Raw genomic sequence first — 56927 nt, 5'->3', positions numbered from 1 at the left:
TACATCGACGGCGACGCCGGGATCCTGCGCTACCGCGGGTACCCCATCGAGGAACTCGCGAAGAACTCCAGCTTCCTCGAGGTCTCCTACCTCCTCATCTACGGCAACCTGCCCACGCCCGAGGAACTGAGCGGCTTCGACGGCCGGATCCGCCGCCACACCCTGCTGCACGAGGAGCTCAAGGGCTTCTTCGGCGGCTTCCCCCGCGACGCGCACCCCATGCCGGTGCTGTCCTCGGCCGTCTCGGCGCTGTCCACGTTCTACCAGGACTCGCTGGATCCGTTCGACGACGAGCAGGTGGAGCTCTCCACGTTCCGCCTCATGGCGAAACTGCCCGTGATCGCGGCCTACGCGCACAAGAAGTCCATCGGCCAGCCCATGCTGTACCCGGACAACTCCATGAACCTCGTGGAGAACTTCCTGCGGCTGTCCTTCGGCCTCCCCGCCGAGCCCTACGACCTCGATCCGATGATGGTCAAGGCCCTCGACCTGCTGCTCATCCTGCACGCGGACCACGAGCAGAACTGCTCGACGTCGACCGTCCGGCTCGTCGGCAGCTCGAACGCCAACATGTTCGCGTCCGTCTCCGCAGGGATCAACGCGCTCTTCGGGCCCCTGCACGGTGGCGCCAACGAGGCCGTGCTGAACATGCTGCGCGACATCAAGGCCAAGGGCATGCAGCCCGAGGACTTCATGGAGAAGGTCAAGAAGAAGGAAGACGGCGTGAAGCTCATGGGCTTCGGGCACCGCGTCTACAAGAACTACGATCCGCGCGCGAAGATCGTCAAGGCCACGGCCCATGACATCCTCAACAAGCTCGGCGGCAACGACGAACTGCTGGACATCGCCATGCGGCTCGAGGAGAAGGCCCTCGCCGACGACTACTTCATCGAGCGGAAGCTGTACCCGAACGTGGACTTCTACACGGGCCTGATCTACAAGGCCATGGGCTTCCCCGAGAAGATGTTCACCGTGCTCTTCGCGATCGGACGCCTTCCCGGCTGGATCGCGCAGTGGCGCGAGATGATGCAGGATCCGCAGACCAAGATCGGCCGTCCGCGCCAGCTCTACACGGGTGAGGGCGAACGCCACTACCCGGCGAACTGATCGCCCCGCGTCCCCGCACGCGCCCGGTACGGGAACGGCCGCCCACCTGATGGTGGGCGGCCGTCGCCGTTCCGGGGACCGGAGGGGCTCACTCTCCCGGGGCGGTCGCGTAGCCCTGAGGGTTGTTCTTCTGCCAGCGCCAGTGGTCCTCGCACATCTCGGCCAGGGTCCGCGTCGCGGACCAGCCGAGGTCGGCGAGGGCCGACGACGGATCGGCGTAGCTGACCGCGGCGTCGCCCGGCCGCCGCGGGGCGAACTCGTACGGGATGTCCCGGCCGACCGCCGCGGAGAACGCCGCGAGGACCTCCAGCACCGACGAGCCGTTGCCCGTGCCGAGGTTCCAGGTGTGCACGCCGCCGCGGGCCACGAGATAGTCCAGCGCTGCGAGGTGTCCCGCCGCCAGGTCGACGACGTGGATGTAGTCGCGGACGCCCGTGCCGTCCGGCGTGGGGTAGTCGTTCCCGAACACCATCACCTTCTCGCGCCGGCCCACGGCGACCTGCGCCACGAAGGGCAGCAGGTTGTTCGGGACACCGGTGGGGTCCTCGCCGATGGTACCCGAGGCGTGCGCGCCGACCGGGTTGAAGTAGCGCAGCAACGCGATGCTCCAGCGCCGGTCGGCCGCGCCGAGGTCGGTCAGGATGTCCTCGATCTGCTCCTTGGTGCGCCCGTACGGGTTCACGGCATCCAGTGGGAGCTTCTCGGTGAGGGGAACTTCCTCGGACGCACCGTACACCGTGGCGGAGGAGCTGAAGACCAGGGTGCGCACGCCCGCGTCGTCCATGACCCGCAGGAGGTTCAGCGTGCCGCCCACGTTGTTGTGGTAGTAGTACAGCGGCTTCTCCACCGACTCGCCCACGGCCTTCAGGCCCGCGAAGTGGATGACGGCGTCGACGTCCTCCTCGGCGAAGATCGCCCGCAGGCGTGGCTCGTCGAGGAGGTCCGCCTGGTGGAACGTGGGCGCTCGGCCGGCGAGTGTCGCCACCCGCTCGAGCGAGGTCACGGTCGAGTTCAGCAGGTTGTCGACGACGACGACGTCGTGGCCGTGTTCGAGCAGGGTCAGGACGGTGTGCGAGCCGATGTAGCCGCTGCCACCGGTAACGAGTATCTTCACGTTTCCATCCTAGGTGTACCGACCTGACAGGTTGGGAACGTGGCCCGCCGGTGGGTGTCCTCGGCCGGGGTGACAACGAGCACCGGCTGCCGCGGGCCCCCGTTCCCCGGGGTCCTGCGGCAGCCGGCCCGTGCTGCTCCGTGCTGCTCCGCGACGCTCCTCGTGCCCTCAGAGCGGCGGAGCTCCCACGGTGTCGTACATGGCGTAGTCGTCGGTGGTGACGGTGCCGTTGCTGAACAGGCTCAGCCCGAAACTCACGGCTGTCGCCCCCGCAGGCAGTGGTGGCGTGGTGAAGCTCGCCTGGGTGTAGGCGCCCGCGGCGGGCAGCCACGGTCCGGAGGTCCAGTACACCCAGTTGCCGGCCGCGTCGCGGTAGTACAGGGCGAACTGGGTGACGGCGGTGGAGGTGTACCAGGCGCGCACCGAGTAGGTGTGGCCTGCCACCGCCCGTGGCGCGCACGTTCCGGTGTCCAGTGAGGGAAGCAGCTTCGCATCACCGTTGGAGTAGCCGGTGATGGTCACCTTCTGGGCTTTCGTGCCCGTACGCGCTGTCGCGACGGTGCTGTAGGCCGCGGTGTTGGTGCCGAACCCGGCGGGCTGCCAGCACTGCGGGTAAGCGCCCGTCCCGGCGGTCTCGAGCCCGGGGTTCTGCACCAGGTTCGTCCCGGCCGCCGGGGGTGGTGGAACCGGTACGTTGGCGACGTCGAACAACTCGTAGTCGTCCGTCGTCAGGGTGCCGTTGCTGAACAGGTTGAGTCCGAAGCTGATGCCGTTCGCGCCGGCCGGCAGCGGCGGCGTCGTCCAGGTCGCCTTCTGGTAGGTGCCGGACGGCGCGAACCAGGGGCTCGAGGTCCAGTACTTCCATGAGCCCAGGCCCGTGCGGTAGTAGAGCGCGAACTGGGTGTTGCCGGTGGACTTGTACCAGGCACCCAGGTTGTAGGTGTGCCCGGCAGTGGCCGTGGGGGAGCAGCCTCCGAGATCGAGCGCGGGAATGAGTTTGGCGTCTCCGTTCGCATATCCGCTCACCGTCAGCTGTTGCGCCCTGGAGCCGGTGCGGCCGGGGCCGACCACCGAGAATGCCGCGGTGTTGGTGCCGTAGCTCGCCGCGTTCCAGCACTGCGGCAGACCGTTTGTGAGGGTTTCGAGGCTCGGGTTCTTCACGAGGTTACCGCTGGTGGGCTGAGGGGGTGCGGCAGGCCCGGACACGATCGGCTTGACGGTGCCGCCGATGACCTGGTCGACGGTCTTGACTGTCGTCGTCGCGGGCCGGGTCTTCAGCCAGGCGGCGAACTGGTCGAACAGCGCCGGTGTGATGGCCAGTGGATCGGTGCCCGCCGGCCCGAAACGGTGGAAGGTGAGCTGGACCCAGCCGCCCCCGGGCTCGGCCTGGGTGACGGTCCTCTGCAGGTCCGCCAGGGTCCAGGTGGTGTCCACCTGGTCCGGAGCTGCGGTGTTGTAGGGATTTACCGGGGGGATGGTCTCGGCCAGGCGGCAGCCCGCGCAGCTGAACCGCGTCTGGACGTCGCCGAGCCCGCGGGCACTGTTGAACCCACAGTTCCTCACGGTCGTCTCGAGGGCTGCCGTGCTGGAGGCGAACGGGTAGGCGAAACTCGTGATCCGGAAGCCCATGCCGGTGAGGTTGGCGCGGTCGTTGCAGACCTGCCGCGTCGCCTCGTCCGCGGGCAGTGCGGCCAGATCGGGGTGCGTCACGGTGTGGCTGCCGATCTCGTGGCCGGCAGTGGCCAGTCCCCTGACATCGGCCTGGGACATGTACCCCGGGCTGTCGATGTACCCGGAGGGGATGTAGAAGGTCCCCTTGAGGCCGCGGCTGTTCAGGATCTGGACTGCCGGCAGCTGGTCCGCGTTGCCGTCGTCGAATGTCAGGGACACGACGGTGGGATTGACTGCCTGCGCCGCCGGAGCGGTGAGGCCCGCACCGGCCACACCCATGGCCAGGGCCAGCAGGGCCGCCGCCGCTCGGGAAGCCCACCGGCCCCGCCTCGAGGAGCTGGACGCCCGTTCACGGACTGGCTGGACGGTTGCTGACGAAGGTCTCATGGCATACGGCTCTTTTCCGAACTGGGGCACCTCGGGCTCACGCCGTCCCGGGACCCTTGGAAGGTTGCGCAATCCTCTACGGGCCTGCAACCGCTCCGAACAATGCCGCCTCCTGAGACCCCTTCGTCGACCATCGTCCGTGCGACGCGAGATGACTCACTTTACGACTCGCCCCCATCGGCGCAATGAATGGCAGTTACCCGTTCTTCGCCGGGCACCACTCGGCTCCGGTGCCGGCGGCCCGAGGTGTCCCGGTCCTGCTGGGTCCCGAGCCGGCCGAGCCGGGCAGGAGCGTACACGACTCGGAGCGGGAGCAGCCCGCCGGTCGGGAATCCGTGCCGGAGGCTCTGGAGCGCTCCGGATCCGGGGTCTACCCTAGGAGCAGCCCGACTTGTCCGAAGGAGGCCGATGCCCTACACCGACTCCGAATACAGCGCCTATTTCACGGTGGACACCTCCGAAGTGCTGCTCGTGGCGCTCTACCTCAGGGACTTCGCCGGGCTGCAGGGGGTGGGCCGGCCCGCTCTGCCGCCCGTCATCCCGCCCGTGCGGAGCGTCGGGTCCCGACGCCTGGCCGCACCGGCCGGCGGGGCGGTGCTGCGCGTGGAATGGGAGGCGTGGTGGCACAGCCTCCTCGCGCACCGGATCAGTGACGCCGCAATGCCCGTGCCGCCGGACTTCGAGGCCCTCGACGGAATGGAAGCCCTCAAGGCGCTGCTGCGGGCGCGCTACGGTGCTGCGAGGGAGTGGGCGGAGGAGCGGTGCGCCGAGTACGCGCTGCACGCCGGCTCCCGCGGCGCCGAGAGCATGGAGTACCTGCTGGCCCGCATCGTCCAGGAGCGCGAACTCGAGTTGGGCCGGTCGGCGCGGCGGTTCGCGCTACAGGTCATCGAGCTGCCGCTCGGTGTGCACCGCGCATGGTGGGTGGAGCCGGATAAGCTCCTCATGTGCCAGGAGCTGTTCGCGGACGAGCATTCCTTCCGCAGCTACGTGGAGCCGGTCGTCAGGATGCTGGCCTGACCGCGCGATGCAGCGCGCTGGAGCGCCGCCGTCAGGGAGTTGCTCCCGCCACCGTGACGGTGAGCCTGTCCGGAGCCGTCGTCGCCGGCGTCCAGCCGCCGTCGGCCCTGTCCCAGGCGAGGCCCGAGTAGGAGACCGAGGTGATGTGCAGGGCGGATGCGTTCGCCACGGCCCACTGGGCGGTCGCCCAGCCGGTGGCACCGGAGGCATCCATGCTCAGGCGCGTGCCGTCCACCGCGCCCCCGAGGGGTCCGAAGACCTCCTCCACGGCGGCGGAGACGGCCAGTGCGTCACCGGAGCCGGCGGGTTCGCGGAGGGTGCAGTCGAGGGCCGCAGGGGAGTTGCCCGTCAGCGCCGAGGCGAAGGCACGCCCCTCCGGCTCGTGGTCGGCGTAGGCCTCCGGGTAAGCCGATCGCTGCACCGTCTGCGCCGCCTCGGTGATGGGCAGCGTCTCGTATCCCGGCACCCGGACGAGGGCGTCGTAGAACGCGCCCGTCGCATAGAGCGGCGTCATGACCTGCTCCTCGGTGCCCCAGCCCTGCGAGGGCCTCTGCTGGAACAGGCCGCGGGAGTCCGGCCCGGCGTCGTCCCCGTAGTCGATGTTCTCGAGCCTCGACTCCTGGATGGCCGTCGCGATGGCGATGGACGCGGCGCGGGCGGGAAGCCCCCGGCTGACGGCGACCCCGGCGATCAGGGCCGCGTTCCCGGTCTGCACCGGTGTGAGCTCGAAGGTGTCCGCGCCCACGGTGGCGCTGCAGCGTTCACGGACGAGGATCTCGCCGTCGTTCAGTTGCTCGACCGCGACGGCACCGCCGACGACGACGGCCACGAGCGCCGTGAGCAAGGCGCCGGCCCGGACCCGGCGCCTGCGGCGACGGACGGCGGCGGAGGGAGGCCGCGGCGACATGCGCTAGTTCGCGTGGAGGGCCGGATTCAGGGCGATGCCCTGCCCGGTGCGGGGGCGCGCCTCGACGGCTCCCGTGGTGGAGTTGCGGAGGAAGAGGATGCCGGGCTCTCCCGAGAGGTCCTTCGCCTTGACGAGCGTCCCGTCCTGCAGGGTCACCTTGGTGCCTGCGGTGAGGTAGAGGCCGGCCTCGACGACGCAGTCGTCCCCGAGGGAGATGCCGACGCCGGACTCCGCGCCGAGGAGGCACCGCTCGCCGATGGTGATGCGCTCCTTCCCGCCTCCCGAGAGGGTGCCCATGATCGAAGCGCCGCCGCCCACGTCCGAGCCGTCCCCGACGACCACACCCGCGGAGATACGGCCCTCGACCATCGAATGACCGAGCGTGCCCGCGTTGAAGTTCACGAAGCCCTCGTGCATCACCGTGGTGCCGTCGGCAAGGTGCGCCCCCAGCCGCACACGGTCCGCGTCGGCGATGCGCACGCCTGCCGGGACCACGTAGTCCACCATCCGGGGGAACTTGTCGACGCCGTACACGGCCACGGGACCCCGGGCCCGAAGTGCCGCGCGGACCGCCTCGAAGCCCTGCACGGAAGCGGGGCCGTGGTTCGTCCACACCACGTTCGCGAGGAGCCCGAACATGCCGTCGAGGTTGATGGTGTTGGGCTGCACGAGCCGGTGGGAGAGCAGGTGGAGCCTCAGGTAGGCGTCCTCGGTGCCGGCAGGGGCGTCATCGAGGTCCACGACGGTGTCGACGACGCGCTGCGTGACCTTCCGGGCGTTGTCCACGCCCGACTGCGCCAGGGCCTCCAGCGTGTCCCGCAGATCGGCGGCCGCGCCGTCGTCCTCCCCGAGCCAGGGAGCGGGGAACCAGGTGTCCAGGACGGTGCCGTCCGCGGCCACCGTGGCAAGGCCGATGCCGCCGGCCGACCGCTGGGAGGCGACGGGCAGGGATGAGCTGGGCGTGGGAGGAGTCATGGGCAGCAGTCTACCGAGGGTTAGTGTTGCAGCATGATCCAGACACCCTCCGCGGAGCTCGACCCGACCTGCGACGTCGCCCACCTGACCGCCCGGCTCATCGACCTCGAGAGCGTGTCCGGGAACGAGGCCGGGATCGCCGATGCCATAGAGCATGCGCTGCGGCAGCTGGACCACCTCGAGGTGGTCCGCGACGGGGACTGCGTCATGGCGCGCACCCGGTTCGGGAGGGCCGAGCGGGTCATCCTCGCCGGGCACATCGACACCGTGCCGCTTCCGGCTGCGCCCGGGTCGAGGGGAACCGTGCCGTCCTCCTGGGAGGGTGAGGTCCTGTTCGGCAGGGGAGCCACCGACATGAAGGGCGGGGTGGCGGTGCAGCTGGCGATCGCGGCGGCCCTCAGGGAGCCGACGAGGGACATCACGTTCATCTTCTACGACCATGAGGAGGTCGAGGCGTCGCTGAGCGGCCTCGGGCGTGCAGCGGCATCCCACCCCGAGTGGCTGCAGGCCGACTTCGCCGTGCTCCTGGAACCCACCGACGGGACGGTGGAGGGCGGCTGCAACGGCACGGCCCGCTTCGAGGTGCGGGTCGCCGGGAAGGCAGCCCACTCCGCGCGCGCCTGGAGGGGCGTCAACGCCATCCACGGCGCCGCGGAGATCCTGGTGCGGCTGCGCGACCATGAGCCGGCGACAATCCACGTGGACGGCCTCGACTACCGCGAGAGCCTGAACGCCGTGAGGATCACGGGCGGGACGGCGGGCAACGTGATCCCCGACAGCGCGGTCATCGAGGTCAACTACCGCTTCGCGCCGGACAAGACCCCCGAGCAGGCCGAGGAGTACGTTCGGGCCCTGCTCGAAGGCTTCTCCGTCACGCGCACCGACGTTGCCGCGGGGGCACGGCCCGGCCTGCAGCACCCGGCCGCCGCCGCGTTCGTCGCGGCGGTCGGCGCGGAGCCGAAGCCGAAGTACGGCTGGACGGACGTCGCACGCTTCAGCGCCCTCGGAGTGCCCGCGGTCAACTTCGGACCAGGCGACGCGCTCCTGGCCCACACCGACGACGAGCACGTGCATGCCGACGCCGTCCGAGCCTGCCTCCGGGCCCTGGTGACCTGGCTGTCCTGACCTGGCTGTCCTGACTGCACCGGTCCGCACGACGACGAAGGGCCCAGCCTGCGCCGGGCCCTTCGTCGTCGTGCTCCCCGGGATTCCTCCCGGGGTTGTTCGCCGGTCGGATCAGGTGGATGCCGGGTCCAGGGCGATGACGTCCTTCGCCGCGGGCCTGCGTCCCTTCGTCCGAAAGCTCAGGAGGACGGAGAGGCGGGTCGCAAGGGTGGAGAGGGCGAAGTTGATGAGGATGAAGATCGCCGCGGCGACGAACAGCGACGGGATCACATTGCCCTCGCCGACCCCGAGCCGCCGGGTGAACTGCAGCAGTTCGGGGTAGGTGATGATGAAGCCCAGCGCCGAGTCCTTGAGGATGACCACGAACTGGCTGATGAGGGCAGGGAGCATGGCGATCAGTGCCTGCGGCACCTCGATGCTGCGCAGCGACTGGTTCCTCGTGAGCCCGATCGCCATCCCGGCCTCACGCTGCCCCTTGGGCAGGCCGTACACGCCGGACCGGACGAGTTCGGCGATGACGGACCCGTTGTAGAGGGTGAGCGCCAGGACCACCGCGATGAGCGGAGCATCCTGCGGCTTGACCGCCCCGGAGCTGCCGAGTGCCAGCCAGAAGAAGATCATCATGAGCAGCACCGGCACGGCGCGGAGGAACTCGACGACGATCCCTGCGATCCAGCGGATCGGGGCGATGTGCGAGAGCCTGCCCACTCCGAAGATCAGCCCGAAGAGCACCGAGGTGACGATGGCGATGCCCGCGGCCTTCAGCGTGTTGAGCAGGCCGGGCAGGATGAAGAACTCCCACGTCCGGGACTCGAGGAACGGCGCCCACATGCTTCCTGCGAGCTGTCCCTTGTCGGCCAGGGCGGAGATGACCCAGGCGAGGATGCCGAGGACCACCAGCACGCCGACGATGTTGCCGATCAGGATGTTCCTGCGAGCACGGGGTCCGGGTGCGTCGAAGAGGACCTGCTGAACGCTCATCGGGCCACCGCCAGTTTCCGTGAGGCCCAGGTGGTCAGGAGCCCGATGGGGATCACCAGGATCACGAAGCCCAGGGCGAAGGTGAGGAAGATCGGGATGACCAGGTCCGAGCGGAACTCGATCATGGTCTTCATGAGGCTCGACGATTCGGCTGCCACGGAACCGGCTGCGGCGACGGTCGAGTTCTTGATGAGCGCTATCAGCACGTTGCCGAGCGGGGCAACGGCCCCACGGAAGGCCTGCGGCAGGATGATGAGGCGTGCTGCCGGCAGGAAGCTCAGGCCGATGGCGCGCGCGGCCTCGGCCTGGCCCAGCGGAACCGTGTTGACCCCGCTTCGGATGGCCTCGCACACGAAGGCGGCGTGGTACAGGGCGAGCCCGACGATCGCGATCCGGAACAGGCTCACGTCCAGTTCGGACGCAAGGCTGATCTGCATGACGGAGAACAGCCCGAGGAAACCGAACGCGAGGATGATCGTCAGCGGCGTGTTGCGGAAGATGTTGACGTAGGCCGCGCCGAACCACTGCAGGCTCGGGATGGGGGAGATGCGGAACAGGGCGAGCACGGTGCCGATGGCCAGTGCCCAGATGGCTGCCCAGAACGACAGCTGGATGTTGACCCAGAATGCGGCGGGCACGTCGTAGGTCTCGAACAGCGACAGGTAGTTCTCCACGGTTCACCTCTTTCCTGGTGGGGAACATGGCATTGGTGGGGCAGCCCGTGCGGACTGCCCCACCAATGGGAGCGATGCTAGGCGCAGGGCGCCGGGGTCGGCGGGTTCAGCTCTGCGTTGAAGGTGTAGTCGGCACCCTCGGTGTTGCTGGTGATCGCCTCTTCCCAGGCGCCGTCCTCGATCATCTTGGTGATGGCCGCGTTGACCTCCTCGCAGCGCTCGGTGCTGCCCTTCGGCAGGCCGACGCCGTAGTTCTCCTCGGAGAACGTGTTGCCGACGACCTTGAACTTGCCGGCATTCGCCTCCTGTGCGGCGAGGCCGGCGAGGATGATGTCGTCGGTGGTGACGGCGTCGATCTGGCCGCCGCCCATCGCCGTGACGCACTCTGCGTAGCCCGGCTGCTCGACGAGCTGGACGCCCGGGTACTGGTCCTTGATCTTCTGCGCCGAGGTGGAGCCGGTGACCGAGCAGAGATTCTTGCCCTCGAGGTCCTCGGGACCGGCGATGTCGCTGTCCGTGGGCACCAGGAGGTCCTGGCCCGCCACGAAGTACGGACCGGCGAAGTCGACGGTCTCCTTGCGGGTGTCGGTGATCGAGTAGGTCGCGAAGATCATGTCCACCTGGTTGTTGGACAGCAGGTTCTCACGGTTGGCCGACGGGGCTTCAGTGAAGTCGATCTGGTCCTCGCCGTATCCCAGTTCGCCCGCCACATACTTGGCCACGTCGACGTCGAAGCCGGAGTAGGATCCGCCCTCGTCGTAGCCGAGGCCCGGCTGGTCGAACTTGATGCCGATGCGGATGCGCTCGCCCCCGCCCTCGCCGCCGGACTCTCCCTCGGCGCTGTCGCCGCCACCACAGGCGGACAGGGTCAGTGCGGCCACCGCAGCCACCGCGGCTACCGCGTATCGGGTCTTCTGCATTGGTTCTCCTAGCGTTGCGGCCCTACGAGGGCCTCGGGGTGATGAGTGGGGGTCAGTGCGAGAGGATCTTGCCCAGGAAGTCCTTGGCGCGGTCGCTCTTGGGATTCGTGAAGAATTCCTCGGGGGTGGCCTGCTCCATGATCTGTCCGTCCGCCATGAAGATCACGCGGTCCGCGGCCCGGCGGGCGAAGCCCATCTCGTGGGTCACCACGATCATGGTCATGCCCTCCTTGGCGAGGGACACCATGGCGTCGAGCACCTCGTTGATCATCTCCGGGTCGAGGGCCGACGTGGGCTCGTCGAAGAGCATGACCTTGGGCTTCATGGCGAGGGCGCGGGCGATGGCCACGCGCTGCTGCTGGCCTCCGGACAGCTGGGCCGGGAGCTTCTGGGCCTGGTTGTCCACGCCGACGCGCTTGAGCAGGGACATCGCCAGTTCCTTGGCTTCGCCGGCCTTCATGCCCTTGACCTTCATGGGGCCCAGCGTGACGTTCTCGAGGATGGACTTGTGCGCGAACAGGTTGAAGGACTGGAAGACCATGCCGACGTCGGCACGCAGTTTCGCGAGCGCCTTGCCCTCGGCGGGAAGCACCTTGCCGTCGATGGTGATCTCACCGTCGTCGATCGTCTCGAGCCGGTTGATCGCCCGGCAGAGGGTCGACTTCCCCGAGCCGGAGGGCCCGATCACGACGACGACCTCGCCGCGGGCGATGTCCAGGTCGATGTCCCGGAGGACGTGCAGCTCCCCGAAATGCTTGTTGACGTTCCTGAGGGAGACGAGGGGGCTTCCCGAGGACGTGGGGCCAGTCCGTTGCGGTGCACTTGTCATGGGAGAAATCTAGCGAACTATTCCCCGCCAGCAATACACAGGAGTGGAATGGGGATGATCGTTCTTCAAAAGCAACCAAAAGTCCCCGCGGCATCGGGCCGTTGGTTAGCCTAGGAAAATGTCTTCATCCCAGCACCCCGCGGCCAGCGACGACGCACGGCCCTCCGCCGTCCACGACGAGGACTCCGGTCCGCTCTCGGGCCGGCTTCCGGGTGCCGGCGGGAGCGGGACGAACGGCACCCGCACGCACGGCACCGCGGAGGGGAAGGCGGCACGGCGCAAGGGCTCGGTGGAGTTGAGGCGCGGGCAGGCGGCCGTGCCCCAGTCGGACAACATGCTCCTCGACGCGGACGATTCCGGGGGCTTCACCCGGACCGACCCGTGGCGGGTGCTGCGCATCCAGAGCGAGTTCGTCGAGGGATTCGGAACGCTCGCGGATCTCGGTCCGGCCATCAGCGTGTTCGGTTCCGCGCGCACCACCCGGAACTCGTCGTTCTACTCCATCGGCGAGGAGGTGGGCCGGCGCCTCGTCGCATCGGGGTTTGCGGTGATCACCGGGGGCGGCCCCGGCGCCATGGAGGCCGCCAACAAGGGAGCGGTCGAGGCGGGAGGGACGTCCGTGGGGCTCGGCATCGAACTGCCGTTCGAACAGGGCATGAACGAGTGGGTGGACCTCGGCATCAACTTCCGGTACTTCTTCGCCCGCAAGACGATGTTCGTCAAGTACGCGAGCGGTTTCGTGGTGCTCCCGGGTGGGTTCGGGACCCTCGACGAGCTGTTCGAGGCCATGACGCTCGTCCAGACGGGGAAGGTCACGTCCTTCCCGATCGTGCTCATCGGCGTCGACTACTGGCGCCCGCTCCTCGACTGGGTCGAGGGCACGCTGCTCGTCGAGGGCACCATCTCCGAGAAGGACCTCTCGCTGCTGCAGCTCGTGGACACCGCGGAGGAGGCCGTGCGCATCGTCGCGGCATCCGCAGGGCACGAACACCACTCCTGAGGCTTGCTCCCGGGTGTCTCTGGCACCATTGCGATGTGACTATCTTCCTGGTGATCCTCGCCATCCTGCTGGTAGGAGGAACCGCCGTCCTCGCATCGGGGCGCCCGCTGCCGGCGCCGCTCCGACGTCTCGGCGCCGGTTCCCGCACAGGTCCCGCGGCCGGTTCCGCGATCCGTCCTGGCGGTGACGACGGCGGGAGGTACGCTCCCGCAGGACGCGACGGGCTGGGCCTTGTGCAGCCGGTGGCGTCACTGCCGCCCGTCCTCCTCCCGGAGGCTCCCTCTGCCCAGGATGTCGACGCCGTCCGTTTCGGGCTCGGCCTGCGCGGTTACCGCATGGACCAGGTGGACGAGGTCCTGGACCGGCTCGCAGCCGCCATCGAGGATCGTGACGCCGTGATCAGGGATCTGCGCTCGCAGCTCGCGGACCGGGACCGGGTGCGATGAGTGGTGCCGTCCCGGGTTCGGACGGCCGGCTGCGCTGCGGCTGGGCGGTCTCGAGCGCGGAGTACGAGCGCTACCACGACGACGAGTGGGGTCGTCCGGTTCACGGCGAGTCAGCACTGTTCGAGAGGTTGAGCCTCGAAGCGTTTCAGTCGGGACTGAGCTGGATCACCATCCTGCGGAAGCGCGAGGCCTTCCGCCGCGCCTTCGCCGGTTTCGATCCCGCCGTCGTGGCGGACTTCGGTCCGCAGGACACGGAGCGGCTCCTGGGCGACGCCGGGATCGTCCGGAACCGGCAGAAGATCGAGGCGACGATCGCCAATGCCCGGGCGCTGCTGGCACTGCCGGACGGCACGACCCTCGCCGGCCTCCTCGAGGGCCATCGCCCCGAACCCCGTCCTGCACCGGCGGCCCTGGCGGACGTGCCGGCGATCACGCCCGAGAGCACGGCCCTGGCCCGCGAGCTCAAGGCCCTCGGGTTCCGCTTCGTGGGCCCGACGACGGCCTACGCCATGCTGCAGGCCACGGGCTATGTCGACGACCACCTCAGGGACTGCTGGGTCAGATCAAGGCACGGCCACGAAGGAGCCTCCGCCGCGGGTCCGGATGCAGCCACCCCGTGAGCGGAACGAGCAGGGCGGGGACCCGCGGGCCGGCGCTGCTGCCGGCGCACTGGTCCGTCCAGGTGCTGGCGGTCTTCGTCCTCGGGCGCCTCGTGTCCACCGTGATCCTCCTGGTCGCCGCAGCGCGCCAGGACTCCAGCCCGTGGTCCGGACCGGCTCCCGGGTACGGCACGTTCATCAATTACTGGGACAGCGGCTGGTACGAGCGCATCTTCAGGGAGGGCTACCCCTCCGTACTGCCCCGGGACGCCCGGGGTGCCGTCAGCCACAACCAGTGGGCGTTCTACCCCCTCTTCCCGGGGCTCGTCCGGGGCCTCCATGCCGTCACCGGCCTCGGCTGGGGTGTCCTCGCACCCCTCGTGGCCGTCGCGGCCGCCTCGGCCGCCTCGCTCGTCGTCTACAGGCTGTTCCGGCTCCGGTCCGGGCACGGCACCGCCCTCACGGGAGTCGCCGTCGTCTCCCTCGCTCCCGTCTCCGCGATCCTCCAGGTGCCCTATGCGGAGTCGCTGCACCTGCTGCTCCTCGCCTCGGCCCTCTATCTCGTGGCGGTCGGCCGGTACTACGCCGCGATGCCCGTCGTCGCGCTCATGTGCCTGGCACGTCCGGCCGGGGTGCCCTTCGCCGTCATGGTGGGCATCCTGTTCCTCCATGCCCTCCGGGTGGCGTGCCGCCCGGAGACCGACCCGGCCCGCCGGGCGCAGGCGGCGCAGCAGGTGCTCCCCCTCTTCCTGCTCGGAGCGGTCTCGGCCCTCGCCGCGGTGGCCTGGCCCCTCATCGCGTGGGCGGTCACGGGGCGGCGCGACGCCTACGTGGCCACGGAGACCGCGTGGCGCGGGGAGGCCCTGGCTCCGTTCACGCCATGGTTCGAGGCCCCCGCCGCCGTCGTGGGCCCGGCCGCCGCCGCATTGGTCGTCGCGGCCCTGCTGCTGGGCACGGCCGGGCTCTTCCTCGCCCCGGCGGTGCGGTCGATCGGGCTGGTCCTCGGCGCCTGGTGCGCCGCGTACCTGCTGTACCTCGCGGCATTCTGGGACCCGCAGTCGAGCACGTGGCGCATCCTGCTGCCGCTCTTCCCCCTGGCCCTGGCGGTCGCGACCCTCCGCGGGCGGCTCATCCTCTGGGTGCTCCTGCCGGTGTCGGTGATGCTCCAGTTCCTCTGGGTGGACTGGCTGTGGGGCTGGACGCCGACGGGGCCGGACGGGGATTATCCACCCTGAGTGTGATCCACGCCGCACCGGAATTAGCAGGTGCAGGCCTTGTGCTGAATAATGAAGGAGATGACGTGCACCGCCGGGCCCTCCATCGGGCCGCCGGGACGGAGCACCGTTTACTGTCGCGCTGCCGCTGATCGCGGTCGCGCCCTGTCGAAAGGGACACTCCTATGGCTGCCATGAAACCGCGTACCGGCGACGGACCGATGGAAGTCACCAAGGAAGGGCGCAGCCTCATCATGCGGGTGCCGATCGACGGCGGCGGACGCCTCGTCGTGGAACTCAACGCGGAAGAGGCGGGCAAGCTCAAGGACTGCCTGCTCACCGTCACGGGCTAGCCCGCACTGCTCCCGGGCGCTGCGGCGGATGCCGCAGCGCCCGGGAGCAGGCCCCGAGTACGGTCAGGCGCGCTGCTTGACCGCGAGGAGGAGCCCTGTGCCGGTCGGCAGGAGTGCGGACACGAGGGACTCGTTCTCACGGACCATCCTGCCGACCTGGCGCAGCGTGTTCGTCGACTGCTCGCGTACCGCCGGCTCCGCGACACGGTCCTGATCGAGCGCGTCGTTGACGATCAGGATGCCGCCGTCCTTGAGCAGTCGCGTGGCCTGCTCGACGTAGACGGGGAGGCCGGCCTTGTCCGCGTCGATGAAGACCAGGTCGTACGCCCTGTCCGTGAGGCGCGGCAGCACATCCGCCGCGCGGCCGGAGATGGTGCGCGTGCGGTTCGAGGGGATCCCGGCTTCCGAGTAGGCCTCGCGGGCTGCACGCAGGTGGTCCACGTCCGAGTCGATCGTCGTCAGCACCGCGTTCCGGCCGAGGCCCCGCAGCAGGCACACGCCGGACACGCCGGCGCCCGCGCCCACCTCGACGGCGGTGGTGGCCTTGGACGCGGCTGCGAGCACCGTGAGGGCGGCGCCGACCGCGGGAGTCACCGGGGCCACGCCCAGCTCGTGGGAGCGGTCGCGTGCCCTGAGCAGGATGTCGTCCTCGTCGGGGAGCCCTTCGGTGTAGGACCAGCTGCTGTGTTTGTCGGCGGCCATGGACGTCCGTTCTGTGGTTCGCGGGAAGTTCCGGGGAAATGCGGGGTGTCGGGAGGCAGGAGCCCCGCCCCAACACTACTGTGCGGCCTGCCTCCACTTCCATGCGGCCGGGCGCTGAGGGGCACGCGAGGACAGCCGATCCGGCGCGGCGGGAGGGTGTGCAACACGCACAGAGCTGCCAGCTGGTTCCCAGCTTGGTGCGAAAGACTTTTTCCTCGGGACATCCAGCATGAGTACAGCCCCGAATCCCTCCTACTACAGTCTCCGGCCGCACGGCCCGGAGCAGGACCGGTCGGATTCGCGGTGAGAAGGGGAACATCATGTCCAGCGTGAAAGCGGCACAGGCCGCCGTGGAGGCTGTCTCCGGAGTGGATGCTCCCGTCCTCGATGAGCACGGCAACCCGTGGGTCGCGCCGTCGTGGGAAGAGGTCGTCACCAACTACTCGCCGAAGGTCTACCGCCTGGCCTATCGGCTGACGGGCAACAAGTTCGACGCCGAGGACCTCACGCAGGAAGTCTTCGTCAGGGTGTTCCGGTCGCTCGCGAACTTCAAGCCGGGCACGCTCGACGGCTGGCTGCACCGCATCACCACCAACCTCTTCCTCGACCAGGCACGCCGCAAGACCCGGATCCGCTTCGACGGCCTCACGGAGGAGGCTGAAAGCCGCCTGCCGAGCAAGCACCCGGGCCCCGAGCGCAGCTTCGAGTTCAACAACCTCGACATCGACGTGCAGGCCGCGCTGGAGGAGCTGCCGCCGGACTTCCGCGCCGCCGTCGTGCTCTGCGACCTCGAAGGCCTCGCCTATGACGAGGTGGCGCAGGTGCTGGGCGTCAAGCTCGGCACCGTCCGATCGCGCATCCACCGAGGGCGGACCATGCTGCGCGAGAAGCTCGCGCACCGCGACCCACGCGTCTCCGGCGGGAGTGCCCTCGGCGTCCCACGGATCGCCGGTGTGGGCTAGGAACGATGCTTCATCCCCGTCGATCCCTGCAGGACCTCGTGGACGGTGAGTTGTCCGACCGCCGCCGCATCGCCGTGGAACGCCACGTCTCCCGCTGCCCTCCCTGCGCAGAGGCAGTCGCCCGCCTGCGGAGACTGAAGAGCGCACTGCTCGGCCTGAGGAAGCCGTCCCCGGATCCCGACTTCAGGCGCCGGCTGCTCGCGCCCGGCCTCGACTCCGCCCTCACCGCGCGGGAGGCGCGCACCGGGTCCAGCGCCGCTTTCGTCCGTGCCCACCACGAGCGCACCGGCCCGCCGCGCCGCCTCACGCTCGTGACGGCGGCCGGAGGCTCCGCCGTCGTCGCCACGGCCATCCTCGCCGGCGCGTACGTCGTCGGATCGGAGGCCGGTTCCGCGACGGCCGACGGCGTGACCGGGACCACCTCGCTGCGCGCGGGATGGGAATCCGTGGCGCCGCAGACCCCCACCTACCTGGACACCGAGCAGCTCGAGACGCTCCGGGCCGGAGGCTGGTACTGCCCCGAGCTCGAATCGCTGGGCTTCACGCTGCAGAGCGCGGAAGGCATCACCGTGGGCGGCAGGCCCACACTGGAACTCGTGCTCGAGAACGGCGGCGACACCGTCACCGTGTACGAGCAGCGGAAGGTGGGCGACGTCCGCGACGCGGAGACAGCGCCTGTCAGTGCCGTGACCGGCAACATCGTGACGTCGGACGGTTTCGAGCACGTCGGCGGGACCGACCGGGACGTCTGGGTGCGTTCAGGGGACCCCTGGCAGGTCGTCCTCGATTCTCCGGCGGTCACCTACACGGTGGTCTCGGACCTCCCCGCGGCCGTCATGCCGCAGACACTCAGCCAGCTCGTCACCACCGAGCACGCGCAGCTGGCGCTGTCACCCCAGGGACAGGGCGATTCGATGATGGAGCGCATCATCCGGGGGCTCTCGATGATCGCCTACCCCCGGGAGGGTGCCGGGTAGCTGCCGGTCGGTGGCCGTCCGGTGAACGCCGGGCAACGGTGCGGTGATGGCTCGACGACGGCTCGACGACGGCGGTGTGAAGGCTCGCGCGCTGCTGCCCGCCGGCCGGCGGGACGGTTCGGGCGAGTGTGTTCGGCGCAGGCCGGGAAGGTAGTCTTTTCACGTGTTGGGAATCAACGGCCTCGAACTCGTGGTCCTGGCGATCATCGCCGTCGTGGTGCTCGGCCCGGAGCGTCTTCCGGAGTACGCTGCCCAGCTCGCCCGGCTCGTGAAGGGCCTCCGGCGCATGGCGACCGGGGCCCGCGAGCAGCTCCGGGAGGAAGTCGGGCCCGAACTCGACGAGGTCGACTGGCGAAAACTCGACCCCCGCCAGTACGATCCCCGCCGCATCATCAAGGAGGCCCTCCTCGACGACATCGAGGACGTCTTCAAGCCCGTCAGCCAGGGCGCCCCGAAACCCGTGGCCGCTGCCGCGCCCGCTGCCGCCCCTACCCGCACGGCAGGCGTGTCCGTCGGAATCGGCCCGCGTCTCGAAGCGGGCCGCGCCGCGCCCTACGACCTCGAAGCGACGTAGGCCTGCCGCCTCCGGGCGGAGAAGAGCGTCAGCGGACGCTCACGGGGAGCTTCAGCCCCTCCAGCCCGCGTGGGCGCCGTGCCAGGGAGGACGCGATCGCCGTGAGTTCGTCGCGAGCCTTCGACCCGCCTGCACCGAGCACGAGCGGGATGCCGGCATCTCCGCCCTCGCGCAGCGCCATCTCCAGCGGGATGCTGCCGAGCAGGGGCACCTCCGCTCCGAGCGCCGTCGACAGGCGGGCGGCCAGCGTGGTGCCGCCGCCGGTTCCGAAGAGTTCGAGCCGCCCGCCGTCCGGCAGTTCGAGCCAGGACATGTTCTCGATGACCCCGGCCACCCGCTGCCCGGTCTGGGCCGCCATGGAGCCTGCGCGTTCGGCGACGTCCGCGGCAGCGCTCTGCGGCGTCGTCACCACGAGGAGCTCCGACGACGGCAGCAGCTGGGCCACGGAGATGGCGATGTCGCCGGTACCGGGAGGAAGGTCGAGGAACAGGGCGTCGAGGTCGCCGAAGTACACGTCGGTGAGGAACTGCTCGAGGGCCCGGTGCAGCATGGGCCCGCGCCAGGAGATGGGCTGGTTGCCCTCGACGAACATGCCGATCGAGATGACCTTCACGCCGTGGGCCACCGGCGGCAGGATGAGCTCGTCGACCCGCGTGGGCTGCTGCGTGATGCCCAGGAGCGCGGGAACGGAGAAGCCGTAGACGTCGGCGTCGACGATGCCCACCCGGAGCCCCTGGGCGGCCATGGCGACGGCCAGGTTCACGGTCACGCTGGACTTCCCGACACCGCCCTTGCCGCTCGCGACGGCGTAGACCCGCGTGAGCGAGGCCGGATCGTTGAAGGGGATGCCCCGGCGGCCCCCGGCGCCCTTCAGCTGCTCCTTCAGGGCATCGCGCTGGGCCTGGTCCATGACGCCGAGGTCGACGTCGACGCGGTCCACCCCCTCGACGGCGGACAGGGCTGCCTCGGCGTCCTGCCTGATCGTGTCGCGCAGGGGGCACCCCGCGATGGTCAGCAGGACCCTGATCCGGACGGTCCGCCCGTCGATGGCCACCGATTCGAGCATGCCGAGTTCGGTGATGGGGCGGCGCAGCTCGGGATCGATCACGGTGGCGAGGGCCTGCCGTACGGCCTCCTCACGGGGCGGGGCGGTGCTCACCGGACGGGCTTCCTCCCGGCGGGCTGGACCTTCGACAGCGCCATGGTGCTCTCCGACGGCTTCCGGGGCTTCCGTTTCTGCAGGGTCAGCTCCTGGCCGTCGGTCGTCTCGAGGAGTTCCTCGAAAATGGAGCGCAGTTCGGACCGCACGTAGTCGCGTGTCGCCACCTCGCGCAGGGCGATGCGCAGTTCCGCGATCTCCCGCGTCAGGTACTCGGTGTCGGAGAGGTTCCGCTCCGCACGCTGGCGGTCCTCGCGCATGGAGACGCGGTCGCGGTCGTCCTGGCGGTTCTGCGCGAGCAGCAGCAGGGGTGCGGCGTAGGAGGCCTGCAGGGAGAGCATCAGGGTCAGTGCCGTGAAGCCGAGGGCCGCGCTGTCGAAGCGCAGGTTCTCGGGGGCGATGGTGTTCCACGTCAGCCAGACCACGACGAACACGGTCATGTAGAAGAGGAACTGCGGGGTACCCATGAAACGGGCGATGTTCTCCGTGCCGCTGCCGAACCGGTCCGGGTTCGGTCGCAGGCGCGGGAGGATGCGCTTGCGCGCCTCACGCGGCGTATCGAGCCCACGCGTACTCGACCTGATCTTCTCAACCACGACGGTCACCTCGCTTCTGTCCTCGTGTGTCGTCCTGTGCCCGCCAGTCGTCGGGCAGGAGGTGATCCAGCACGTCGTCGACCGTCACGGCGCCGACGAGCCGGCCTTCGGTGTTGACGACGGGCAACGAGTTCAGGTTGTAGGTGGCGAGGATCCTCGACACTTCGCTCACGTTCGCCTGGTCGCCCACGGCCTCGAGGTCCGTGTCGATGATGTTGCCGAGTGGCTCGGGCGGCGGATAGCGCAGCAGCTGCTGGATGTGCACCACGCCGAGGTAGCGCCCGGTCGGGGTCTCCAGCGGAGGCCGGCACACGAAGATGGAGGAGGCGAGGGCGGGGGTCAGCTCCTCGCGCCGGACGTGTGCGAGCGCCTCCGCGACGGTCGCCTCGGGCGGGAGGATGACGGGCACGGTGGTCATGAGGGAACCCGCCGTGTCCTCCTCGTACTCGAGCAGCCGGCGTACGTCCTCGGCGTCGTCGGGCTCCATGAGCTGGAGGAGCTCCTCCTTCTGGGCCTCGGGCAACTCGTTGAGGAGATCGGCGGCGTCATCGGGGTCCATCTCCTCGAGGACGTCCGCCGCCCGCTCGCGCGTCAGGGACTGGAGGATCTGGACCTGGTCGTCGTCGGGCAGTTCCTGGAGGACGTCCGCGAGGCGGTCGTCCTGGAGTTCTCCGGCCACCTCGATGCGCCGCTTGTCGTTCATCTCGTGCAGCGCGTCGGCGAAGTCGGCGGGCTTGAGGTCGTCGTGCTGGGCGACGAACTGGGTGGCGCCCTGTGGTTCGTCGGTGGTGCCGTGGAAGGCGTCGAGCCAGTCGATGATGAGCCGCTCACCGCCTCGGCGGAGTCCGCGCAGGGGCGACGCCGAACCGCCGCGGCGCACGAAGAGCTGCGACACGTGCCAGTCCCCGGCGCGGTTGCGCTCCATCGCGATGTCCTCGACGACGGCGCTGCCCGTGCCGTCGCGCAGGGTGAGGCGGCGGTCGAAGAGCTCGGCGACCACGAGCATCTCGGCGCCACGCTGCTCGAAGCGGCGAAGGTTGACGAGGCCGGTGCAGATGATCTGGGACGGGTCCATCGACGTGATGCGCGTCATCGGCACGAACACGCGCTTCTTGCCGGGAACCTCGACCACGAGGCCCACGACCTGCGGCGCCTTGGCGGGCCCGCGGTCGAGCACGACGGCGTCCCGCAGGCGGCCGAGGCGGTCACCGAGGGGATCGAAGACATCGAGCCCCAGGAGTCGGGCGACGAAGACGCGGGTCGGGTTGGTAGTCACTGCTCTAGGCTATCGGGCGCGGCAAATCGGGGCGGTATCGCCCGGGTTCTTCCGGGAGGTGTGAGGCCGACCGGGAGTTCACCCCGGGCGATACGACTCCCATGCGCGGAGGAGGTAGGCAAGAATGGAGAGCATGTCGACACCACCACTTGGAACCACTGCCTCCCGCGACCTGGGCCGCGTGCTGCCCACGGGCGAGACCATCGGCCGGTACACGAGCTACCTGGACGCCCAGAAGGCGGTGGACTACCTCGCCGACCACAAGTTCGCGGTGCAGCGGGTGGCGATCATCGGTAACGACCTCAAGACGGTGGAGCGCGTCACGGGGCGCCTGAGCTACCCGCGGGTCGCCCTCGGCAGCGCCGCGACCGGGGCCTGGTTCGGCCTGTTCGTCGGCCTGATCCTGAGCCTCTTCGCGGGCAGCGAGTCCGGGATCACCATCACGTCCTCGATCGCGCTGGGCGCCATCTTCTGGCTGCTCTTCGGCATCCTCACCTACGCCTTCCAGCGCGGTAAGCGGGACTTCACCTCCACGAGCCAGGTCATCGCGACGAGTTACGACGTGATCGTCGATCCGAGCCTCGCCGGTGACGCGCGCAGGATGCTGCAGCAATTGCCCATGAACGGGCAGTCCCAGCACCCCGGTGCCGCTCCCTCCGGCTGGGGACAGGCCCCCGGGCAGGGCCAGCAGCCGCAGCAGCAGGCGCCCGAGCGTCCTGCCGCCTGGAACGACCCCTACACGGGCCAGCAGCCGCAGGATCCGAACCAGCCGAACCAGCCGAATCAGCCGGGTGCCGAGGGCCAGACCGCCGGTCCCGGCACCAGCGGACCCAGGCGCGGGCAGTTCCCCGACCTTCCGGACGGCCGGCCCCAGTACGGGGTCCGCGTCGAGGACCAGGCCGCCGGCAACCCCCCGGCGGACGTCGTCGGGCAGTCGGGGACGGCCGCCGGGCCCCGGCAGGACACGCCCCCTGAGGACGGCGGACAGGGCAGCCACGGCTCCTCGGCAGCGGGAGGACCGCGCTAGCGCCGAGCGGCGGACACGGCCGGCGGACACGGCCGGCTGACACGACGAAGGCAGGGACCCGGAGGTTCCTGCCTTCGTCATGTCTGCCTGCCCGGTGCGTGGAGGCGGCCCGGGGGAAGGACGGCTACTCGCCGGTGCTGCCCCAGATACCGGCCATCCAGTCCTCGACGTCATCGGGATTGCGGGGGAGGGCGGCGCTGAGGTTCACCGGACCGTCCGCGGTCATGAGGATGTCGTCCTCGATCCGCACTCCGATGCCCCGGTACTCCTCCGGGACCGCAAGGTCCTCGGCCTTGAAGTAGAGGCCCGGTTCGATGGTGAAGACCATCCCCTCGGTGAGGATGCCGTCCAGGTACAGATCGCGCTTGGCCTGCGCGCAGTCGTGGACGTCCATGCCGAGGTGGTGGCTCGTGCCGTGGGGCATCCAGCGCCGGTGGTGCTGGCCCTCGGGCGCCAGGGCCTCCTCGAGGGAGACGGGAAGCAACCCCCACCGGTCGAGGTTCTCCGCGAGGACCGTGACCGCCGCGAGGTGGATCTCCCGGAACTTCCGCCCGGGGCGGGCTGCTGCGAAGCCGGCGTCGGCGGCGTCGAGCACCGCCTGGTAGATCTTCCGCTGCACGTCGGTGTAGCGCCCGTTGACGGGGATGGTCCTGGTGATGTCGGCGGTGTAGAGGCTCTCGGCCTCGACCCCCGCATCCAGCAGGAGCAGCTCACCCGCGTTGACCTGGCCCGTATTGCGGATCCAGTGCAGCGTGGTGGCGTTGTTGCCCGAGGCGGCGATGGTGTCGTACCCGAGATCATTGCCGTCCTCGCGGGCCCGGGCGAAGAACGCGCCCTCGACCACGCGCTCGCCGCGGTGGTGGGTCAGCGCACGGGGGAGCGCCCGGACGACCTCGTGGAAGCCGTTGACGGTGGCTGCGACGGCCGCCTCCATCTGCTCGATCTCCCACGCGTCCTTGACGAGGCGCAGCTCGGACAGGGCTTCCGCGAGCACGGCGTCGAGGGCGTCGGCCTGCTCCAGGTCCACGCCCGTGTTGATGCGCGAGGTGTCCACGAGGGCGTCGGCGTTGAAGTCCACCTCGCGGAGGAGCCGGATGCTGATGCCACCGATCGCCGCGACGCCGGCGTCCTTGGTGATGGCGACCTCGAGTTCGGCGAGGTCCGCGGTCTCGAGCGCCAACTGGGCCCTGAGCTGCGCCATTGAGAGGCGCTGGCCGATCCAGAACTCGCCGTAGCGCGAGTTCGCGTAGAACTCGGCGCTGGCTCGCCCGGCGAGTTCGCGGAAGTACAGCGTCGCGGTGTGGTTCCCGCCGTCGTCGCCCGTGCCCTGGTCGACCGGCTCGAGGACCAGCACGGCGTCGGGCTCGTGGTCCAGGCCGAGTCCGGTCAGGTGCGCGAAGGCCGAGTGCGGGCGGTACCGGTAGTCGGTGTCGTTGGAACGGACCTTGAAGGGGCCCGCCGGAACCACGATGCGCTCGCCGGGGAAGCGGTCGGAGACGGTGCGACGACGGCGGGCAGCGTGCGCCGCGACGGGCGACTCGGCCGGGAGATCATCCGAAGGCGGCGCCCAGCTACTGGCCATGAACGCCTTGAAGGCGTCGGAGTCGGGCCGCTGCGAGCGGTTCTCGTTCCGGTCGGACAGCGGCTGGCCCTCCGGTGCGTCGGTGGGGTTCTGGGCTGCGAAGGTGGTGTCGTCAGTGCTCACCCCGTTATCGTCCCACCATCGTCGCGCGCCGGGAAAGTCCGGGTACCGTTCCATGCAGTTGTCAGGCCCCGCCCCGGGTACCCGTAGAGCGCCCGCGGCCCAGGGCACGCGACGGGCGGCGGTGCTGCGGCGATGGCCGGAGGGGCTGCCCGCGGCGCGTAGATTGGACCCGGTGAGAATCGATCTGCACACCCACTCCAACGTCTCGGACGGCACCGAGGACCCCGAGGTCCTGATCGCGTCCGCCGCCGCAGCAGGCCTCGACGCCGTCGCGCTCACCGACCACGACTCCACGGCCGGCTGGGACCGTGCCCGTGCTGCAGCGGCCGGGCACGGCATCACCTTCGTTCCCGGCATGGAGGTCTCGTGCCGCACGGACACCGGCATCAGCGTGCACGTCCTGTCCTACCTGCACGATCCGCTGCACGCCGGGCTGCTCGCGGAGATCGGGAAGTCGAGGACGGCGCGGCTGACGCGTGCGCAGCGGATGGTCGAGCTCATGTCGGTGGATTTCCCCATCACCTGGGAGCTCGTGCAGGAGCATGTGACCGAGGGCGCCACCGTGGGGCGGCCGCACATCGCCGACGCCCTGATCTCCCTCGGCGTCGTGGGCACGCGTTCGGAGGCGTTCGAGCGTGTGCTGACGGCCCGTTCGCCGTACTGGGTCAGCCACTACGCGCCGCACCCCGCCCACGCCGTCGCACTCATCCGCCAGGCCGGCGGGATCCCCGTCTTCGCCCACCCGTCGGCCTTCAACCGTGGAGCCGTGGTGGGCGGAGCCGTCATCGACGAGATGATCGACGCCGGCCTGCTGGGCCTGGAGATCGAGCACCGGGACAACCCCGAGAGCGCGCGCGTGGAGCTGAGGAGGATCGCCCGGCACAACGGGCTGCTCGTCACGGGGTCGAGCGACTATCATGGCAGCGGCAAACCGAACCTGCTCGGCGAGAACGTCACGAGCAGGGAGACCCTCGAGGCCATCACGGGGCTCGCGACGGGCACCGCGGTCAGCTGAGGCGTACCTGTCGGGTCAGATATGTCCGGCCGGACCTGCGGATTCGCTCAGCTGCTCCTCGCGGCGGGCTGCGTCCAGGGGGCCAGCCGGGCCCGCATGACCTCGACGGCCTGGGGGTTGCGGTCCACGCAGACGAAGCGCCGACCGAGCTTCCCGGCTACCGCGCCGAGCGTGCCCGATCCGGCGAAGAAGTCGAGGACCCAGTCACCCTCGCGGCTGCTCGCCGCAACGGCCCGCCGCAGCAGGCCCTCCGGCTTCTGCGTGGGGTAGCCCGTCTTCTCGCGGCCCGTCGGCGACACGATGGTGTGCCACCAGACATCGGTGGGGAGCTTGCCGAGCGCGGCCTTCTCGGCGGTGACCAGCCCGGGCGCCATGTAGGGCTCCCGGTCCACCTCGTCGCTGTTGAAGTAGTAGCCGGCAGGGTTCTTCACGTAGACGAGGATGTTGTCGTGCTTCGCCGGCCACTTCCGCTTGGCCCGCGCACCGTAGTCGTAGGCCCAGATGATCTCGTTCAGGAAGCACTCGCGCCCGAAGAGCGCGTCCAGCATGACCTTCGCGTAGTGCACCTCCCGGTAGTCCAGGTGCAGGTACAGGGTGCCGTCGTCGGCCAGGAGCCGCCAGGCCTCGGCGAGCCGTGGCGCGAGGAAGTCCCAGTAGTCCTCGAAGGCGTCGTCGTAGCTCGCGAGCATGCCCTTGACGGTCGCGTAGGAGAGACCCTTGAAGCCCACGCGGTCGCCCGTGCCGTCCGCGGCGCGCACCATCGTGGTCTGCTGGCGGCGCTGCACCCGGCCCGTGTTGAACGGCGGGTCCACGTAGACCATGGTGAAGGCTGCGTCCGGCAGCGTCGCGAGGTACTCCGCGTTGTCCGCGTGCACCACGAGGTTGGCGCCGTCCGCACTCCAGGGAGGCGCGGACGGCACTGGAAGCCCGGTCACCGGGGGCTAGTCCTCTGAGCCGCCGGCAGGGTCCGCGACGACCTCGCCGTTGCGGCGGCGGGTCCGGCTGCGGCGGGGGCGGTCACCCGACGGCGCCTCGCCCTCGCCCGCGGCACGACGGCGGCGTCCGCCGCCTTCCACCGCGGCATCGGACGCGGCGGGTGCTGCAGGCGCCTCGGCGTCACCGGAACGCGTCGTTCCACGGCCGCGGCCGCGGGAACCCCGCGAGCCCTCGCCGGACTCGCCGTCGCGCCGCTGTCCGCCGCGCTCGCCGGAGCGTCCGCGTCCGCCGTCGTTCCTGGAGTTCTCGTTCCGGCCGCCGTCGTTCCGGCCGCCGTCGTTCCGGCCGCTGTCCGAGCGGGTGCCACCTCCGCGCTTGCCGGTCTCGCCCAGGTCCTCGAGGACCTCTGCGTTGATGCCCGCGAGCTTGCGGTCCTTGCGGGGGAGGCGTCCCTTGGTGCCCTCGGGGATGTCGAGGTCCGTGTACAGGTGCGGCGACGACGAGTACGTCTCCACCGGCTCGGGCGTGTCGAGGCCGAGTGCCTTGTTGATCAGGCCCCAGCGGGGGACGTCGTCCCAGTCGACGAAGGTCACGGCCGTGCCCTTCTTGCCGGCACGCCCCGTGCGGCCCACCCGGTGCAGGTAGGCCTTCTCGTCCTCGGGGCACTGGTAGTTGATGACGTGCGTGATGTCTTCGACGTCGATGCCGCGCGCCGCGACCTCGGTGGCGACGAGGACGTCGATCTTGTCGCCGCGGAAGGCACGCAGCGCCTGCTCGCGGGCGCCCTGTCCGAGGTCGCCGTGGATCGCCCCGGCCGCGAAGCCGCGGTCGATCAGTTCCTCGGAGAGCTTCGCGGCGGTGCGCTTCGTCTTGCAGAAGATGATGGCGCGCCCGCGGCCCCGCGCCTGCAGGATGCGGGCCACGACCTCGGCCTTGTCCAGGTTGTGCGCCCGGTAGATGACCTGGCGGATGTCCTTCTTGGTGATGCCCTCGTCCTCGGGATCAGCGGCCCGGATATGCGTGGGCTGCGTCATGTACCGGCGGGCCATCGCAATGACGGGGCCGGGCATGGTCGCGGAGAACAGGAGCGTCTGGCGCACCGGCGGAGTCGCGGCGATCAGGGTCTCGACGTCGGGCAGGAAGCCGAGGTCCAGCATCTCGTCGGCCTCGTCGAGCACCACGATCTTGACGTTCTTCAGCACCAGCAGCTTCTGCCGGTACAGGTCGATCAGGCGGCCCGGGGTGCCGACGACGATCTCGACGCCCTTCTTGATGGCCTCGATCTGGGGCTCGTAGGCACGGCCGCCGTAGATGGTGACGATGCGGGCGTTGCGCTTCTTCGCCGCCGTCGTGAGGTCGCTGGCCACCTGGACGGCGAGTTCACGGGTGGGCACGATGACGAGTGCCTGCGGCGCACCCGGGACCGGGAGCTTCTCGTAGCCCGCGTCCTCCGGCCCGACGACACGCTGGATCGCGGGGATGCCGAACCCGAGCGTCTTACCCGTTCCGGTCTTCGCCTGGCCGATGATGTCGTGTCCGCCGAGGGCGATCGACAGGGTCATGGCCTGGATGGGGAAGGGGTGCGTGATGCCGGCATCGGCGAGGGACTCGACGATGTCCGGGCGGACGTTGAAGTCCGCGAAGGTCTCGGCGACGGGCGCGTGCGGCGCCTCGGTGGTGACGAGGGTCTCCTCGACGTCGATGGCGTCGGCCGAGTTGTCGGCGACGAGGTGGTGCGAGTCGGTTGCCGTGGCGATGTCTGTACCCAGGGCGGTGTTCGTATCGTGATCTGTGTTGTGCACGTTCTACCGTTCATTCAGGCCACGCGGCCGCTGAGGCTCGACGCCGGGATGGATTGACATCTCGTGCGGAGCGTATCGGCGGGCGCGGGGCGTCCAGTGGAAGCCGATCGCGGGCTTGCGACTGCGTGCGGGCTGCGGAGGGAGACCTGCGCCCGCGGGAAAACTCGGGATCGAGTAGGTACTTCGGGTTATCGAAGATGTGATAACGACCGGGCATCCATTACTACGCGTCAAGACTACCCTGCCCACACCTGCCGCGCGTCATTGCGGGCTGCGCGGGGGCGCGTCCGTCGGCTTGACCTCGAAGCGGAGGCGGCGGCGCGCGATGTCCGCTTCCAGCAGGATCACCGTGACGCGCTCTCCCGCCACGAGTTCGCCGTAGCACTTCGCCTCCAGCGGGGGCTCGGTGACCTGCACCGTCCCCGAAAGGCGGGGAGCCTGCCGGCCGGGGGCATCCTCGACGGCGGGCGGCGCGCCCTGGAGCACGACGGCGGAGAACGCCTCGCCGATCCGGTTGCTCAGCAGTGCGGCCTGCACGGCATCCATGGCGCCGGAATCCAGCCGGGACGCCGTCTGGTTGGAGGACGCCATCAGTGTGTTGAGGTCGGGGAGAGCCGCACGGACCGGCTCCGGGACCTCCTCGCCGGCACAGATGGCCGCGCACGTGACGAGCACGAACCGGTCCACGAGGCGGCGCAGGGGGGCTGTGGTGTGCGCGTAGGGTGCGGCGATGGCCGACTGGACGACGGCGTCGGGCACCTCGCCGTCGAAGGCGGTGTAGCCGGCACCCCGGAAGAGTGCCGCTGCCGCATGCATCAGGGCGAGCTGCCGCGGGTCGGTGACGTCGAGCGTGCGGAGGAAGGCACCGTAGGGCATGTCGGCGGGCCAGGGGTGCTCGAGCGCCTCCGACTGGCGGCGGAACTTGCCGAGCGCACCCTCGTCCGGTTCCGGCATGGTGCGCAGGATGCCGATCCCGCCGTCGATCATCATGCGTGCCGCGGCCATCCCCGTCATGAGCGAGATCTGTGCGTTCCAGCCCTCGCAGGGGAGGGCCGGCTCCGTGATGATCCCGTAGCTCTCGCCGTCGTGCGTGATCTCCTGGCGTGGCAGGTTCAGGCTCGCACCGCCGCGGTCCAGTTCCTGCTGGACGCGGAGGGTCCCGATCTCCTGCAGCAGGACGAGTTGTTCGTCCGCCGTGCCGGCGTCGAGGTCCGCCTGCACCTGGGCGTAGGTGAGCTGCCGCCTGCTGCGGACGGTCGCGCGGCCGACGGTGACGGACTGCACGACCGCTTCGGCGTCGAGCAGGAAGTGCCAGACGAAGGCCGGGCGGTCCCGGGCGGGGAGGAGGCTCGCGGCGTTCTCGGAGATGACCTCCGGGTGCATCGAGATCCGGCCGTCGGGCGCATACATCGTCTGGCCGCGCAGCCGCGCCTCGGCGTCGACGGCTCCGCCCGGCGCGACGAAGAGGGGGACGTCCGCGATGGCGTACCAGACCTCGTAACCGCCCGTGCCCGCCGTGCCGTCAGCGCCCGTACTCCTGCTGCGCGTCAGGTGCACGGCCTGGTCGAGGTCGGTCGAACCGGGCGGATCGATCGTGAGGAAGGGGAGGGCCCGAAGGTCGGTGGGATGGAGTTCGTGGGCGGCCACGGCCGCCTCCGCCTCCCGCAGGACATCCTCGGGGAAGTCCTCCCGGATGCCGAGTTCTTCGCGCAGCGCCCGGAGCGATGCGGTGAGGCGCTGCTGGGACTCCCGGTCCCTGAGGTCCATATGCTGTGCTGGCACAGGCCTTACGGTAATGCACCCTCCGGACATCGGGCACGTGAAAACTCCCTGCACCCGCCGGGGGGACCAGGAGGCCGCCCCGCAGCAGGCCCCGGAGCCGCGCAGCAGCTTGCCGGGCCCCTCCGATTGCGTACTCTTAGCAGAATGAACAACGGCTCCCCGGACAGCACAGCCCTCTCCGCCGCCGGGCCGGACGACGGCGCGCCGGTCGGAACACCGATGCAGCCGGAGGCTCCCGCCGTTCCTGCCAGCGCCGCAGAGGATGCCCTCGCCAATCCCCGCTACGCCCGCTTCGTCACCGACCTGCTCGGGGTCATCGCGTACGGCGAGCTGTCGGGCTTCGAACGTCTCTCGTCGGACGCCAGGTTCTCGCCCAGTCTCGCCGACCGCGCGAGCCTGGGCCGGCTCGCCGTGCAGGAATTCGAGCACTTCGAGCTGGTCGGCCGATTCCTGGCAGAGCTGGGAGTCACGGTGGAGGACGCCATGGCGCCCTTCCAGGCGTCCGTCGACGCCTTCCATGAGCGCACGCGCCCGGGCGACTGGTACGAATCCCTCATGAAGGCCTATGTGATCGACGCCTTCTCCGGCGACTTCTACCGTTCCCTGGCCGACACCCTCGATCCGCGGTCGCGCGACCTCATCAGCACCATCGACTCGGGAGAGGGCGCGGCCCACCTGCAGCGGCGCCTCAAGGAAGCACTCGCGGACGATCCCCGGCTCGCCTCGCGCCTCGCGCTGTGGGGCCGGAGGCTCGTGGGGGAGGCGCTGACCCAGGCGCAGCGCGTGGGCATCGAGCGCGAATACCTCGCGGGCCTGCTGTTCGCGAACGAGGCGGACCAGACACAGCACACGACAGCGCTCTTCTCGCAGCTGACACGCAACCATTCCCGGCGCATGAGCGCCCTCGGGCTCACCGCCTAGGTCCGCTACGCATGGAAGGACCCGCGGCAGGCGGCGTGCGCCGTCGTCCGCGGGTCCTCGTGCAGCGAAGCTCTCCTGCTAGAGCGCGCCGAAACCGACCCGGCGGGTCTCCTCTGCGCCGATCTCGACATAGCCGAGGACCGACGTCGGGACGATGACCTGGCGGCCCTTGGAATCCTTGAGGCGCAATTCGGAGCCGCCGCTCATCGCAGCGGCCACGAGCTCGGCGATGGCGTCGGCGCTCTCGGCGGAATCGAGGATGATCTCCCGGTTGACGTTCTGGATACCGATCTTGACTTCCACGGCGCATGCCTCCTGTGTTGTGAGCGTGATATCGCTTCGAAACCTACTCTAGATCTCCTTGGGGAAGCGGCTGATTCCGCGCCAAGCTAAACGGTAGATGAGCTCGGCTGCGGCATCGATGTCCAGGCTGCCGTCCGTCTCCAGCCAGTAGCGCGCGCTGATCTGCGCCATCCCCGCAAGACCGCGGCCCAGCAGGGTGGCCTCCACCATCGACAACTGCGTGTCATCCGCGATCACGCCTGCGATCGCGCCGGCGAAGTGGGCGTTGAACGCCTCGAGCCGGCTGCTGACATCGGGCTCGCTGCTGATGTCCGACTCGAACACGAGACGGTGCGCCCGGCTGTCCTGCGCGATGAACTGGAAGTAGGCGCGCATGGTCGCATGGACGCGCAGCTTGTTGTCGTCGGTCGAGCGGAGCGCGTCGACGAGCAGCTGCGTCAGTTCGGCGAGATGGCTGTCGAGCAACGCGAGGTAGAGATCCCGCTTGCCGGGAAAGTGCTGGTACAGCACGGGCTTGCTGACCTTCGCCGCCACGGCTATGTCGTCCATGGCCGCCCCGTGGTAGCCGTTGCCCACGAAGACCTCCTGGGCTGCCGCCAGGAGCTGGCGCCGGCGCTCGTCCCGCGGCAGGCGCACGGCTTTTCCTGCGGCGGTCGGTTCAGCACTCACGTAGGGCGATCCTCGGTTCAACGGTCAGGGACGTCCGTCCAGTTTACCCACCGGTAGCCGCAGCACGGCGCGGCCGCTGCACCCGGCGTCGGGCCTCCTCCCGTGCTCCTGCGCTCGCTGGCAGGTCCGACGTCCGGCGGAATACCCTTGGGTATGACCGCCGTCCCGTCCTCGCCGCAGGCCCCCGCTTCCGTGGAGCCGCCGCCGTCCGGCGGGCCTGCCGGCCTGCCGCCCCTCGTCGCGGCGACCGGCGCCCTGACGCAGGACGAGACGCTGCGCTACTCACGGCACCTCATCATCCCCGGCTTCGGTACGGATGCGCAGCTGCGCCTGAAGAACGCCCGGGTCCTCGTGATCGGAGCCGGCGGGCTCGGCTCCCCGGCACTGCTGTACCTGGCCGCCGCGGGAGTCGGGACGCTCGGGATCGTGGACGACGACGACGTCGAACTCTCGAACCTGCAGCGCCAGGTCATCCACGGCATGCCGGACCTGGGGCGGTCCAAGGCGGCCTCCGCACGGGACAGCATCATCGAGCTGAATCCGCTGGTGGAGGTGGTGCTGCACGAGGAGCGGCTGGACCGCTCGAACGCGCTGTCCCTCTTCGCCGGGTACGACCTCATCGTCGACGGCACGGACAACTTCGCCACGCGCTACCTCGTCAACGACGCGGCGGCGATCCTCGGCAAACCCTACGTGTGGGGTTCCATCCTGCGCTTCGACGGGCAGGTGAGCGTCTTCTGGCAGGACCAGGGACCCACCTACCGCGACCTGTACCCGGAGGCACCCCCGCCCGGTTCCGTGCCGTCCTGCGCCGAGGGGGGCGTACTCGGCGTGCTGTGCGCGCAGATCGGTTCGGTGATGGTGAACGAGGCGATCAAGCTCATCACCGGGGTGGGTACCACGCTCCTCGGCAGGGTGCTGGTCTTCAACGCGCTGGACATGAGCTGGCGGGAGCTGCGCGTGCGGCCGGATCCGACGGCTCCCCGGGTCACGGAGCTCGTCGACTACGAGCAGTTCTGCGGTCTGCCGGGCCCGACGGCCGCCGGCGACGCCTCCCAGGAGGAGCCGGTCCCGACCGTCTCCGTGGACGAGCTCGCGGAACTCCTCGCCGCACGGTCCGCCGGGAACGCCGACTTCGACCTGCTGGATGTCCGCAACCCGGAGGAGCACGCGATCGTGAACATCGACGGGGCGGTGCTGGTCCCGAAGAACCTGATCCTCGACGGCGATGCGACCGTCGACGGCAGCCGGACGGTCTACGTGCACTGCAAGTCGGGGGTGCGCTCCGCGGATGTGGTCCGGTTCCTCCGCGCGGAGGGCCATCCGGATGCGCGGTCGGTGGACGGCGGCATCATCGAATGGGTTCGGCGGATCGAACCGGGGAAGATGACCTACTGAGCGCTCGGCCCCGACCGGGATGCCGTGCGCCGGGATTCAGTGCGCCGGGATGGAGTGCGCCGGGACGCAGTGCGGCTAGGCGCTCTGCGCGGGCCTCTCGTGGTCCACGGGGCACGCGGCGCCCTCGGCGTGCGTGTGCTGTGGCCGGGTGAGGCGCGCGACGGCGTCCGGGGACTCTGCGGCATGCGGATCGCGCTCGGCGGTGGGGGCCTTCTCGACGGCGGGAGCCACGTCGATCCCGTAGAGGGCTTCGAGTGCTGCCGTGTACTCGTCCTGGCGTCCCTCGGCCGCGAGTTCGCGGGCGCGGACGGTCGGTACGTGCAGGAGCTGGCGGACCATGCGCCGCAGGGCGAACTCGACCTCCTCGGCGGCCGCCGTGCAGCCGTGCTGTGCCCTCACGCGCTCCATCTCGGAGTCGAGGACCGCCTGCGTGTGCTGCCGGAGGGCCACGATGGCCGCGTTCATGGCCCGCGTGGTCTGCTGCTCCTCGAAGGTGCGGGCAGCGGCGCGCACCAGGTCGCCGGCCTGGGCGAGGGCATCGGCCTGCTCCTCCGGGGCCGCGGCACGGACGGATTCGAGGGTGATGAGCTCGACGCCGTCGAGCGTTCCCACGGCGGGATCGAAGTCATGGCTCAGCGCGAGGTCGATGATCACGAGCGGGCGGTTGCTGCCGTCGCGGACGCGTTCGATGTCGGCCGCGTCGATCCGGGCGTCGCTCCCGCTGCAGCCGATGACGACGTCGGCCCGGCGCATGGCACCGGGCAGGTCGGCGGCGGCCACGGCCGTCCCGCCGCGCGTCGCGACGAAGGCCTCGGCCCGTCCCGAGGAGGAGAAGACGGAGATGTCGGTGCAGCCCTTGTCCTTGAGGGCGGCCATGGTGGCACCCGCGTAGGCTCCCGTACCGAACAGGACCACGGCCTTGCGCGACCAGTCGGCATCCTCGGACAGGTCGCCGGCGAGTTCCAGGGCCACGGACACGATGGACCGGCCGCGGCTGCCGAGGGCCGTCTGCGCACCGACGTCCTTCGCGGTCTTCGAGGCGGCCTGGAAGAGGCGCACGAGTCCGCCGCTGGCGGCTCCGGAGCCCTGCGCCTCGATCAGCGCGCGGCGCACCTGCCCGGCGATCTCGCGTTCGCCGATCACGGCCGAGTCGAGTCCGGCGCCGACGGCGAAGAGGTGTTCGGCGACGTCCTGGCCGGTGTGCGTCTCGAAGGAGGAGGACACGGACTGCTCGGGGATGCCGGAGTACTCGCTGATGGTCGACACGATCGCGGAGCGGGCGGCCTCCACGTCGTCCTCGGAGGGGGCCTCGGCATAGATCTCGAAGCGGTTGCACGTCGCGAGGACGACGGCGCCCGAGAGCGCCCTGTCATCGGAGAGCACGGCGGAAGGGACCTGGGGGGCGCCGACGCTGAGTCGGGCGACGGTTTCCAGGTCCACGTTCGAGTGTGTCGCGACAAGTGAAAGAAGTACCACAGCCCTCCGATCATACCGAGAACGAACCTTTCCCACTGAATAGGCCATCCTTACCGGAGCTTGCTTTCCGCGGATTCCTGCGGGATCCTGCCCCCCGGAGCCGGGGGTGATGTTGGCCACGTGGAGCATCGGCCGTGCCGCCCCGGTTAACCATCCGCCGCGATCTTCGGCAGAATCGGCGGTATGGACCTTGGAGCATCGCACCCGCTGGTCGACGGACGCACGTCCGGCTCGGCTCTCATCTCCGCCTACCGGGGCCGGACCCCGCACCGGCGGCCCGTGTGGTTCATGCGGCAGGCGGGACGGTCCCTGCCCGAGTATCGCGCCCTGCGCGAGGGCACCGACATGCTCGAATCCTGCCTGGACCCGGAGATGGCGTCCGAGATCACGCTCCAGCCCGTGCGCCGGCACGACGTCGATGCCGCCATCTTCTTCTCGGACATCGTGATCCCGCTCAAGCTCGCCGGAGTGGACGTCGACATCGTCCCCGGCGTGGGTCCGGTCCTCGGGGCCCCGATACGCTCCGCGGCCGACGTCGCCGCACTGCCCACCCTCACGGACGAGGCGCTCGAGCCCATCCGCGCGGCTGTCGCGCTGACCGTCGCCCAGCTCGGCTCCACGCCGCTGATCGGCTTCGCCGGTGCGCCGTTCACGCTGGCCGCCTACATGGTCGAGGGCCGTCCGTCGCGCGACCATCTCGGTCCGCGCACCATGATGCATGCCGACCCCGAGACGTGGCGGGCCCTGACCGACTGGGCGGCGGACGCCTCGGGGATGTTCCTCCGCGCACAACTCGAGGCGGGCGCCAGTGCGGCCCAGCTGTTCGACTCCTGGGCGGGGTCCCTCGGCCTCGCGGACTACCGCCGCCACGTGGCGCCTGCCTCACGCCGTGCGCTCGACCACGTGCGCGGACTCGGGGCACCGCTGGTCCACTTCGGCACGGGCACCTCCGAACTGCTCGTCGCCATGCACGAGGTGGGCGTGGACGTCATCGGCGTCGACTACCGCCTTCCCCTCGACGAGGCGAACCGCCGACTCGGCGGGACGGTGCCGCTGCAGGGCAACATCGATCCGGCACTGCTCCCTGCGCCGTGGCCCGTGCTGGAACAGCACGTCCGCGACGTCATCGCCGCCGGCGCATCCGCGCCGGGCCACGTGGTGAACCTCGGGCACGGCGTCCCGCCGGAGACGGACCCGGATGTCCTGACGCGCGTCGTCGACCTCATCCACTCCGTGGAGCCGTAGCGATGGCGAGGGGGGCAGGCAGGGACACGACACCGGAGACGCCGGTGGAGACCGTCCAGGCCGGGCCGGTCCCACGGCGGACGGTCGTGGTCGTCGGCGGCGGGATGGCGGGACTCGTCGCAGCGCGGACACTGCTCGGGCGCGGATTCCGCGTCACCGTCCTCGAGCGGTCCGACCGGTTCGGCGGCACCGTGGACGGGCGTGTCCTCGGCGGCTTCCGGCTCGACAGCGGTGCGGAGTCCTTCTCGACGCGCTCCGCCACCGTGCCGGCCCTGGCCGACGAACTGGGGCTCGGCGACCGGATCGTTTCCCCCGATGCCACGGGAGCCTGGGTGCAGCTCCCGGGCAAGGACCTGCGCGCCTCCGCGCAGCCCCTGCCCAACTCCGGGATCCTCGGCATACCCGCGGATCCGTCCGATCCCGCGATCACCGCCGTGATCGGCCGCAGCGGCGCCCTCCGCGCGGCCCTCGACAGGGTCCTGCCGGTCGGATCCCTCGCAACGCGCCCGAAGGTCAGCCTCGGCGAGCTCGTCCGGGCACGGATGGGCGAGGAGGTGCTCACGCGGCTCGTGGCGCCCGTGGCGGGAGGCGTCTTCTCCGCCGATCCCGACGACCTCGACGTCGATTCCGTGGCGCCGGGCCTCCGCGCGACGATGGGCCGCCTGGGGTCCCTCGGGGCGGCAGCGGGAGCGCTCCGCGCGGCGGCGCCCGCGGGGTCCGCCGTGGCCGGTCTCGCCGGTGGCATCGCCCAGCTCCGCGATGCCCTGGTCCGGCAGCTCGAGGCGGACGGCGCCGACCTCCGCACGGGGGAGCAGGTGACCCGCGTCGCTCGTTCCGCCTCCGGCTGGACGGTCACGACGGAGCACTCGATCCTGACACGGCGCATCCAGGCCGACGGCGTGGTGGTCGCGACGGAAGGCCGCGCCGCCGTCGACCTCCTGGCGCCGGTGATCCCCGACCTGGCCACCGAGCGGCCCGACGCGGTGCCCGGCGTCGCCCTGGTCACCCTGATCGTCGATGTCCCCGAACTCGATGCCCGCCCCCGCGGCACCGGGGTCCTGGTCGCCCGCGGCGTCGAGGGCGTCGCCGCGAAGGCACTGACCCATGCGACCGCGAAGTGGGCCTGGCTGCGGGATCAGGCCGGTCCCGGCTCGCATGTCCTCCGGCTGTCCTTCGGGCGTGTCGGTGACACCCCTGCCGACGTCGGGCTCGGCACGCCCGACGACGTCCTCTACCGCCACGCGCTCGCGGACGCCTCGGCCCTCCTCGGCGTGTCCATCGACGAGGCCGATGTGCTCGACTGGGACGTGGTGCGCTGGACGGGCGCCCTGCCGCACGCCTCCGTGGGGCACCGGGAGCGGGTGGCGCGCATCCGCTCGCTCGTCGCGGACCGCTCGGCGTCCCTCGCCGTGACCGGCGGATGGCTTGCCGGGACGGGCCTCGTGGCGGTCATCGACGACGCCAGAGCGCGGGCCGGCCAGCTCGCCGACGTGCTCGCCGATTCCTCCGCTGCGGGCGATCCTGCCGCCCGGATGTGACCTTGATCTCTTCTACCTTTTGTAGAAGAAAAGGATTTCGGTTCGTCTCCGGGCAAGGGGCAGACTAGTACCATGACTGAGCCAACCGGTAGCAACGCCCACGCTCCCCAGCACACCGGAGAGGGCGCCGACGCCCCCGGTGAGCTGTTCTACACCCTCTGGACCGTCTTCAAGCGGGGAACCGCGACGACGGATTCCGGGGCCCACACGCTCGAGGAAGTCATCGCCTCCTTCGAACCCGACGGCGTGGTGCTGCGCGGTTTCTACGACGTGTCGGCCATGCGGGCGGACGCCGACGTCATGGTCTGGCTCCACGGTCCCCGACCGGAAGACCTGCAGGCGGCCGTGCGCAGGCTTCGCCGCACCGAGACGTTCGCCGAGACCACCATGGTGTGGTCGGCCATGGGCGTCCACCGCGACGCGGAGTTCTCGAAGTCCCACAGCCCTGCGTTCTCCCGCGGGGTGGCCCCTGCGGAGTGGGTCTGCGTGTACCCGTTCGTCCGATCCTACGAGTGGTACATCCTGCCGACGGAGGAGCGCCGCGAGATGCTGACGGACCATGGCATGAAGGGCCGGAAGTACCCCCAGGTGATCTCGAACACCGTGTCATCCTTCGCCCTCAACGACTACGAATGGATCCTGGCACTCGAGGCTCCCGACCTCGTGGACCTCGTGGACCTCATGCGGTACCTCCGGGAGACCGAGGCGCGCCGCCACGTCCGCGAGGAAGTGCCGTTCTACACCGGCCGGCGGATCAACCACGACGAGATTGCAGAGGTGCTCCAGTGACGACACAGGCATTCGATCCCCTGGAGGGAGTCGACGAGAACGGCCGGATGGCCCCGAAGGCGTACGACGCCGTCGTGCTCGCCTCCTTCGGCGGGCCCGAGGGGCAGGACGACGTCATCCCCTTCCTGCGCAACGTGACCCGCGGACGCGGCATCCCCGACGAGCGGCTCGAAGAGGTCTCGCACCACTACCGCGCGTTCGGCGGGGTCAGCCCCATCAACAGCCAGAACCGCGCGCTCCGCGCCGCCATGGAAGCCGAACTGCGCCGTCGCGGTATCGATCTTCCCGTCTACTGGGGCAACCGCAACTGGGAGCCCTTCATCGCGGACACCCTCCAGGAGGCGTACGACGCCGGCCACCGGAAGGTGCTCGCCGTCACCACGAGCGCCTACTCGTGCTACTCGAGCTGCCGGCAGTACCGCGAGGACCTCGGCATGGCGCTCGTGAAGACCGGGCTCGAGGGCCGGCTCGAGGTGGACAAGGTGCGGCAGTACTTCGACCACCCGGGATTCGTGGAGCCCTTCGTCGAGGGAGTGACGGAAGGCCTGGCCACGGTCCGCGCCGGGCTCGCCGAGCAGGGGGACCCGGACGCTCCCGTCCACGTCATGTTCTCCACGCACTCGATCCCCACGGGTGACGCCGAGGCCGCCGGCCCACGCAACGCAGAGGGCGGCCCCGCCTACGAGGAGGGCGCCTACGTGGCGCAGCACCTCGCGACCGCGCAGGCGGTGCTGGACCGGATCCCGGAGGCCGCCGGCGTCGAGTGGTCGCTGGTCTACCAGTCCCGTTCCGGCGCGCCGCACATCCCCTGGCTCGAGCCCGACATCAGCGATGCGCTCCGCGACCGCTACGAGGCCGGGACCCGCGGCGTCGTCATCGTCCCGCTGGGGTTCGTCTCGGACCACATGGAGGTCGCGTGGGACCTCGACACCGAGGCGATGGAGACCTGCGGCGAGCTCGGTATCGTGGCCGACCGCGTGCCGACCCCGGGTACCCACCGGAAGTTCGTGGAGGGCCTGATCGACCTCATCCTCGAGCGCACCATCGAGAACAACATCACCGATCGGCCGTCGGCGACGGCGCTCGGTCCCTGGTACGACGTCTGCCGGCCGAACTGCTGCGCGAACCGCCGCGGGGAGAAGCCGACCATCGCGGCCGCCGACTCCACCGTGGGGACCCCGCTGCCCAACCCCGGTACGGAATGAGCACAGGCATCCGGGTCGGCACGCGGGGCAGCGCCCTCGCGATGACGCAGACGACGACGGTCGCCGAGCGCGTATCGGACCTCGCGGCGCTGCCGTACGAACTCGTGCGCGTCCGGACCGAGGGGGACGTCCTCAAGGGGTCGCTGTCGCAGATCGGCGGCACCGGGGTCTTCGTCGCCGCCCTCCGTGACGCCCTGCTCGAGGAGCGGTGCGACATCGCCGTGCATTCGCTGAAGGACCTCCCCACGCTGCCGGCGCCCGGGCTCACCGTGGCGTCGGTCCCCGAGCGCGAGGACGTCCGGGACGCCCTGTGCGCACGGGACGGCCTGACACTGGCCACGCTGCCCGACGGCGCCCGGGTGGGCACGGGATCCCCGCGGCGTGCCGCGCAGCTCCGGTCCGCGCGACCGGGGCTCGAGGTCGTCGACATCCGCGGGAACGTGGACACGCGGCTCGGACGCGTCGCCGGACTCGTCATCGGCGCACCCGGAGACCTCGACGCCGTCGTCCTCGCCGCGGCGGGGCTCCGGCGCCTGGGACGCGACGACGCCATCACGGAGCTGATCGACACCGACGTCATGCTGCCCGCCCCCGGACAGGGTGCCCTCGCCGTCGAGTGCCGCGAGAGCGAGGCCGCTCCAGGGGTGCGCGAAGCACTGGCAGCCTACGACCACCTGCCCACGCGGCTCGCCGTCACGGCCGAGCGCGCGGTCCTGCTGCAGCTCGAGGCGGGATGCGCGGCCCCGATCGGTGCGCTCGCACACCTGCGGGGCGACGAACTCGCCCTCGAGGCCGTGGTCTGCAGCCTGGACGGGCGGTCGATCCTCCGGCTGACACGCTCGGCCCCCGCAGCGGACGCCGTGGCCGCCGCGCAGCTGGGACTCGACCTCGCCGAGGACCTGCTGGCAGCCGGCGCCGCGGACATCGCTCCGCTGAACAGCTAGGGCCTCGTGGGACACGATCGCACGGCGCGTCCGGTGATCATCCTGCGGCACCCGGCACGGGCCGTCCACATCGCCGAGGCCCTCCGTGCCGTCGGGCTGTCGCCCTTCGCCCTGCCGCTCACGGATGCCGAACTGCCGGCCCATACGGGTGCCGTCGCCGACGAGCTCGAGGCCCTAGGCCGCGGCGCGTACCGATGGGTCGTGGTGACCAGCGGCAACACGGTCCAGGCACTGTCGATGCTCGCGCGGTCACGCGGGGTGACGCTCGCCGCGCTGGTGGACGACGGCGGAGCCAGTGTCGCCGCCGTCGGATCGGCCACCGCGCGGCTGCTGGCCGACGCCGGCGTCGCCGTGGACCTGGTGCCGCAGGATGCGTCCTCGGGCGGCCTGCTCGGCGCTTTTCCGCGCGGGAACGGCGCGGTCCTCCTGCCCCAGGCCGACCTCGCCCCCGACGACCTCTCGACCGGGCTCGCCGCCCGGGGCTGGTCCGTCCGCCGGGTCGAGGCCTATCGCACCGTGCCCTATCCGGCCGATCCGGCGCGTCGGATCCCCGGCATCGAGGAACGCGGGCAGCTCCCACCGTTGCTGTCCACCGGCGAGGTCGCGGCGTTCGCGCCCGGCGGTGTCCAGCCCGCCGTCGTCTTCACCGCACCGAGCACGGTGCGGCAATTCCGTGAAAGGCTGGGCGAGGGGCCCCTCGCGTTCTTCCCCGTCGCCATCGGGCGGACGACGGCCGCGGCCCTGCGCCAGCAGGGCTGGGGACCGGGAGCGACAGCAGCCGACCCGACCCCGCAGGGAATAGCCCGGGCCGTCGAGCACGCCATCTCGCGAGGCGGACCGACGATCCTGCACCCGCACCACTGAACGGAGATCAGCCATGAGTTTCCCCCAGCACCGGCCACGGAGGCTGCGCTCGACACCGGCCATGCGGCGCATGGTGGCGGAGTACCGCGTCCACCCCTCCGAGCTGATCCTGCCGGCCTTCATCCGGGAGGGCCTCGGCGAGCCGTCGCCCATCCTGTCGATGCCCGGCGTCGTGCAGCACACCACCGACTCACTGAAGCGTGCGGCAGCCGAGGCGGTCGAGCGCGGCGTCGGCGGCATCATGCTGTTCGGCATCCCCGAGCACCGGGACGCGACCGGCAGCGCCGGGATCGACCCCGACGGCGTCCTCAACCGTGCCATCGCCGATGTCCGCGCCGAGGTCGGCGACTCGCTGGTCGTGATGAGCGATGTCTGCCTCGACGAGTTCACCGACCACGGCCACTGCGGCGTCCTCGCCGACGACGGCTCCGTGGACAACGACGCCACGCTGGAGCTCTACGCCCGGATGGCCGTCGAGCAGGCACGGGCCGGCGCGCACGTCCTCGGCCCCTCGGGCATGATGGACGGCCAGGTCGCGGTCATCCGCCAGGCGCTGGACGAGGCCGGGCACCAGGACACCGTGGTGCTCGCGTACGCGGCCAAGTACGCCTCAGCGTTCTACGGCCCCTTCCGCGAAGCCGTCGACTCCCAGCTCACGGGCGACCGCCGGACCTACCAGATGGACGCGGCCAACCGGCGCGAGGCGATCCTCGAGGTCGAGCTCGACATCGAGGAGGGCGCGGACATGGTGATGGTCAAGCCCGCCATGAGCTACCTCGACATCCTCGCCGATGTCGCTGCCATGTCACCCGTCCCCGTCGCGGCGTACCAGATCTCGGGGGAGTACGCGATGATCGAGGCGGCCGCGGCGAACGGCTGGATCGACCGGCGCCGTGCCATCGAGGAGTCCGTCCTCGGGATCAAGCGCGCCGGTGCGCAGATGATCCTCACCTACTGGGCCTCGGAGCTCGCGCTCTGGCTCCACGAGACCGACCACTAGAACCCGAACTCCAGCTAAGGGACCGCCATGACGACTTCCGAGAACCTCTACGAACGCGCCCGCGCCCTCATGCCCGGCGGCGTCAACTCGCCGGTGCGTGCCTTCGGCTCGGTCGGCGGGACCCCGCGCTTCCTGGTCGATGCGCACGGCGCCTACGTGACCGATGCGGACGGCAAGGAGTACGTCGACCTCGTCTGCTCGTGGGGACCGGCGCTGCTCGGCCACTCCCACCCCGACGTGATCGCCGCCGTGCACCGCGCCGTCGACCACGGGCTCACCTTCGGCGCCTCGACGCCCGCCGAGGCCGACCTGGCGCAGCTCGTGAAGGAGCGCGTGCCGGCCGTCGAACTCCTGCGCATGGTGTCCACCGGCACCGAGGCGACCATGACGGCGGTACGCCTGGCCCGTGGCTTCACGTCGCGCAACCTGATCGTCAAGTTCGCCGGGTGCTACCACGGACACGTGGACAGCCTCCTCGCGTCCGCGGGATCCGGCGTGGCGACCCTGGCGTTGCCCGGGTCGGCCGGCGTCACGGAGGCCACGACCGCGGAGACGCTCGTGCTCCCGTACAACGACGTCGAAGCGGTCGAGGAGGCGTTCCGCACGCACGGCGAGCGCATCGCCGCAGTGATCACGGAGGCCGCCCCCGCGAACATGGGCGTCGTGACGCCCGCGCCCGGCTTCAACGCCTTCCTGAGCCGCATCACCGCCGAACACGGCGCGCTGTTCATCGTCGACGAGGTCATGACGGGCTTCCGCACGCACCCGGGCGGGTACTGGAAGCTCACGGGCGGAGCCGACGACGCCGAGCATCCCTGGACGCCCGACCTCCTGACGTTCGGCAAGGTGATCGGCGGCGGGATCCCCGCGGCCGCCCTCGGCGGACGCGCGGACGTCATGAACTACCTCGCGCCCATCGGGCCCGTCTACCAGGCGGGTACGCTCTCGGGCAATCCGATCGCCATGGCCGCCGGAGTCGCCACCCTCACCGCGGCGACCGACGACGTCTACCGCCACGTCGACGCACGCTCGCTCGAGGTCGGTGACGCCCTCTCCTCCGAGCTCTCCAGAGCCGGCGTGGACCACTCGATCCAGCGGGCGGGGAACCTGTTCAGCGTGGCCTTCGGCACCGCCGAGCACGGGGTGTCGAACTACGCCGACGCGCAGGGCCAGGAAGCCTTCCGCTACGGCCCGTTCTTCCACTCCATGCTCGATTCGGGTGTGTACCTCCCGCCGTCGGTGTACGAGGCGTGGTTCCTCTCGGCGGCACACGACGACGCCGCGATGGACCGCATCCACGCCGCACTCCCCGCCGCGGCGAAGGCAGCAGCGGCAGCGGTCCCGACCGACTAGGCCGATGCAGCCGGCCGCCGTCGCAGATCAGGCGACGGCGGTCATCGCCTGCCGGGGTCCGGACGGCGCCAGGATTCCCGAGGGGTCCGCGGGCGGCCCGCCCCCGACGGTGTCCTCCACGACCGGCCCCATGACCGGCCCCATGACCGGTTCGATGACCGGCCACGCACGCTCGATCACGGCGTCGGGTTCCGTCCGGCGGAGGTACTCCTCGAAGTCGGCCGCCTGCCGGTCCGCCCACACGACCAGCGAGGCGTGCAGGTCCGCGGCCGGCTTCCTGAGGAATGCGTGGTGCTCGGCGAGGACCTGCCCCACCTGCAGGGTCGCGAGGACGTCGGCGGCGGAGGTGTGGGCGTTCTCGAACCGGATGCCGTAGTGCTCGCACAATGCCGTCAGCGTGCGCTTGCCTCGCCGGTAGCGGTCCGCCTGCTTGTCCATGATGAACGGATCGATCACGGGCGTGGGACGGGGCGTCGGGACGCCGTGGCGGCGTCCCTCCTGGGCGAGCACCGTGAAGTCGTAGCGGGCGTTGTAGGCGAGCACGGGCACTCCGGCGGCGAAGAGCCGGGCGAGGACCGCCGAGATGCCCCGCACCACCTCGACGGCGGCGAGGCCGTGGGCCCGTGCGTGCGACGTCGTGATGCCGTGGACGGCAGCGGCGCCGTCGGGGATCTCGACGCCGGGGTCCGCCAGCCACTCGTGGTGCTCGAGCACGGCGCCGTCGCCGTCCAGGAGGATCACCGTCGCGGTGACGATACGCGCGGAGAGGGGGTCCCGCCCGGTCGTCTCGAGGTCGAAGGCGGCCCTCGGGCCTTCATGCCAGCTCGTCATGGGCACCACCGTACTGGCGGGGTCCGACCAAATGGCGGTGCCGCTCCGACGTGCCCTGCCGGACTAGGGTGGGCCCATGCACCCAGGAGCGGCCCACGGCACGGAGGACACGCGGCAGGACGCCGTCGTCCCAGGCCGTGCGTCTCCTGCGCGTGCCGATCCGGATGCCTACGTGGACGCCGTGCTGGCCGTCACCGACATGATTCCCGCGGGCCGGGTGCTCACCTACGGCGATATCGCCGAGCTGCTGGAATGCGGTGGCCCCCGCCAGGTCGGCAGGGCCCTCTCCCGCAGTACGCGCGACGTCCCGTGGTGGCGCGTCCTGCGATCCGGCGGCCACCCGCCGCGCGGGCTGGCCGTGCGCGCCCGCGCCCACTACGACGACGAGGGGACCGCCCTGACCCTGCCGCCCGGGCCCGCCGACCCGGAGGAGTACCGCGTGGATCTGCGACGCGCCCGCTGGTGGCCGTCGGAGATCGAGCAGGCCGTCGTGGCCGGACTCGGCGCGTCCCTGCGGCGCGCCGGACAGTAGCGGGGGACACCCGTTGCGGTCCTGCTGATTGTCCGTGGCGTGTGATGGGCTGGATCCATGACCAGTACCCTCCACGATGCTCCGCAGGCGTCCTCCCCCGAGATACCGGATGTGCCGTCGCGGACGGCCCGGGCGGGGTACGACGCCGTCCTCGGGTCACTGGAGCACGTCACCGGTCAGGTCCTGGTCCTCGGTGCTCCCGGCAGCGGGAAGTCCTCACTGCTCACGGACCTCGCCGTCCGGCGCGTCGAAACCGGTTCGCTCGACCCCGAGGGGCTGCTCCTGCTCGCTCCGACCCGTGCGGCGGCGACCCGGCTCCGGGACGAACTCACCGCGAAGCTCGACCGCAGCATCAGCACGGCGCCCGCCCGCACCTGGGCCTCCTACGCCTTCGACCTCATCCGCCGGGCCAAGGCCGAGGGAAGGACGCCCGCCATTCCGCGCGCTCCGCGGCTGTTGTCGGGCGCGGAACAGGACCTCATCATCAAGGAGCTCCTCTCCGGACACGGCCGCGACGGTGCGCCCGGACTCGACTGGCCGTCGAGCCTCACCCTGGCGCTGCCTACGCGGGGTTTCCGGCAGGAGATCCGCGACCTGTTCGACCGCGTGAGCGAGTACGGCGTGCCCGCCGACGACCTCGCGGACTGGGGCGAGCGGTTCGACCGGCCGGACTGGGTGGCGGCGGCCGCGCTGTACCGCGAATACCGCGACGTCCTCGACCTCCGGATGCCCGAGGCCTTCGATCCGGCCGGGATCCTCACCGCCGCCCGGGAGATCCTCGAGACGGACCGGGACTTCCTCGACAGGGAACGGAAGAGACTGCAGCTGATCCTCGTCGACGACTACCAGGAGGCCAATCCGGCGGTCCATGCGCTGCTGGGACTCATCGGAGCGGGCACCGACGTCGTCGTGACCTCCTGCCCCGATACGGTGGCACAGGGTTTCCGCGGCGCCCGTCCCGAACTGACGGGGCGCCTCGCCACCCTCTTCCGCCGGGGCAGTGGCCTGACCACCGTGACCCTGCCCGGGTCGCTGACGATGCAGGGCCCGCTCGCGGAGGCGTGGGGCAACGTCGCCGGCCGCATCGCGACCAGCGGTGTCAGCACGTCCTACCGCGCCCTCCCGGACGTCGTCGCCGACGAACGGCAGGACGGCCGGCAGGACGTCCCGCCTTCGCACGGTCCGGCGGTCTCCGCCCACGTGCTCGACAGCGTCTTCCACGAGCAGCGGTTCATCACGCAGCGGGTACTCGAAGCCCACCTGTTCGGCGAGCGGAGCCTCGACGACATCGCCGTGATCGTGCGCAACGGCGCGCAGGTGTCCGCCGTCCAGCGTTTCCTCACGGCACAGGGTATCGCCGTGAACGTGCCGGCGGCAGAGACCGCCATCCGGGAGGAGCCTGCCGTCCGCCCCCTGCTCGATCTCTACGCCGTGGCCGTCGGACGCGCGGAACTCGACACCGAGCTGTGCATCTCGCTGCTCACCTCGAGGATCGGTGGTGCGGGCAGCCTCGACCTCCGGCGACTGCGCCAGATCCTGCGGCGCACGGAACTGCAGCAGGGCGGCGGCCGCACGAGCGACGAACTCCTTACGGCCCTGTTCTCCGCTCCCGAGGAGATCGCCGCCCTCCCCTCCGAGGGTGCCCCGGTCCGGCGCCTGCACCGCATGCTGGAGGCCGGCAGGGCCGCCGCGGCGGACCCGGCGCGGGACCCGGAGACGGTCCTGTGGGCGCTCTGGTCCGCCTCCGGGCTCGCACAGCAGTGGTCCGGAGCGGCCCTGTCCGAGGGGCCCTCCTCCACGCGCGCCGATCGGGACCTGGACGCGATGATGGCCCTCTTCCACACAGCCGAGCGATTCGTCGAGCAGATGCCCGGCGCGGATCCCGAGCTCTTCCTCGACTACCTCCTGAGCCAGGACATCCCCATGGACACGCTGGCCCAGCGCACCAGTCGCCAGGCGTCGGTGTCGGTGCTGACACCGGCGAGCGCCGCCGGCAGGCACTGGCCGCTGGTGATCGTGGCGGGCGTACAGGACGGCGTCTGGCCCAACCTCAGGCTGCGCGGTGAACTCCTCGGCTCGGGCGAGCTGCGGGCCCTCCTCGATCACGGCGAGTCCTTCCGCAGCACCCGCGATCCGGTGTCCCTGCTGCAGGACATCCGCTTCGACGAGCTGCGGACCTTCTCGCTGGCCGTGTCGCGGGCAACCCGGGAACTGATCTGCTGCGCTGTCTCCTCCCAGGACGAGCAGGCCTCCCAGTTCCTCGACGTGCTCGACCCCCTCCCGCCCGGGACGGCCGAACGGCCCCGCACCGAGGTGCTGCGGCCGGTCACCCTGCGCGCCCTGGTCGCCGAGCTGCGCAAGTTCGCGCAGGACCCGCAGGCCGGCGCCGCCCTGTCGCGGGAGGCCGTCCAGCACCTCGGCCGCATGGCCGTGCTCGAGCCACCGGTACCGGGGGCGCACCCGTCGCAGTGGTGGGGGGTCCTGGGGATGAGCAGCGAGGAACCCGTGATCCCGCAGGACCAGCCGATCCCGGTGTCGCCGTCCAAGGTCGACTCCGTGCTCACCTCGCCCCTCAGCTGGTTCGTGTCTGCTGCCGGGGGAGAGCGGACCACCGACTTCGCCCGGTCCCTCGGCACGCTCGTCCACCAGATCGCGCAGGACCTGCCGGAGGCGACCGGCAACGAGTACGTGCGCGAACTCGAACGGCGCTGGCCGCAACTCGGCATCAAGGACACCTGGGAGGGCCAGGCGGACTTCAGGCGCGCAGAGGGCATGGTGCGCAAGCTCGCCGCCTACGTGCTGTCGATGCGCCAGGACGGGAGAAGCCTGCAGGCAACGGAGGTGGATTTCTCGGTGGACCTCGATGTCGAGCTGGACGGGACCCGGCGGATCGCCCGGCTGCGTGGGCAGATCGACCGCCTGGAGGTCGACGGGGACGGACGATTCGTGGTCGTCGACCTGAAGACGGGCAGGAGCACGCCCGCCGTGGCGGACATCGAGCGGCACCCGCAGCTGGCCGCCTACCAGACAGCGGTGGCGTCGGGTGCGCTGCAGAATGACGGCACCGGCGGCGCTACTGCCGACGAAGCGGCGGACGATGCGGCGAGTGCAGCCCTCGCGGAAGACGGTGTCGCCACTGCGCCTGCCGGGCCCGCGGTGCCGGGAGGCGCGTCACTCGTGCAGCTGGGGACGAAGTCCAAGGGGGTTCCCATCCAGGTGCAGCCACCCGTGGGCCCCGAGGACACCTGGGCGAGGACGATGATCGAGGACGCCGCAGCCCTGATGGCGGCCGCGACGTTCGACACCATCCACGACCCGCGGCGGTCCGGGTTCGGGGGCAGCGGCTGCCGCCTGCCCGAGATCTGCCCGCTGTGCGAGGAAGGAAAGCAGGTGACGCAGCAGTGAGCACCACAGCATCGACCCCGGCCGCCGGCCCGCGGTCCACCTACCGGTACTCGGCGCGCCAGTTGGCGGAACTGCTGCACACGGACCCGGATGCTCCCGTGCAGTATCCGACGGAGGACCAGGCCCGCGTCATCGAAGCCCCCCTGGAGCCACTCCTGGTCATCGCCGGTGCCGGGTCGGGAAAGACCAAGACCATGGCGGACAGGGTCGTCTGGCTCGTCGCCAACGGACTCGTGCGCCCCGAGCAGATCCTGGGTGTCACCTTCACCCGGAAGGCTGCCGGGGAGCTCGCCTCCCGTGTCCGTCAGCGGCTGGCCCAGTTGTATGCCTCCCTCGCACAGGACGATCCGGATTCCACCGGAGGGGATGCGCTGGACCGGCTCGATCCTGCCATCTCCACCTACCACTCCTTCGCGAACGGCATCGTGCAGGACTACGGTCTGCGGATCGGTGTCGAACGCGATTCGGTCATGCTCGGCACCGCGCAGTCCTGGCAGCTCGCCTCCTCGGTGGTCGAAGCGTACGACGGCGAATGGGAGCACTTCACCGCCGCCAAGAGCACCCTCGTCAAGGGGGTGCTCGACATGGCGGGAGAGTGTGCGGAGCACCTGGTCAGCCCGGCGAGGGTGCGCGACGAACTCCGACGCCAGATCGAGCACGTCGTCGCCCGGCCGTACGTCGCGGGCTCCGGCAAGGCCGCCACGCAGAAGGTGCACGAGCTGCTGAACAAGCTGCGCACCCGCATCACCGTGACCGAACTCGCCGAGCGCTACGCCGCGGCCAAACTCGCACGCCGACAGCTGGACTTCGGGGACCTCGTGTCCCTGGCCGCCAGGATAGCCCGCGACATCCCGGAGGCGGGGGCGCTCGAACGCGAGAAGTACAAGGTGGTGCTGCTCGACGAGTTCCAGGACACCTCCCATGCGCAGATGGTGCTGTTCTCGAGGTTGTTCGCCGACGGACGCTCGGTCACCGCGGTCGGTGACCCGCACCAGTCGATCTACGGTTTCAGGGGGGCTTCCGCCGGGCAGCTCGCCACCTTCCGCACGGCCTTCCCCAGGGTGACCGCGGACGGCCGGGCGCCGTCGGACGTCGCGCACCTGTCCGTCGCATGGCGGAACGCGACGTCGATACTCGAGGCGGCGAACACCGTGTCGGCGCCCCTCAACGTGCCGGCGCCGTGGCTCCGGAATACCACCGTCCAGCACGTCCCCGGCCTCGTCGCGCGACCCGGCGCCCCGCTCGGCGAGGTCCTCCTGGGGCGCTTCCTCACCGATGCTCCCGTCAGGGCGGGAGAAGCAGGGCCTGAGGGCGCAACCGGTACCGCACCCGGACCCGCCCCCAGTGAGGCCGAGGCCATTGCGCGGGAGGTCCTGCGACAGCGCCGGCGCAGCTACGAGTCGGACGACGGCGGCGCACCGCTCCGGCCGACCATGGCCGTCCTCTGCCGCGGACGCAAGCAGTTCGACCCCATCCGGCGCGAACTCGAGCGCGCCGGTGTCCCGGTCCAGGTGGTCGGCCTCGGCGGATTGCTGCGCACCCCGGAGATCGTCGACCTGCTGGCCACCCTGAGGGTGCTCGGCGACCCCGACCGCTCGGATTCGATGCTGAGGCTCCTATCCGGTGCGCGGTGGCGCCTGGGACCAGCCGACCTGATGGCGCTCGGGGACTGGTCCCGCCAACTCGCCCGTACCCGGGAGGCGATGTTCCGCCACGGCAGTGCGGCGGGGGAGGAGCTCGACGCCGAGCAGAGCAGGGACGCCGTCGTCGCCCCCGACCTCGCCGAGGCCGGGAGCCTCGTCGAGGCCGTCGACTACCTGCCGCCGTCGGACTGGGTGTCCTCCGCCGGCAGGGCACTGAGCGACACGGCCCGGCACAGGCTCCGCGCCCTCCGCCAGGAGCTGCGCATGCTCCGGAGTTTCGTGGGCGACGACCTCGGCAGCATGATCGGGGAGGTGGAGCGCACCATCCTGCTCGACATCGAGGTGGCCGCGAAACCGGGGGTGAGCATCCATGAGGCGCGACGCAACCTCGACGCCTTCACGGAGGCCGTCGCAGGATTCGTGTCCACCGCCGAGCGCGTCGACCTCCCGGCGTTCCTCGCCTGGCTCGAGGCGGCGGACCAGGAGGAGGACGGCCTGCCCGTGACGCAGCTCGAGGCGAGCAGGGACGCGGTGCAGCTCCTGACGGTCCACGCCTCGAAGGGCCTCGAGTGGGACGTCGTGTTCGTGCCCGGCCTCAATGAAGGGTCCTTCCCCAGCGGCAAGGACTCACGCTGGAGCAGCGGCGACTCGGCCATTCCCTGGCCGCTGCGCGGGGATGCACCCGAACTGCCACAGTGGGACTGGGAACAGCAGGACCAGAAGGAATGGCTGGCCAGCGAGAAGGAGTTCACCGACGAGGCAAGGGCGCACGCCGAACGGGAGGAACGACGCCTGGCCTATGTCGCCTTCACCCGCGCCAAGCACTCGCTCGTCTGCACGTCGTCGGCCTGGGGTGGTGGGCGGTCGAGGCCGTCCGCGCCCTCGCCCTACCTGGTGGACCTCGTAGCGCTCGCGGAAGCCGGAACCGAGGGCTTCCTCATGCCGCAGTGGCTCCCGGAGGACAACGAAGGTGATGCCAATCCGGCGAATGCCAGCCCCGAACGCGCGTCGTGGCCGTTCGATCCGCTGGGGACCCGACGCGCCGCCATGGAACAGGCGGCGCGGGCCGTCCTCGAACAAGCCGCTGCGCCCGCACTCGAGGTCGACGTCGACGGCGGGCGCTGGGGGCGGGAGGTGAGGCTCGCGCTGGCCCGGCAGGCCCGGGAGAAGGAACGGATGCCGCTGACGCTGCCCTCGCACATCTCCGCCTCGACTCTCGTGGAACTGCGCGAGGATCCCGACGCGGTGATGCAGCAACTGCGGCGCCCGCTGCCGCGGCGTCCCGGCTCGGCGGCCCGCAAGGGCACCGCGTTCCACGCCTGGATCGAGGAGTTCTACGGGTCCGGAGGGATGCTCGACCTCGGCGACTACCCCGGCGGCGCCGATGCCCATGTCGACGAGACGCTCGGCCTGAAGGAGATGGCCGCGATCTTCGAGCAGTCGGAATGGGCCCTTCGCGAACCCGCGGCCATCGAGGCGCCGATCGAGACGAAGATCGGCAGCATCGTGGTGCGCGGCCGGATCGACGCGGTGTTCCGCGACGCCGACGGCGGCTGGGACCTCATCGACTGGAAGACGGGTCGCCCGCCCGCGCCCGACCGGCGCGCGGCCAAGGCCGTCCAGCTCGCCGTCTACCGGCTCGCCTGGTCACGGTTGAAGGACGTCCCGCTCGAGAAGGTGCGCGCGGCGTTCTTCTACGTGGCGGACGACCTGGTGGTCCGGCCGCACGACCTCGCCGACGCGGCGGAACTCGAGCGGATCATCGCAGCAGCGGGATCTGCCGGATCTGCGGGATCCGCCGGATCCGCCTGATCGCCCTGTGGGAGGTGGAACCCGGTGCTGCTGCGTAGGGCGACGGCAGGGGCTTCGGCAGGAGCCTCGTCAGCAGGTCGGGGCGTCAGCTGCCGAAGGACACGATGGGCAGGGCCGACGTCGCGACGTCGTCCGGAGAACCCGCGCCGGGCTCGCTGTTCCTCAGGAGCGTGACCTTCGACGAGGTGGTCGCGGGACGAGTACGGCCCGCTGTCAGGCGGGCGTAGGCCAGCGATGATCCCGAGGGCGTCCCGTGGTCGTCATCACCGTGATGCAGCGCGGAGCGATCCCCATGGCTGCCGGAGTGGTCGGCGCCGTGTCCGGACGGCTGGCTGACCGGGCGACGGTGCTCCTGGTCCGACGCACCGTCCGGGTCATAGGCGTGGCTACCGGTCCCCGGGGACCGGTCGGCGCCGGTGAGGTGCTGTCCCGCGGCGGGTGCCACAGGCACTCCCTCCTGGGACCGTGCCGCATCCCGGGCACTCCCGTCGTCGTCGGTCGATCCGTCCGGCGAGTCGGGGCGGAGCGTGCCCTCTTTCCTCGCCGGAGCGTCGATCGACGGGTCGTGACCCCCGGCCGGGTCCTCCCTGTCGGGGTGCACGGCAAAGCGCTCATCGCCCGCGGCGTAGTGGTCGTCGTCGGTCCCGAGCTCGTTGCCCCATTCGAGGCGTTCCTCATGCGCCCGGCGCGCACGCTCGGCCGCCTCGTGCTGTTCCCGCTCGATGGCCTCCACATCCGCTTCGAGGGTCGCGAGCATGCCCTCGGCCTCATGGACCATGCCGCGGTCCTCGAGCGCCACCCCGCGCACCAGCCACTGCGCGAGGGCGAATTCGGCGGCGAGCGCGGCGCGGCGGGACAGGTGGGGATCGACGGCGGTCGAGCGGGCCGCGGCGTACGCCTCGTGGACGGCGTCGACGAAGGCGGTGTCCTCGGCAGCAGCAAGCCAGGCGAAGTCCTCGGCGGGATCGCCGATGCACAGATCGGTCCAGCCCGTCACGGCGGACACGCGCCCGGCGGCGATCAGGAGATGGTCCTCGTGCAGGTCGCCGTGCACCACCGTCGGGCTGAAGCGCCAGAGCGCCACGTCCTCGAGGGCATGCTCCCAGCGGCGCAGCAGGATCGCCGGGATCTTCCCGGTCGTCGCTGCCTGGTCGAGTTCGTTGAGCTTGCGCCGGCGGTACTCGTTCGCTTCGTAGCTGGGCAGGTCGGCGCGCTGCACCATGTCCTGCGGCAGTTCGTGGATGGCAGCGATGACGCGCCCGAGTTCCCGCGCCATCGTGCGCCCGCCCGCGGTGAGCGTGTCGAGAGCGCGGGTCGTCCCGGCGAGGTGCGAGTACACGAAGGTGCTGAGCTCACCCTGGCGGACACTGCCGGCCATGTGCGGGATGAGGAAGGGGAGCTCCGCCTTGATCGCGGGCGTGAAGGCGCGCAGGGCCTGCAGCTCGGTCTCGAGGCGCATGCTGGCCTCCGCGTGCCTGGGCGAGCGGACCCTCCACTGCTTTCCCGCGTCGTCGACGAGCAGCGCGGAGTCGAAATCGGCGGCGTCGTCGGGAGCGCCGGCGACGCCCGTCGGTGCCAGGCCAGGTACTGCGGCGCTGGCGATGGCGGCAAGTTCCATGGGTGTCCGTTTCACAAGATCCACCGTAGGGCGTCCCCGCGCCGCCCGCCCATTCCGGTGCGGCGAGTCGCCAGATGCACCACTCGTTTCCGGTGCCGCACTACTCCTCCACCCGAGCCTCGCAGAATGTGTTTTGGGAGAGCGAGACCGTACCGTAGATGCATGACCGATTCCCTCCGGACCCTCGTGCTGCCTCCCCTCGGATCGCTGCCGCTGTCCCGCGCCGATTCCGACCGGGACGGTGATGCGAGGACCACAGAGAACCTCCTCGACACCCTGTGGGGCTCCGACGAGACGGGGGTCCTGCCCTTCGCCCGGGGGAAGGCGCCGGTCGTGGGCGGCGGGCTCCGGCTGGTCGCGCCGTCCGAGGTGGAGCGCCCGGAACTGCTGGTCTACCTCGGGCGGATCAACGAGGGCGCCACCGATGCCGGGAGGCAGGTGGTCCTCGCCGTCTTCGAGGCGGAAGACGCCGCACTGGCGCCCGTCGACCAATGGGTCGGCATCCGCGAGATCGCGGCATCGCTCGACGCGCGGGACACGGGGCTGTTCGTCCAGGGGGCCGCCATCGCCAACTGGCACGCAACCCACACCCACTGCCCGCGCTGCGGCACGGTGACGGAGGTGCGCGCGGCCGGGTGGGTCCGCCAGTGCCCCCGCGACGACTCGGAGCACTATCCCCGCACCGATCCGGCGATCATCGTCTCCGTGGTCGACGACGACGACCGGCTGCTGCTCGGGTCCGCCGTCGCATGGCCCGAGGACCGGTTCTCCACGCTCGCCGGTTTCGTCGAGCCCGGCGAGTCCCTCGAGGCCGCCGTGATCCGCGAGGTCGGTGAGGAGTCCGGCATCGAGATCGAGTCCCCGCAGTACCTCGGGTCGCAGCCCTGGCCCTTCCCCGCATCGCTGATGCTCGGCTTCACAGCACGAGCCCTCACCACCGATGCCGTACCGGACCGTGAGGAGATGCGGTCCCTGCGCTGGTTCACCCGGGAGCAGCTGTTCGCCGAGGTGCGGGACGAGAAGATCGCCGTCGCCGGCGGTGTCTCCATCGCCCGTGCCCTGATCGAGCGCTGGTACGGGGGCCCGCTGGACGAGGAGCCTTCGGAGGCGCGCCCCTAGTGTCCGGACTACTGCTCGAGGACAGCATCCTCGAGGGGCTCGACGACGAACAGCGGACGGTGGCGAGTACCCTCACCGGTCCGCTCTGCGTGCTGGCAGGAGCCGGTACGGGAAAGACCCGCGCCATCACCCACCGCATCGCCTACGGCGTCCACACCGGCGTCTACAAACCGCAGCAGGTGCTCGCCGTGACCTTCACCGCCCGCGCGGCGGCAGAGATGCGCACCCGACTCCGCGACCTCGGGGCCGGGGGAGTGCAGGCCCGTACCTTCCACGCAGCTGCCCTCCGACAGCTCCAGTACTTCTGGCCCCAGGCCGTGGGCGGACCCCTTCCGGCGCTGGTGGACCACAAGGCCCAGCTCATCGCGGAGGCGGCGCGTCGCCTGCGCCTGTCGACGGACCGCGCTGCCATCCGGGATGTCGCGGCGGAGATCGAATGGGCCAAGGTGTCGATGCTGACGCCCGACGGGTACGCTGCCGCAGCGGCAGGCCGCGCGGAGCCGGCGGGGATGGACCTCATCACGGTGTCCAGGATCTTCTCGGCGTACGAGGACCTCAAGATCGACCGCAACCTCATCGACTTCGAGGACGTGCTGCTGACCACCGTCGCCATCCTCGAGGAGGACGAGAAGGTGGCAGCCACGGTGCGGGCCCAGTACCGCCACTTCGTGGTCGACGAGTACCAGGACGTCTCGCCGCTCCAGCAGCGCCTCCTCGACCTGTGGCTCGGGGAGCGGAGGGAACTGTGCGTCGTCGGTGATGCCAGCCAGACCATCTACTCCTTCACGGGCGCGACATCTCGGCATCTCCTGGACTTCACCAAGCGCTACGAGGGCGCCCAGGTGGTGAGGCTGGTGAGGGACTACCGCTCCACCCCCCAGGTGGTCCGCGCAGCCAACACGCTGCTGGCGGCGCGGAGCAGCGAGGCCGACAGGCGGGCCGTGGGCACCACCTGGTCGGCGCCGCTGGAACTGATCGCGCAGCGGGATCCCGGCCCCGAGCCCGTCTTCACCGAGTGCAGTGACGACGAGGCCGAGGCCGCGGAATGCGCACGGCGCATCGGCGTGCTGCTCGACCAGGGCGTGAAGGCGAGCGAGATCGCGATCCTCTACCGCACGAACGGCCAGTCCGAGGCGTACGAGCAGGCGCTGGCGAGCGCGGGCATCGGGTACCAGTTGCGTGGCGGGGAGAGGTTCTTCCAACGGCGTGAGGTGCGCGATGCGTTGCTGCAGCTCCGGGCAGCGGCACGAACCCAGGGCGACGAGGACGTACCCCAGCAGGTGCGTGATGTCCTGGCGTCCCTCGGCTACACCTCCGTCGCACCCCAGAACTCCGGGGCTGTCCGTGAGAAGTGGGAGTCCCTCGCGGCCCTCGTCGGCCTGGCGGACGAACTCAACAGGGTCCGGGGGCCGGAGGCGTTCACCCTGCAGACGTTCGTCGCCGAACTCGAGGAACGCGCGGCCGCCCAGCACGCGCCCACGGTGCAGGGCGTCACGCTCGCTTCCCTGCACTCGGCTAAGGGCCTCGAGTGGGACGCCGTCTTCCTCGTCGGGCTGAGCGAGGGGCTCATGCCCATCTCGTTCGCCGACACGCAGGAAGCCGTCGACGAGGAACGCCGGCTGCTCTATGTCGGGATCACCCGGGCACGGGTCCACCTGTCCATGTCCTGGTCCACTTCCCGCTCACCCGGCGGACGGGCCAGCAGGAAGCCCTCGCGGTTCCTCGACGCACTCCGCCCCGCGAGTGCCGGCCAGGCGTCCTTCCGCCAGCCGCGCGCCAAGGCCTCCCGCAAGTCATCCGCGCCGGCCGTCTGCCGGGTCTGCAAGCGCCCGCTGCTGACGGGCTCCGAGCGGAAGATCGGGCGCTGTAACGACTGCCCGGTGAGCTATCAGGAGGAGACGTTCGAGGCGCTGCGCGCCTGGCGGCTCGTCGAGGCCCGTGAGAAGGACGTACCGGCCTTCGTCGTCTTCACCGATGCCACGCTCGTCGCGATCGCCGAGGCGAGACCGCAGACCCTCGACGAGCTCGGAGAGCTGGCCGGGGTCGGCTCGTCGAAGCTCGAGCGCTACGGTGACGCCGTCCTCGAGATCATCAGTGACAACTCCTGACGCAGGACGATCGCCCGATCCGGCACGGCTGCCGGTGGAGGTACGGCGGTCGCCACGGCGGAAGCGGACGGTGAGCGCCGATATCCGGGACGGCGTGATCCGCGTGTCCATCCCTGGTCATTTCTCGGCGAGCCAGGAGCGCCACTGGGTGGATCGGATGGTCGAGAGGATGTCGGCGAAGTACCTCGCCGCCCCCACCATCGATGACAACGAGCCCGTGCCGGCGCTGCTCCAGCGGGCCGAGCGGCTCGCCGAGCAGTACCTCGGCGGGAGGGGAGTGCCGTCCACGATCGGCTGGGTGACCAACCAGAACTCCCGG

50 protein-coding genes (2 of these 50 cut by a window edge) are annotated in these 56927 nt (G+C 70.6%); 29 read left to right on the top strand and 21 right to left on the bottom strand.

The genetic code is table 11. The features are described from left to right. Positions 1-1107 carry the 3' portion of a citrate synthase gene (locus ACIQCY_RS03615; protein ID WP_400482527.1) on the top strand. The gene continues 177 nt to the left of window position 1, outside the view, so the window shows 1107 of its 1284 coding nt (coding positions 178-1284); the start codon falls outside the window, past its left edge; it ends in the stop codon at positions 1105-1107. A gap of 88 nt (positions 1108-1195) precedes the next feature. Here ACIQCY_RS03615 and galE read toward each other — a convergent pair whose 3' ends face one another. Both galE and ACIQCY_RS03605 read right to left on the bottom strand, forming a co-directional pair. Further along, complete coding sequence (galE, locus tag ACIQCY_RS03610; protein WP_400482526.1) at positions 1196-2221, bottom strand: UDP-glucose 4-epimerase GalE; 1026 nt, start codon at positions 2219-2221, stop codon at positions 1196-1198. A gap of 168 nt (positions 2222-2389) precedes the next feature. After that, complete coding sequence (locus ACIQCY_RS03605) at positions 2390-4279, bottom strand: polysaccharide deacetylase family protein (RefSeq protein ID WP_400482525.1); 1890 nt, start codon at positions 4277-4279, stop codon at positions 2390-2392. Between the two features lie 408 nt (positions 4280-4687). Here ACIQCY_RS03605 and ACIQCY_RS03600 point away from each other — a divergent pair, with 408 nt between their 5' ends. After that, positions 4688-5299, top strand: coding sequence for a hypothetical protein (locus ACIQCY_RS03600; protein WP_400482524.1), 612 nt, complete (start codon positions 4688-4690; stop codon positions 5297-5299). Positions 5300-5330: 31 nt separating this feature from the next. Here ACIQCY_RS03600 and ACIQCY_RS03595 read toward each other — a convergent pair whose 3' ends face one another. Together ACIQCY_RS03595 and dapD are read right to left on the bottom strand one after the other, a co-directional pair. Next, entirely contained in the window at positions 5331-6206 is an 876-nt protein-coding gene (locus ACIQCY_RS03595; protein ID WP_400482523.1) for a hypothetical protein, read from the bottom strand. A gap of 3 nt (positions 6207-6209) precedes the next feature. Further along, positions 6210-7181 (bottom strand): 2,3,4,5-tetrahydropyridine-2,6-dicarboxylate N-succinyltransferase, encoded by a 972-nt coding sequence (dapD, locus tag ACIQCY_RS03590; protein WP_400482522.1) that lies wholly within the window; start codon positions 7179-7181, stop codon positions 6210-6212. 33 nt (positions 7182-7214) lie between these two features. Here dapD and dapE point away from each other — a divergent pair, with 33 nt between their 5' ends. Continuing rightward, entirely contained in the window at positions 7215-8306 is a 1092-nt protein-coding gene (gene dapE, locus ACIQCY_RS03585) for a succinyl-diaminopimelate desuccinylase (protein WP_400482521.1), read from the top strand. A 111-nt stretch (positions 8307-8417) separates the two neighbouring features. Here the strand turns inward: dapE and ACIQCY_RS03580 are convergent, their stop codons facing one another. From ACIQCY_RS03580 to ACIQCY_RS03565, 4 genes are all read right to left on the bottom strand, one after another. Further along, positions 8418-9287: an amino acid ABC transporter permease gene (locus tag ACIQCY_RS03580; protein WP_400482520.1), complete on the bottom strand. Its 870-nt coding sequence runs from the start codon at positions 9285-9287 to the stop codon at positions 8418-8420. Further along, positions 9284-9961 (bottom strand): amino acid ABC transporter permease, encoded by a 678-nt coding sequence (locus ACIQCY_RS03575; RefSeq protein WP_400482519.1) that lies wholly within the window; start codon positions 9959-9961, stop codon positions 9284-9286. The genes ACIQCY_RS03580 and ACIQCY_RS03575 overlap by 4 nt, the downstream gene beginning before the upstream one ends. A 77-nt stretch (positions 9962-10038) precedes the next feature. Then, the gene (locus ACIQCY_RS03570) at positions 10039-10881 is read right to left on the bottom strand and encodes a glutamate ABC transporter substrate-binding protein (RefSeq protein ID WP_400482518.1); all 843 of its coding nucleotides are present in this window, start codon (positions 10879-10881) and stop codon (positions 10039-10041) included. 52 nt (positions 10882-10933) lie between these two features. Next, entirely contained in the window at positions 10934-11710 is a 777-nt protein-coding gene (locus ACIQCY_RS03565) for an amino acid ABC transporter ATP-binding protein (protein WP_400482517.1), read from the bottom strand. Between the two features lie 118 nt (positions 11711-11828). Here ACIQCY_RS03565 and ACIQCY_RS03560 point away from each other — a divergent pair, with 118 nt between their 5' ends. From ACIQCY_RS03560 to ACIQCY_RS03540, 5 genes are all read left to right on the top strand, one after another. Beyond that, entirely contained in the window at positions 11829-12710 is an 882-nt protein-coding gene (locus ACIQCY_RS03560; RefSeq protein ID WP_400482516.1) for a TIGR00730 family Rossman fold protein, read from the top strand. 35 nt (positions 12711-12745) lie between these two features. Further along, positions 12746-13156: a DivIVA domain-containing protein gene (locus ACIQCY_RS03555; RefSeq protein ID WP_400482515.1), complete on the top strand. Its 411-nt coding sequence runs from the start codon at positions 12746-12748 to the stop codon at positions 13154-13156. Next, positions 13153-13776, top strand: coding sequence for a DNA-3-methyladenine glycosylase I (locus tag ACIQCY_RS03550; RefSeq protein ID WP_400482514.1), 624 nt, complete (start codon positions 13153-13155; stop codon positions 13774-13776). Before ACIQCY_RS03555 ends, ACIQCY_RS03550 begins: the two co-directional genes overlap by 4 nt. Next, on the top strand, positions 13773-14990 hold the full coding sequence (locus tag ACIQCY_RS03545; protein WP_400482513.1) for a hypothetical protein: 1218 nt from the start codon (positions 13773-13775) through the stop codon (positions 14988-14990). Before ACIQCY_RS03550 ends, ACIQCY_RS03545 begins: the two co-directional genes overlap by 4 nt. A gap of 164 nt (positions 14991-15154) precedes the next feature. Next, on the top strand, positions 15155-15322 hold the full coding sequence (locus ACIQCY_RS03540; protein WP_081737717.1) for a DUF3117 domain-containing protein: 168 nt from the start codon (positions 15155-15157) through the stop codon (positions 15320-15322). A gap of 63 nt (positions 15323-15385) precedes the next feature. Here ACIQCY_RS03540 and ACIQCY_RS03535 read toward each other — a convergent pair whose 3' ends face one another. Next, on the bottom strand, positions 15386-16024 hold the full coding sequence (locus tag ACIQCY_RS03535) for an O-methyltransferase (RefSeq protein WP_400482512.1): 639 nt from the start codon (positions 16022-16024) through the stop codon (positions 15386-15388). Between the two features lie 320 nt (positions 16025-16344). Between ACIQCY_RS03535 and sigE the strand changes: the two genes are divergently transcribed. From sigE to ACIQCY_RS03520, 3 genes are all read left to right on the top strand, one after another. After that, the gene (gene sigE, locus ACIQCY_RS03530) at positions 16345-16986 is read left to right on the top strand and encodes an RNA polymerase sigma factor SigE (RefSeq protein WP_400482511.1); all 642 of its coding nucleotides are present in this window, start codon (positions 16345-16347) and stop codon (positions 16984-16986) included. A gap of 5 nt (positions 16987-16991) precedes the next feature. Further along, positions 16992-17963, top strand: a complete 972-nt coding sequence (locus ACIQCY_RS03525) for an anti-sigma factor family protein (protein ID WP_400482510.1) — start codon at positions 16992-16994, stop codon at positions 17961-17963. A 163-nt stretch (positions 17964-18126) separates the two neighbouring features. Then, positions 18127-18537 (top strand): Sec-independent protein translocase TatB, encoded by a 411-nt coding sequence (locus ACIQCY_RS03520; RefSeq protein ID WP_400482509.1) that lies wholly within the window; start codon positions 18127-18129, stop codon positions 18535-18537. Positions 18538-18565: 28 nt separating this feature from the next. On the opposite strand, the gene ACIQCY_RS03515 is transcribed toward ACIQCY_RS03520, so the two are convergent. The 3 genes from ACIQCY_RS03515 to ACIQCY_RS03505 are packed head-to-tail and all read right to left on the bottom strand — an operon-like array spanning position 18566 to position 21568. Then, the gene (locus tag ACIQCY_RS03515) at positions 18566-19696 is read right to left on the bottom strand and encodes an Mrp/NBP35 family ATP-binding protein (RefSeq protein ID WP_400482508.1); all 1131 of its coding nucleotides are present in this window, start codon (positions 19694-19696) and stop codon (positions 18566-18568) included. Beyond that, positions 19693-20292: a DUF1003 domain-containing protein gene (locus ACIQCY_RS03510; protein WP_400482507.1), complete on the bottom strand. Its 600-nt coding sequence runs from the start codon at positions 20290-20292 to the stop codon at positions 19693-19695. Before ACIQCY_RS03510 ends, ACIQCY_RS03515 begins: the two co-directional genes overlap by 4 nt. After that, positions 20285-21568, bottom strand: coding sequence for a magnesium transporter MgtE N-terminal domain-containing protein (locus tag ACIQCY_RS03505; RefSeq protein ID WP_400482506.1), 1284 nt, complete (start codon positions 21566-21568; stop codon positions 20285-20287). The genes ACIQCY_RS03510 and ACIQCY_RS03505 overlap by 8 nt, the downstream gene beginning before the upstream one ends. 133 nt (positions 21569-21701) lie before the next feature. Between ACIQCY_RS03505 and ACIQCY_RS03500 the strand changes: the two genes are divergently transcribed. Beyond that, positions 21702-22595: a general stress protein gene (locus ACIQCY_RS03500; RefSeq protein WP_400482505.1), complete on the top strand. Its 894-nt coding sequence runs from the start codon at positions 21702-21704 to the stop codon at positions 22593-22595. 124 nt (positions 22596-22719) lie between these two features. Here the strand turns inward: ACIQCY_RS03500 and ACIQCY_RS03495 are convergent, their stop codons facing one another. Continuing rightward, a complete protein-coding gene (locus ACIQCY_RS03495; protein ID WP_400482504.1) occupies positions 22720-24354 on the bottom strand; it encodes an aminopeptidase P family protein in 1635 nt (544 codons plus the stop codon). Positions 24355-24472: 118 nt separating this feature from the next. Between ACIQCY_RS03495 and ACIQCY_RS03490 the strand changes: the two genes are divergently transcribed. Then, the gene (locus tag ACIQCY_RS03490) at positions 24473-25315 is read left to right on the top strand and encodes a PHP domain-containing protein (protein WP_400482503.1); all 843 of its coding nucleotides are present in this window, start codon (positions 24473-24475) and stop codon (positions 25313-25315) included. A gap of 47 nt (positions 25316-25362) precedes the next feature. Here the strand turns inward: ACIQCY_RS03490 and ACIQCY_RS03485 are convergent, their stop codons facing one another. The 3 genes from ACIQCY_RS03485 to ACIQCY_RS03475 all read right to left on the bottom strand — a co-directional run bounded on the left by ACIQCY_RS03485 (position 25363) and on the right by ACIQCY_RS03475 (position 29835). Continuing rightward, entirely contained in the window at positions 25363-26250 is an 888-nt protein-coding gene (locus tag ACIQCY_RS03485; protein ID WP_400482502.1) for a DNA-methyltransferase, read from the bottom strand. A gap of 6 nt (positions 26251-26256) precedes the next feature. Continuing rightward, complete coding sequence (locus tag ACIQCY_RS03480) at positions 26257-28008, bottom strand: DEAD/DEAH box helicase (RefSeq protein WP_400482786.1); 1752 nt, start codon at positions 28006-28008, stop codon at positions 26257-26259. A 306-nt stretch (positions 28009-28314) separates the two neighbouring features. Beyond that, positions 28315-29835, bottom strand: coding sequence for an RNB domain-containing ribonuclease (locus ACIQCY_RS03475; protein WP_400482501.1), 1521 nt, complete (start codon positions 29833-29835; stop codon positions 28315-28317). A gap of 219 nt (positions 29836-30054) precedes the next feature. Here ACIQCY_RS03475 and ACIQCY_RS03470 point away from each other — a divergent pair, with 219 nt between their 5' ends. Beyond that, a complete protein-coding gene (locus ACIQCY_RS03470) occupies positions 30055-30756 on the top strand; it encodes a ferritin-like fold-containing protein (protein WP_400482785.1) in 702 nt (233 codons plus the stop codon). Positions 30757-30834: 78 nt separating this feature from the next. Here the strand turns inward: ACIQCY_RS03470 and ACIQCY_RS03465 are convergent, their stop codons facing one another. Next, positions 30835-31059 carry a DUF3107 domain-containing protein gene (locus ACIQCY_RS03465; protein WP_400482500.1) on the bottom strand — a complete coding sequence of 75 codons (225 nt, stop codon included), beginning with the start codon at positions 31057-31059 and terminating at the stop codon, positions 30835-30837. A gap of 48 nt (positions 31060-31107) precedes the next feature. After that, entirely contained in the window at positions 31108-31728 is a 621-nt protein-coding gene (locus ACIQCY_RS03460; protein WP_400482499.1) for a TetR/AcrR family transcriptional regulator, read from the bottom strand. Between the two features lie 153 nt (positions 31729-31881). On the opposite strand from ACIQCY_RS03460, the gene moeB reads away from it, so the two are divergent. Further along, positions 31882-33126, top strand: a complete 1245-nt coding sequence (moeB, locus tag ACIQCY_RS03455) for a molybdopterin-synthase adenylyltransferase MoeB (protein WP_400482498.1) — start codon at positions 31882-31884, stop codon at positions 33124-33126. Positions 33127-33201: 75 nt separating this feature from the next. Here moeB and ACIQCY_RS03450 read toward each other — a convergent pair whose 3' ends face one another. Next, complete coding sequence (locus tag ACIQCY_RS03450) at positions 33202-34602, bottom strand: glutamyl-tRNA reductase (protein ID WP_400482497.1); 1401 nt, start codon at positions 34600-34602, stop codon at positions 33202-33204. A 183-nt stretch (positions 34603-34785) separates the two neighbouring features. Between ACIQCY_RS03450 and hemE the strand changes: the two genes are divergently transcribed. The 8 genes from hemE (at position 34786) to hemL (ending at position 43540) form a co-directional block, all read left to right on the top strand. After that, positions 34786-35847: a uroporphyrinogen decarboxylase gene (gene hemE, locus ACIQCY_RS03445; protein ID WP_400482496.1), complete on the top strand. Its 1062-nt coding sequence runs from the start codon at positions 34786-34788 to the stop codon at positions 35845-35847. Between the two features lie 2 nt (positions 35848-35849). After that, positions 35850-37385: a protoporphyrinogen oxidase gene (gene hemG, locus ACIQCY_RS03440; RefSeq protein WP_400482495.1), complete on the top strand. Its 1536-nt coding sequence runs from the start codon at positions 35850-35852 to the stop codon at positions 37383-37385. Positions 37386-37457: 72 nt separating this feature from the next. Further along, positions 37458-38174 (top strand): hydrogen peroxide-dependent heme synthase, encoded by a 717-nt coding sequence (gene hemQ, locus ACIQCY_RS03435; protein ID WP_400482494.1) that lies wholly within the window; start codon positions 37458-37460, stop codon positions 38172-38174. A 47-nt stretch (positions 38175-38221) separates the two neighbouring features. Then, a complete protein-coding gene (locus ACIQCY_RS03430) occupies positions 38222-39379 on the top strand; it encodes a ferrochelatase (RefSeq protein WP_400482784.1) in 1158 nt (385 codons plus the stop codon). Further along, the gene (gene hemC, locus ACIQCY_RS03425; protein ID WP_400482493.1) at positions 39376-40323 is read left to right on the top strand and encodes a hydroxymethylbilane synthase; all 948 of its coding nucleotides are present in this window, start codon (positions 39376-39378) and stop codon (positions 40321-40323) included. The genes ACIQCY_RS03430 and hemC overlap by 4 nt, the downstream gene beginning before the upstream one ends. A gap of 6 nt (positions 40324-40329) precedes the next feature. Further along, positions 40330-41187: a uroporphyrinogen-III synthase gene (locus tag ACIQCY_RS03420; RefSeq protein WP_400482492.1), complete on the top strand. Its 858-nt coding sequence runs from the start codon at positions 40330-40332 to the stop codon at positions 41185-41187. Between the two features lie 13 nt (positions 41188-41200). Beyond that, a complete protein-coding gene (hemB, locus tag ACIQCY_RS03415; RefSeq protein ID WP_400482491.1) occupies positions 41201-42187 on the top strand; it encodes a porphobilinogen synthase in 987 nt (328 codons plus the stop codon). A gap of 27 nt (positions 42188-42214) precedes the next feature. Further along, positions 42215-43540, top strand: coding sequence for a glutamate-1-semialdehyde 2,1-aminomutase (gene hemL / locus ACIQCY_RS03410; protein ID WP_400482490.1), 1326 nt, complete (start codon positions 42215-42217; stop codon positions 43538-43540). Between the two features lie 27 nt (positions 43541-43567). Here the strand turns inward: hemL and ACIQCY_RS03405 are convergent, their stop codons facing one another. Continuing rightward, a complete protein-coding gene (locus ACIQCY_RS03405) occupies positions 43568-44371 on the bottom strand; it encodes a 3'-5' exonuclease (protein ID WP_400482489.1) in 804 nt (267 codons plus the stop codon). A gap of 76 nt (positions 44372-44447) precedes the next feature. Here ACIQCY_RS03405 and ACIQCY_RS03400 point away from each other — a divergent pair, with 76 nt between their 5' ends. Genes ACIQCY_RS03400 through ACIQCY_RS03390 form a run of 3 tightly spaced genes read left to right on the top strand, consistent with a single transcriptional unit; the run spans position 44448 to position 51763 of the window. Then, entirely contained in the window at positions 44448-44903 is a 456-nt protein-coding gene (locus ACIQCY_RS03400) for an MGMT family protein (protein WP_400482488.1), read from the top strand. 57 nt (positions 44904-44960) lie between these two features. Continuing rightward, positions 44961-48308, top strand: a complete 3348-nt coding sequence (locus ACIQCY_RS03395) for an ATP-dependent helicase (RefSeq protein WP_400482487.1) — start codon at positions 44961-44963, stop codon at positions 48306-48308. Further along, on the top strand, positions 48305-51763 hold the full coding sequence (locus ACIQCY_RS03390; protein ID WP_400482486.1) for an ATP-dependent helicase: 3459 nt from the start codon (positions 48305-48307) through the stop codon (positions 51761-51763). The genes ACIQCY_RS03395 and ACIQCY_RS03390 overlap by 4 nt, the downstream gene beginning before the upstream one ends. 85 nt (positions 51764-51848) lie before the next feature. Here the strand turns inward: ACIQCY_RS03390 and ACIQCY_RS03385 are convergent, their stop codons facing one another. Beyond that, entirely contained in the window at positions 51849-53381 is a 1533-nt protein-coding gene (locus ACIQCY_RS03385; RefSeq protein ID WP_400482485.1) for a phosphotransferase, read from the bottom strand. A gap of 162 nt (positions 53382-53543) precedes the next feature. Here ACIQCY_RS03385 and nudC point away from each other — a divergent pair, with 162 nt between their 5' ends. The 3 genes in view from nudC to ACIQCY_RS03370 are tightly spaced (each overlapping or abutting the next) and all read left to right on the top strand, a layout consistent with a single transcriptional unit that may run on beyond the window. After that, positions 53544-54500: an NAD(+) diphosphatase gene (gene nudC / locus ACIQCY_RS03380; protein WP_400482484.1), complete on the top strand. Its 957-nt coding sequence runs from the start codon at positions 53544-53546 to the stop codon at positions 54498-54500. After that, the gene (locus ACIQCY_RS03375) at positions 54500-56608 is read left to right on the top strand and encodes an ATP-dependent DNA helicase UvrD2 (protein ID WP_400482483.1); all 2109 of its coding nucleotides are present in this window, start codon (positions 54500-54502) and stop codon (positions 56606-56608) included. The genes nudC and ACIQCY_RS03375 overlap by 1 nt, the downstream gene beginning before the upstream one ends. Beyond that, positions 56595-56927: the 5' portion of a M48 family metallopeptidase gene (locus ACIQCY_RS03370; RefSeq protein WP_400482482.1), read on the top strand. It continues 243 nt past the right edge of the window; only the first 333 of its 576 coding nucleotides appear in the window; its start codon is at positions 56595-56597; its stop codon lies beyond the right edge, outside the window. The genes ACIQCY_RS03375 and ACIQCY_RS03370 overlap by 14 nt, the downstream gene beginning before the upstream one ends.

It is taken from the genome of Arthrobacter sp. NPDC092385, assembly GCF_044755105.1.
Taxonomy (GTDB): domain Bacteria; phylum Actinomycetota; class Actinomycetes; order Actinomycetales; family Micrococcaceae; genus Arthrobacter_D.
Note: the sequence above shows the minus strand (reverse complement) of the source record. Positions and strands in the feature narration are given on the sequence as shown.

Excerpts from the sequence above, each read along its gene's own strand:
- ACIQCY_RS03500 (WP_400482505.1), top strand. The coding sequence starts at position 21,702 with ATGTCGACACCACCACTTGGAACCACTGCCTCCCGCGACCTGGGCCGC.
- hemB (WP_400482491.1), top strand. The coding sequence starts at position 41,201 with ATGAGTTTCCCCCAGCACCGGCCACGGAGGCTGCGCTCGACACCGGCC.
- ACIQCY_RS03400 (WP_400482488.1), top strand. The coding sequence starts at position 44,448 with ATGCACCCAGGAGCGGCCCACGGCACGGAGGACACGCGGCAGGACGCC.
- moeB (WP_400482498.1), top strand. The coding sequence starts at position 31,882 with ATGACCGCCGTCCCGTCCTCGCCGCAGGCCCCCGCTTCCGTGGAGCCG.
- ACIQCY_RS03550 (WP_400482514.1), top strand. The coding sequence starts at position 13,153 with ATGAGTGGTGCCGTCCCGGGTTCGGACGGCCGGCTGCGCTGCGGCTGG.
- ACIQCY_RS03595 (WP_400482523.1), bottom strand. The coding sequence starts at position 6,206 with ATGTCGCCGCGGCCTCCCTCCGCCGCCGTCCGTCGCCGCAGGCGCCGG.
- hemG (WP_400482495.1), top strand. The coding sequence starts at position 35,850 with ATGGCGAGGGGGGCAGGCAGGGACACGACACCGGAGACGCCGGTGGAG.
- ACIQCY_RS03600 (WP_400482524.1), top strand. The coding sequence starts at position 4,688 with ATGCCCTACACCGACTCCGAATACAGCGCCTATTTCACGGTGGACACC.
- ACIQCY_RS03395 (WP_400482487.1), top strand. The coding sequence starts at position 44,961 with ATGACCAGTACCCTCCACGATGCTCCGCAGGCGTCCTCCCCCGAGATA.
- ACIQCY_RS03470 (WP_400482785.1), top strand. The coding sequence starts at position 30,055 with ATGCAGCCGGAGGCTCCCGCCGTTCCTGCCAGCGCCGCAGAGGATGCC.
- ACIQCY_RS03540 (WP_081737717.1), top strand. The coding sequence starts at position 15,155 with ATGGCTGCCATGAAACCGCGTACCGGCGACGGACCGATGGAAGTCACC.
- hemQ (WP_400482494.1), top strand. The coding sequence starts at position 37,458 with ATGACTGAGCCAACCGGTAGCAACGCCCACGCTCCCCAGCACACCGGA.
- sigE (WP_400482511.1), top strand. The coding sequence starts at position 16,345 with ATGTCCAGCGTGAAAGCGGCACAGGCCGCCGTGGAGGCTGTCTCCGGA.
- dapD (WP_400482522.1), bottom strand. The coding sequence starts at position 7,181 with ATGACTCCTCCCACGCCCAGCTCATCCCTGCCCGTCGCCTCCCAGCGG.
- ACIQCY_RS03580 (WP_400482520.1), bottom strand. The coding sequence starts at position 9,287 with ATGAGCGTTCAGCAGGTCCTCTTCGACGCACCCGGACCCCGTGCTCGC.
- ACIQCY_RS03535 (WP_400482512.1), bottom strand. The coding sequence starts at position 16,024 with ATGGCCGCCGACAAACACAGCAGCTGGTCCTACACCGAAGGGCTCCCC.
- ACIQCY_RS03565 (WP_400482517.1), bottom strand. The coding sequence starts at position 11,710 with ATGACAAGTGCACCGCAACGGACTGGCCCCACGTCCTCGGGAAGCCCC.
- dapE (WP_400482521.1), top strand. The coding sequence starts at position 7,215 with ATGATCCAGACACCCTCCGCGGAGCTCGACCCGACCTGCGACGTCGCC.
- ACIQCY_RS03405 (WP_400482489.1), bottom strand. The coding sequence starts at position 44,371 with ATGACGAGCTGGCATGAAGGCCCGAGGGCCGCCTTCGACCTCGAGACG.
- ACIQCY_RS03525 (WP_400482510.1), top strand. The coding sequence starts at position 16,992 with ATGCTTCATCCCCGTCGATCCCTGCAGGACCTCGTGGACGGTGAGTTG.
- ACIQCY_RS03560 (WP_400482516.1), top strand. The coding sequence starts at position 11,829 with ATGTCTTCATCCCAGCACCCCGCGGCCAGCGACGACGCACGGCCCTCC.
- ACIQCY_RS03430 (WP_400482784.1), top strand. The coding sequence starts at position 38,222 with ATGGCCCCGAAGGCGTACGACGCCGTCGTGCTCGCCTCCTTCGGCGGG.
- hemC (WP_400482493.1), top strand. The coding sequence starts at position 39,376 with ATGAGCACAGGCATCCGGGTCGGCACGCGGGGCAGCGCCCTCGCGATG.
- ACIQCY_RS03570 (WP_400482518.1), bottom strand. The coding sequence starts at position 10,881 with ATGCAGAAGACCCGATACGCGGTAGCCGCGGTGGCTGCGGTGGCCGCA.
- ACIQCY_RS03605 (WP_400482525.1), bottom strand. The coding sequence starts at position 4,279 with ATGAGACCTTCGTCAGCAACCGTCCAGCCAGTCCGTGAACGGGCGTCC.
- hemE (WP_400482496.1), top strand. The coding sequence starts at position 34,786 with ATGGACCTTGGAGCATCGCACCCGCTGGTCGACGGACGCACGTCCGGC.
- ACIQCY_RS03385 (WP_400482485.1), bottom strand. The coding sequence starts at position 53,381 with ATGGAACTTGCCGCCATCGCCAGCGCCGCAGTACCTGGCCTGGCACCG.
- nudC (WP_400482484.1), top strand. The coding sequence starts at position 53,544 with ATGACCGATTCCCTCCGGACCCTCGTGCTGCCTCCCCTCGGATCGCTG.
- hemL (WP_400482490.1), top strand. The coding sequence starts at position 42,215 with ATGACGACTTCCGAGAACCTCTACGAACGCGCCCGCGCCCTCATGCCC.
- ACIQCY_RS03495 (WP_400482504.1), bottom strand. The coding sequence starts at position 24,354 with ATGGAACGGTACCCGGACTTTCCCGGCGCGCGACGATGGTGGGACGAT.